Source organism: Sphingobacterium sp. CZ-UAM, assembly GCF_002000245.1.
Lineage (GTDB): Bacteria > Bacteroidota > Bacteroidia > Sphingobacteriales > Sphingobacteriaceae > Sphingobacterium.
The window spans coordinates 173,015-230,685 of the sequence record NZ_MTCM01000003.1 but is presented as its reverse complement, the minus strand read 5'-3'; the positions used below and the strand labels follow the sequence as shown (position 1 = coordinate 230,685).

Annotated in this window: 44 protein-coding genes and 4 tRNA genes (2 of these 48 running past the window's edge); 32 read left to right on the top strand and 16 right to left on the bottom strand. The window is 40.2% G+C overall.

Annotated features, from left to right (window positions below; genetic code table 11):
- The 13 genes from BWD42_RS14820 to BWD42_RS14765 form a co-directional block, all read left to right on the top strand.
- Positions 1 to 416, top strand: the 3' end of a protein-coding gene (locus BWD42_RS14820) for a SusC/RagA family TonB-linked outer membrane protein (protein WP_077437175.1). Its footprint begins 3,070 nt before the window's first position; only the last 416 of its 3,486 coding nucleotides appear in the window; its start codon lies off the left edge, out of view; it ends in the stop codon at positions 414 to 416.
- Between the two features lie 13 nt (positions 417 to 429).
- The gene (locus tag BWD42_RS14815; RefSeq protein WP_077437174.1) at positions 430 to 2,280 is read left to right on the top strand and encodes a RagB/SusD family nutrient uptake outer membrane protein; all 1,851 of its coding nucleotides are present in this window, start codon (positions 430 to 432) and stop codon (positions 2,278 to 2,280) included.
- A gap of 152 nt (positions 2,281 to 2,432) precedes the next feature.
- Positions 2,433 to 4,289: a PQQ-binding-like beta-propeller repeat protein gene (locus BWD42_RS14810; RefSeq protein ID WP_077437374.1), complete on the top strand. Its 1,857-nt coding sequence runs from the start codon at positions 2,433 to 2,435 to the stop codon at positions 4,287 to 4,289.
- Positions 4,290 to 4,332: 43 nt separating this feature from the next.
- Positions 4,333 to 6,159, top strand: coding sequence for a glycoside hydrolase family 9 protein (locus BWD42_RS14805; protein WP_254846245.1), 1,827 nt, complete (start codon positions 4,333 to 4,335; stop codon positions 6,157 to 6,159).
- A gap of 41 nt (positions 6,160 to 6,200) precedes the next feature.
- On the top strand, positions 6,201 to 6,854 hold the full coding sequence (locus BWD42_RS25000) for a polysaccharide deacetylase family protein (RefSeq protein WP_254846244.1): 654 nt from the start codon (positions 6,201 to 6,203) through the stop codon (positions 6,852 to 6,854).
- Positions 6,855 to 6,878: 24 nt separating this feature from the next.
- A complete protein-coding gene (gene murQ, locus BWD42_RS14800) occupies positions 6,879 to 7,691 on the top strand; it encodes an N-acetylmuramic acid 6-phosphate etherase (RefSeq protein WP_077437173.1) in 813 nt (270 codons plus the stop codon).
- 34 nt (positions 7,692 to 7,725) lie between these two features.
- Positions 7,726 to 9,216, top strand: a complete 1,491-nt coding sequence (locus tag BWD42_RS14795) for a sodium:solute symporter (RefSeq protein WP_077437172.1) — start codon at positions 7,726 to 7,728, stop codon at positions 9,214 to 9,216.
- A gap of 68 nt (positions 9,217 to 9,284) precedes the next feature.
- Complete coding sequence (locus BWD42_RS14790; RefSeq protein WP_077437171.1) at positions 9,285 to 10,100, top strand: purine-nucleoside phosphorylase; 816 nt, start codon at positions 9,285 to 9,287, stop codon at positions 10,098 to 10,100.
- 24 nt (positions 10,101 to 10,124) lie between these two features.
- Positions 10,125 to 12,194: a putative porin gene (locus BWD42_RS14785; RefSeq protein ID WP_077437170.1), complete on the top strand. Its 2,070-nt coding sequence runs from the start codon at positions 10,125 to 10,127 to the stop codon at positions 12,192 to 12,194.
- Positions 12,195 to 12,333: 139 nt separating this feature from the next.
- Positions 12,334 to 12,411, top strand: a tRNA-Val gene (locus BWD42_RS14780).
- 9 nt (positions 12,412 to 12,420) lie between these two features.
- Positions 12,421 to 12,498, top strand: a tRNA-Val gene (locus BWD42_RS14775).
- Between the two features lie 9 nt (positions 12,499 to 12,507).
- Positions 12,508 to 12,582, top strand: a tRNA-Val gene (locus BWD42_RS14770).
- 35 nt (positions 12,583 to 12,617) lie between these two features.
- Positions 12,618 to 12,692, top strand: a tRNA-Val gene (locus BWD42_RS14765).
- A 113-nt stretch (positions 12,693 to 12,805) separates the two neighbouring features.
- Here BWD42_RS14765 and BWD42_RS14760 read toward each other — a convergent pair.
- Complete coding sequence (locus BWD42_RS14760) at positions 12,806 to 14,002, bottom strand: acyloxyacyl hydrolase (RefSeq protein ID WP_077437169.1); 1,197 nt, start codon at positions 14,000 to 14,002, stop codon at positions 12,806 to 12,808.
- A 231-nt stretch (positions 14,003 to 14,233) separates the two neighbouring features.
- Between BWD42_RS14760 and BWD42_RS14755 the strand changes: the two genes are divergently transcribed.
- A complete protein-coding gene (locus BWD42_RS14755) occupies positions 14,234 to 17,179 on the top strand; it encodes a M16 family metallopeptidase (RefSeq protein ID WP_077437168.1) in 2,946 nt (981 codons plus the stop codon).
- Positions 17,180 to 17,498: 319 nt separating this feature from the next.
- On the opposite strand, the gene BWD42_RS14750 is transcribed toward BWD42_RS14755, so the two are convergent.
- Positions 17,499 to 18,026, bottom strand: coding sequence for an NADPH-dependent FMN reductase (locus tag BWD42_RS14750; protein ID WP_077437167.1), 528 nt, complete (start codon positions 18,024 to 18,026; stop codon positions 17,499 to 17,501).
- A 227-nt stretch (positions 18,027 to 18,253) separates the two neighbouring features.
- Between BWD42_RS14750 and BWD42_RS14745 the strand changes: the two genes are divergently transcribed.
- From BWD42_RS14745 to lepB, 5 genes are all read left to right on the top strand, one after another.
- Entirely contained in the window at positions 18,254 to 19,051 is a 798-nt protein-coding gene (locus BWD42_RS14745; RefSeq protein ID WP_077437166.1) for a ParA family protein, read from the top strand.
- A 1-nt stretch (position 19,052) separates the two neighbouring features.
- Positions 19,053 to 19,988 (top strand): ParB/RepB/Spo0J family partition protein, encoded by a 936-nt coding sequence (locus tag BWD42_RS14740; RefSeq protein WP_077437165.1) that lies wholly within the window; start codon positions 19,053 to 19,055, stop codon positions 19,986 to 19,988.
- A gap of 1 nt (position 19,989) precedes the next feature.
- On the top strand, positions 19,990 to 20,712 hold the full coding sequence (locus BWD42_RS14735) for a DUF5683 domain-containing protein (protein WP_077437164.1): 723 nt from the start codon (positions 19,990 to 19,992) through the stop codon (positions 20,710 to 20,712).
- Positions 20,713 to 20,887: 175 nt separating this feature from the next.
- Positions 20,888 to 21,631, top strand: coding sequence for a 4-hydroxy-tetrahydrodipicolinate reductase (gene dapB / locus BWD42_RS14730; protein ID WP_077437163.1), 744 nt, complete (start codon positions 20,888 to 20,890; stop codon positions 21,629 to 21,631).
- 16 nt (positions 21,632 to 21,647) lie between these two features.
- Positions 21,648 to 23,216, top strand: a complete 1,569-nt coding sequence (gene lepB / locus BWD42_RS14725) for a signal peptidase I (RefSeq protein ID WP_077437162.1) — start codon at positions 21,648 to 21,650, stop codon at positions 23,214 to 23,216.
- A gap of 267 nt (positions 23,217 to 23,483) precedes the next feature.
- Here the strand turns inward: lepB and BWD42_RS14720 are convergent, their stop codons facing one another.
- Positions 23,484 to 24,200 (bottom strand): pyridoxine 5'-phosphate synthase, encoded by a 717-nt coding sequence (locus BWD42_RS14720; protein ID WP_077437161.1) that lies wholly within the window; start codon positions 24,198 to 24,200, stop codon positions 23,484 to 23,486.
- Between the two features lie 60 nt (positions 24,201 to 24,260).
- Here BWD42_RS14720 and cdaA point away from each other — a divergent pair, with 60 nt between their 5' ends.
- The gene (gene cdaA / locus BWD42_RS14715; RefSeq protein ID WP_175992071.1) at positions 24,261 to 25,055 is read left to right on the top strand and encodes a diadenylate cyclase CdaA; all 795 of its coding nucleotides are present in this window, start codon (positions 24,261 to 24,263) and stop codon (positions 25,053 to 25,055) included.
- A gap of 143 nt (positions 25,056 to 25,198) precedes the next feature.
- On the opposite strand, the gene BWD42_RS14710 is transcribed toward cdaA, so the two are convergent.
- The 5 genes from BWD42_RS14710 to BWD42_RS14690 all read right to left on the bottom strand — a co-directional run bounded on the left by BWD42_RS14710 (position 25,199) and on the right by BWD42_RS14690 (position 30,000).
- The gene (locus BWD42_RS14710; protein ID WP_077437160.1) at positions 25,199 to 26,044 is read right to left on the bottom strand and encodes a DUF2911 domain-containing protein; all 846 of its coding nucleotides are present in this window, start codon (positions 26,042 to 26,044) and stop codon (positions 25,199 to 25,201) included.
- Between the two features lie 233 nt (positions 26,045 to 26,277).
- Positions 26,278 to 27,570, bottom strand: a complete 1,293-nt coding sequence (gene gluP / locus BWD42_RS14705; RefSeq protein ID WP_077437159.1) for a glucose/galactose MFS transporter — start codon at positions 27,568 to 27,570, stop codon at positions 26,278 to 26,280.
- A gap of 280 nt (positions 27,571 to 27,850) precedes the next feature.
- The gene (locus BWD42_RS14700) at positions 27,851 to 28,276 is read right to left on the bottom strand and encodes a hotdog fold thioesterase (protein ID WP_077437158.1); all 426 of its coding nucleotides are present in this window, start codon (positions 28,274 to 28,276) and stop codon (positions 27,851 to 27,853) included.
- Positions 28,242 to 28,790, bottom strand: a complete 549-nt coding sequence (locus BWD42_RS14695; protein ID WP_077437157.1) for a DinB family protein — start codon at positions 28,788 to 28,790, stop codon at positions 28,242 to 28,244. The genes BWD42_RS14700 and BWD42_RS14695 overlap by 35 nt, the downstream gene beginning before the upstream one ends.
- Positions 28,771 to 30,000 (bottom strand): sensor histidine kinase, encoded by a 1,230-nt coding sequence (locus tag BWD42_RS14690; protein ID WP_077437156.1) that lies wholly within the window; start codon positions 29,998 to 30,000, stop codon positions 28,771 to 28,773. Before BWD42_RS14690 ends, BWD42_RS14695 begins: the two co-directional genes overlap by 20 nt.
- 119 nt (positions 30,001 to 30,119) lie before the next feature.
- Between BWD42_RS14690 and gltX the strand changes: the two genes are divergently transcribed.
- Complete coding sequence (gene gltX / locus BWD42_RS14685) at positions 30,120 to 31,640, top strand: glutamate--tRNA ligase (protein ID WP_077437155.1); 1,521 nt, start codon at positions 30,120 to 30,122, stop codon at positions 31,638 to 31,640.
- A gap of 57 nt (positions 31,641 to 31,697) precedes the next feature.
- On the opposite strand, the gene BWD42_RS14680 is transcribed toward gltX, so the two are convergent.
- Entirely contained in the window at positions 31,698 to 33,275 is a 1,578-nt protein-coding gene (locus tag BWD42_RS14680) for an MFS transporter (protein ID WP_139351171.1), read from the bottom strand.
- Between the two features lie 6 nt (positions 33,276 to 33,281).
- Positions 33,282 to 34,331, bottom strand: coding sequence for an HlyD family secretion protein (locus BWD42_RS14675; RefSeq protein ID WP_077437153.1), 1,050 nt, complete (start codon positions 34,329 to 34,331; stop codon positions 33,282 to 33,284).
- Positions 34,332 to 34,602: 271 nt separating this feature from the next.
- Between BWD42_RS14675 and BWD42_RS14670 the strand changes: the two genes are divergently transcribed.
- Positions 34,603 to 35,412, top strand: coding sequence for a helix-turn-helix transcriptional regulator (locus BWD42_RS14670; protein ID WP_077437152.1), 810 nt, complete (start codon positions 34,603 to 34,605; stop codon positions 35,410 to 35,412).
- Positions 35,413 to 35,422: 10 nt separating this feature from the next.
- On the opposite strand, the gene BWD42_RS14665 is transcribed toward BWD42_RS14670, so the two are convergent.
- Positions 35,423 to 38,308: a DEAD/DEAH box helicase gene (locus BWD42_RS14665; RefSeq protein WP_077437151.1), complete on the bottom strand. Its 2,886-nt coding sequence runs from the start codon at positions 38,306 to 38,308 to the stop codon at positions 35,423 to 35,425.
- A gap of 173 nt (positions 38,309 to 38,481) precedes the next feature.
- Positions 38,482 to 39,261, bottom strand: coding sequence for a diaminopimelate epimerase (gene dapF / locus BWD42_RS14660; RefSeq protein WP_077437150.1), 780 nt, complete (start codon positions 39,259 to 39,261; stop codon positions 38,482 to 38,484).
- A 228-nt stretch (positions 39,262 to 39,489) separates the two neighbouring features.
- On the opposite strand from dapF, the gene BWD42_RS14655 reads away from it, so the two are divergent.
- The 5 genes from BWD42_RS14655 (at position 39,490) to BWD42_RS14635 (ending at position 44,107) form a co-directional block, all read left to right on the top strand.
- Positions 39,490 to 41,046 carry a Do family serine endopeptidase gene (locus BWD42_RS14655; RefSeq protein ID WP_077437149.1) on the top strand — a complete coding sequence of 519 codons (1,557 nt, stop codon included), beginning with the start codon at positions 39,490 to 39,492 and terminating at the stop codon, positions 41,044 to 41,046.
- A 505-nt stretch (positions 41,047 to 41,551) separates the two neighbouring features.
- Entirely contained in the window at positions 41,552 to 41,989 is a 438-nt protein-coding gene (locus BWD42_RS14650; protein WP_077437148.1) for a low molecular weight protein-tyrosine-phosphatase, read from the top strand.
- A gap of 191 nt (positions 41,990 to 42,180) precedes the next feature.
- Positions 42,181 to 42,528 carry a hypothetical protein gene (locus BWD42_RS14645; protein ID WP_077437147.1) on the top strand — a complete coding sequence of 116 codons (348 nt, stop codon included), beginning with the start codon at positions 42,181 to 42,183 and terminating at the stop codon, positions 42,526 to 42,528.
- Between the two features lie 3 nt (positions 42,529 to 42,531).
- Positions 42,532 to 43,290 carry a peptidylprolyl isomerase gene (locus BWD42_RS14640; protein WP_077437146.1) on the top strand — a complete coding sequence of 253 codons (759 nt, stop codon included), beginning with the start codon at positions 42,532 to 42,534 and terminating at the stop codon, positions 43,288 to 43,290.
- A gap of 49 nt (positions 43,291 to 43,339) precedes the next feature.
- A complete protein-coding gene (locus BWD42_RS14635; protein WP_077437145.1) occupies positions 43,340 to 44,107 on the top strand; it encodes an exodeoxyribonuclease III in 768 nt (255 codons plus the stop codon).
- 223 nt (positions 44,108 to 44,330) lie between these two features.
- On the opposite strand, the gene BWD42_RS14630 is transcribed toward BWD42_RS14635, so the two are convergent.
- Entirely contained in the window at positions 44,331 to 45,392 is a 1,062-nt protein-coding gene (locus tag BWD42_RS14630; protein ID WP_077437144.1) for an Mrp/NBP35 family ATP-binding protein, read from the bottom strand.
- A 367-nt stretch (positions 45,393 to 45,759) separates the two neighbouring features.
- Between BWD42_RS14630 and BWD42_RS14625 the strand changes: the two genes are divergently transcribed.
- Positions 45,760 to 47,964, top strand: a complete 2,205-nt coding sequence (locus BWD42_RS14625) for a transglycosylase domain-containing protein (protein WP_077437372.1) — start codon at positions 45,760 to 45,762, stop codon at positions 47,962 to 47,964.
- Positions 47,965 to 48,202: 238 nt separating this feature from the next.
- The gene (locus tag BWD42_RS14620; RefSeq protein ID WP_077437143.1) at positions 48,203 to 48,742 is read left to right on the top strand and encodes a phosphoribosyltransferase; all 540 of its coding nucleotides are present in this window, start codon (positions 48,203 to 48,205) and stop codon (positions 48,740 to 48,742) included.
- 160 nt (positions 48,743 to 48,902) lie between these two features.
- Here BWD42_RS14620 and BWD42_RS14615 read toward each other — a convergent pair whose 3' ends face one another.
- Positions 48,903 to 49,469, bottom strand: coding sequence for a DNA-3-methyladenine glycosylase I (locus tag BWD42_RS14615; protein WP_077437142.1), 567 nt, complete (start codon positions 49,467 to 49,469; stop codon positions 48,903 to 48,905).
- Between the two features lie 120 nt (positions 49,470 to 49,589).
- Here BWD42_RS14615 and BWD42_RS14610 point away from each other — a divergent pair, with 120 nt between their 5' ends.
- From BWD42_RS14610 to BWD42_RS14600, 3 genes are all read left to right on the top strand, one after another.
- On the top strand, positions 49,590 to 50,561 hold the full coding sequence (locus tag BWD42_RS14610) for a DUF4271 domain-containing protein (RefSeq protein WP_077437141.1): 972 nt from the start codon (positions 49,590 to 49,592) through the stop codon (positions 50,559 to 50,561).
- An 11-nt stretch (positions 50,562 to 50,572) separates the two neighbouring features.
- Entirely contained in the window at positions 50,573 to 51,343 is a 771-nt protein-coding gene (locus BWD42_RS14605) for a uroporphyrinogen-III synthase (protein ID WP_077437140.1), read from the top strand.
- A gap of 435 nt (positions 51,344 to 51,778) precedes the next feature.
- Positions 51,779 to 52,648, top strand: a complete 870-nt coding sequence (locus BWD42_RS14600) for a cupin-like domain-containing protein (RefSeq protein ID WP_077437139.1) — start codon at positions 51,779 to 51,781, stop codon at positions 52,646 to 52,648.
- Positions 52,649 to 52,714: 66 nt separating this feature from the next.
- Here the strand turns inward: BWD42_RS14600 and BWD42_RS14595 are convergent, their stop codons facing one another.
- Both BWD42_RS14595 and BWD42_RS14590 read right to left on the bottom strand, forming a co-directional pair.
- Positions 52,715 to 55,600: a PD-(D/E)XK nuclease family protein gene (locus BWD42_RS14595; protein WP_077437138.1), complete on the bottom strand. Its 2,886-nt coding sequence runs from the start codon at positions 55,598 to 55,600 to the stop codon at positions 52,715 to 52,717.
- A gap of 9 nt (positions 55,601 to 55,609) precedes the next feature.
- Positions 55,610 to 57,671, bottom strand: the 3' portion of a protein-coding gene (locus tag BWD42_RS14590; protein ID WP_077437137.1) for a UvrD-helicase domain-containing protein. Its footprint extends 1,289 nt past the window's final position; the window shows 2,062 of its 3,351 coding nt (coding positions 1,290-3,351); its start codon lies beyond the right edge, outside the window; it ends in the stop codon at positions 55,610 to 55,612.

The following is a 57,671-nucleotide window of genomic DNA, read 5'->3' as shown; positions in this document are numbered from 1 at the left end:
GGTTCAATATTTCAGATGGTGCTATGCCAGCTAGTTTCGTGAACGATTATTGGACGAAAGATAATCAGGACGCATTCTATCCGGCGGCGTTTAATAATGGGGGAAGTGCAAATGTAAATAATATGCAGGTGCAGTCCCGTTACTTGTTAGATATGTCATATTTGAGAATTAAGAACCTGACGCTGGGGTACTCGCTCCCTCAGGACGTGATCAAACGGGCGAAGCTAAATAATTTAAGAGTGTATGTTTCCTTAGAGAATTTCTTTACTTGGGACAAGCTGAGAGGATTGCCTATCGATCCAGAGGAGGTTGAAGGGTATTCAATTTTTAATGAAACGAATTACAACAGTGGGCGTACTGGGGTAGGAACGCCAACCTTTAAAAGTGCATCATTTGGTGTTCAGTTAAACTTTTAAACGAATTTGACAGATGAAATTAAATAGAATAAAAATTGGATCTATTATCCTGACTGCAGTATTACTGAGTGTTGGGTGTAACAAGGATGTACTTGATAGGCCGGATAAAACGAAGGTCATTGATAAAGATTTTTGGCGTAATGAAGCGGATGTGCGTTTATATGCGAATGATTTTTACCTTAACTACTTTGTTGGTTACAATACATTTTATGGTACAGCATATGCGCCTTTGGTAGGCTATAACTATGCGGATGATTTTACCTCAGAGGGTACCCAGGGGGGATTTGAAACCATTGTACCAACAACTCGGGGAACGACTCCATCGGGTGGAACTCCGGCACCGGATATATTAACAACTTATTCTGGCCCAACGTGGAACTTTTACTGGGTAAGAAAGGCAAATATCATGCTCAATAGGGTGGACACAAAGGCGAAAGCAAACCTGAGCGAAACAGAGTATAAGCATTGGACTGCGGTGGCTCGTTTTTTTAGGGGTTATGAGTATGCCAGGTTAGTTTCGGTATTTGGCGATGTACCGTATTTTGATAAGGAAGTTGATCCGATGGACCAGGCGGAGATGTACAAGGAGCGGACAAAACGTGGCGAGGTCATGGATAAGGTTTATCTTGATTTTGAGTATGTGCTGGATAATATGCGTGCAGATGACGGCAAAGGGTATGTCAATAAATATGTGGCGGCGGCACTTATCTCTAATCTAATGCTTTTTGAAGGTTCTTGGGAGAAATACCATGGACTGGATCAAGATCGTGCAAAAAAATACCTTGGTCTTGCCCTAAAAGCAGCGGAAGTAGTTATGGGTAGTGGTAAATGGTCTTTTGGTAGCGATTTCAAAAGCTTGTTTGCATCAGAAGACTTGTCGAGCAATGCGGAAGTGATCTTCTTCCGAACCTATAATGATGCATTGAAAGTAACCCATGCGGTAGGCTCTTATAGTAATGGAACTGAAGGACAAAAAGGTGTTAATTTGGACTTGCTAAAATCCTTTATCTGTAATGATGGTAAGGTTTGGCAGAATTCGGCTATTGCAAACGCGTCTGATTTTTCCATGAAATCGTTGGCTGAGACAAGAGATCCTCGGTTTGAGGCGACTTTTATGAATGTGGTCAATACAGCTTCATCAACTTTGGCTTATGGTCATAAGTTTGCGGCAAGGGAAGCTCTGACTTATATTGGCAAGACATATCCAGCAAAATGGAGCAGCAATACCAATACGAATGATGCTCCTATTGCCCGTCTTGGCGAGGTTGTGCTCAATTGGATTGAGGCGAAGCAGATTCTTGCAGAGTTTTTTGGTGGAGCTGCAGTTACCCAAGCTGATTTGGATAAATCAATCAACGCGGTCCGAAATAGACCTTTGGATGCCGACGCTATAGCAAAGGGTGTTAGAAAAACAGCTCCTTTGTTGTTGAATGCTCTGCCAAATGATCCACAGCGCGATGCAGATGTTTCCCCATTGATGTGGGAAATCAGAAGGGAAAGAAGGATGGAATTTGTATATGAATATGCGAGGTTGAATGATATTCGCCGCTGGAAAAAATTGGATTATATGAATTTCTCCCGTAATACAGATTATTCGTTGGGTCCCTGGGTGAATATTAAAAAAGAACTTCCAAACCGTCTGTCAAAAGCTTATGAGGGGGTTCTTAAAGTCCGTGATGCAGCGGGCAATACGATTACTTACAATGGTACGAATGGAGATGCTATGATTGGTTACTATATGGTCCCAAAATTTGCGAACCGGGTAAGTTTTACCGATCGCGTCTATATGTCGCCGGTCGGACTGAATCAAATCCAACAATATGCTGATTTGGGTTATATTTTGGCTCAAACACCAGGTTGGTAACATTCATTACAAATACCAAAAGGCCTTTCTGGATTTTTCAGAAAGGCTTTTTAGTAAAGCTGTGTTTTATAATGTCAGAATTAACATGCATAAAAATGCGTTTAAATTTTATATTTATGCATAAAAACGCTAATTTTAAGAAAACTATATCGATGAAACCGAAGTTAATTGCTTTTTTAGGTGCGTTATTATGCATATTCAATCTATCCGTTGCGCAATCTTTTAAATTTGCCCATGTCACCGATACACATGTCGGTGGTGCAACAGGGGCGGAAGATCTGCGACAGACTGTAAAAGATCTAAATGATTTGAAAGATATTGATTTTGTTATCCTCTCGGGAGATATTACCGAATTTGGAGCTGATCATGAGCTGAAATTGGCAAAGCAGATTTTAGATAGTTTGCAGCTACCTTGGTATGTAATCCCGGGCAATCACGATGGAAATTGGTCCGAAAATGGGGCGAATACTTTTCGTACCGTCTTTGGCGGCGAAACGTTTTTCTTTCGACATAAAGGTTATCAATTTGTTGGGACAAACTCCGGACCGAATATGCGTATGAGCCCGGGGCAGATACCGCGTGAAAATCTAGTATGGATGGATTCTGTCTTCGCCGCGAACCCAGACCGACAAACGCCATTAATTTATATTAACCATTATCCACAGGACTCCTCGCTGAACAATTGGTTTGATGCATTGAAGCGGGTCAAAACACGTAATGTGCAATTGGCTCTCTGCGGCCATGGGCATGCGAATAAGGCCTACGACTGGGAGGGGCTTCCGGGTGTGATGGGAAGATCTAATCTACGGGCAAATAAACCTGTCGGCGGCTATAATATCGTTACTATCGGTGATGGTAAGGCTATCTATCAGGAGCGGAATCCGGGTATTGGTACACAGGAAAAACCTTGGTTAGAGGTGCCTTTGATTGACCACCACTATGGACAGGAAACGGCAACTTATCCGCGGCCGAGTTATGCAGTCAATGAGAAGTATGCGAATGTTGTCCGCGTGAACTGGACTTTTGAAGATGCAAGTGACATTGGCGCTGGGCTGACAATCTATAAAGACAAGGTTGTGACCTCCAATACGGCCGGTGATATCTTTGCACTGGATCTTAAATCGGGAAGAAAATTATGGTCTTATCGGACCGGAGGAAAGGTGTATTCCACACCAGCGGTTTGGAAAGGTATTGTTGTCGCCGGTTCTTCGGATCACTTTATATATGCTATCAATGCGGCGGACGGGAAACTTCTCTGGAAGCTGCAGACGGACAAGGCCGTATTGGGTTCGCCTCTGCTGCATGATGGTGTCGCTTTTATCGGTGGTTCGGATGGTAAATTCAGGGCCTTGGATATAAAGACTGGTAAATTAAGATGGAGTTTTGATCAGGTCAGGGGATTTGTGTCGACTTTGCCAACTTATTATTTAGGCAATATCATCTTCGGCTCCTGGGGAAATGGGTTTTATGCATTGGACGCCAAAACCGGAAAATTATCTTGGGAATGGAACAATGGACATGCCAATCGCATGTTTTCGGCGGCCGCCTGTAATCCTGTGGGGGTAAATAACCGTGTATTTATTGTTGCTCCGGATCGGTTTATGACTGCTTTGGATGCGGATAATGGTGCTGTAATCTGGCGGGAAAAGAAGGATACGATACGTGTGCGAGAATCGATGGGCTTGGCAGTAAATAAGAAACAGGTCTATGTGAAGACAATGGACGGCGATTTGCTGGGGATCTCTATATCAGGTGACAAAATGGAAGTAATTTGGAAAGCAAAACTAAAATTGCCCTATGAATTGACGCCGTCGGCGATAAAAACAAACCGTAAGCTGGTGTTTGTGCCGAGTCATTCGGGTTTGCTTTCTGCTGTGGATGCAAAAACAGGCGCAGTTATGTGGCAATATAAAATTTCAAATGGCATGGTCAATCCTGTAGCGGTATCCGGTAATAATGAGGTAGTTGCCAGCACGATGGATGGGAAAATAGTTTCTTTGCGATTTTAAACAACCGATTGAGTTGATTTTATTAAAAATAAAATGCCTTATTATGATAAAAGAATGTCTAAACTTCTTAAATTTACGTCAAGCTTTTTTGCTTGTTTTTGCATGTTTTGTTTGTAACTTTGCGGAAGCACAGCAAAATGCTTGGATTCGAATCAACCAATTAGGCTATACTCCGACAGGTAAAAAGGTCGCTGTATGGGGCGGGAAATCAATCAGGCAGCTTCGTTCTTTTGAGGTTAAAGATGCAAAGACAGGTAAGACAGTGTATGTTCATCCCGTAGGGAAAGATTATGGTAGCTATGGGCCTTTTGTGCAGAGTTTTCGATTTGATTTTTCTGCTTTAAGGGATACGGGCCGTTTTTTTATCCAGGCGGGGGAGGTTAGGTCACCTTATTTTAGGGTGGCTCCGGACGTCTATGCGGGGGCAGCGGACTTTGTGTTGCGGTATATGCGCCAGCAACGGACATTATTCAACCCTTTTTTAAAAGACAGTTGTCATACACACGACGGCTTTACATTGTATGCCGGTAAAGTCGGTATAGCGGATAGTTCGCATATTGATGCGGGGGGTGGCTGGCATGATGCTTCTGATTATTTGCAATATGCGACAACCTCGGCAAATGCGACATTTCATCTGCTAGCTGCTTATCGGGACTTTCCAAAGGTATTTACTGATCAAAAGCTAGCAAATGGCTTAGATGGAAAGAATGGACGTGCCGATGTATTGGATGAAGCTAAATGGGGACTCGACTGGTTGTTGAAGATGCATCCAAAGGCGGATCAGATGTATAATCAGATTGCGGATGATCGTGATCATGCCAGTATGCGCATGCCCAAGGAGGATCCTTACTATGGCCGTGGGTTTGAACGCCCAGTGTATTTTATAGATGGGGAGCCACAACAAAGGGGCAAGTTTATGAATAACACCACAGGGACAAGCTCTACAGCGGGGAAATTTAGCAGTGCTTTCCGTTTGGGATCTGTGCTTTTTCAAAAAGAGGATAAAAAATATGCAAAATTACTGTCGCAGAAAGCTGAGACCGCTTATGCATTTGCAAATATAAAACCGGGGGTGACACAGACGGTTTCGGTCAAATCGCCCTATATCTATGCCGAAGACAATTGGGTGGATGATATGCAACTGGCGGCAGCAATGGGGTTTTCGGTAACAAAGAAAAATAAGTTTGCCGAGGAGGCGATGCAGTATGCCAGGCAGGAAAAAATAACACCTTGGATGATAACCGATACGGCTGCGCATTATCAGTGGTATCCCTTTATCAATTTGGGACATTATGAATTGGCTAAAAGATTAAAAGGGCAAGATCGCGAGGAGATTGTCTCATTTTATAAACAGGGTATTGAAGAGGTAAATAAGCGAGCTGCCGAAAATGCATTTTTAAGAGGGGTTCCTTTTATCTGGTGCAGCAATAATCTGACCGCTTCGTTCGCCATACAATGCCTTTGGTATAAAGAGCTGACAGGAGATAATCAGTTTGATGAACTGGAGCAGGCTAATTTTGACTGGCTCTTTGGTGCCAATCCCTGGGGGACAAGTATGGTGTATGGGCTTCCATCTTGGGGTGATACGCCTAAGGATCCACATTCTGCTTTTACCTATTTGGGTAAACATCCGATTGATGGTGGACTGGTGGATGGTCCGATCATGGCGTCTACTTATCGTAACCTGATCGGTATTAAGCTGAATAATCCGGATAGCTATGCTGATTTTCAGAGTGACCTTGCCGTTTATCATGACGATTATGGTGACTACAGTACCAATGAGCCTACCATGGATGGAACGGCTTCATTGATCTACTTGCTGGCGGCTAAAGAAGGGAAGGCTTTGGAGGAGCCTGCGGGAAAAAAGTAGCCCGAGATGTCTTCGGGGCTATTGTCCGCGGCGATTCTACAGTGAAAAAAGTGGCTCTGGTGTTTACGGGGCATGATTTATCGGAGGGAACGCCTACGGTTTTGAATAGCTTGAAGCAATATCATGTGAAGGGGAATTTTTTCTTAACAGGAGATTATCTAAGGAATGGAGGTTTCAAGCCTTATATCCGGCAGATGTTGAAAGATGGACATTTGGTGTCAGGACATTCCGATAAACATCTGCTGGTCAGTGATTGGGGCAGCAGGGATGAGCTGTTGGTCAGCCGGGATTCGTTCCTGCTGGATTTAAAGGCTAATGTGAAAGAGTTGGCATTTTCGGGGGTCGATATCGGTCAACTGCGTTATTATATTCCTTCTTATGAATGGTATAATGGTGAGACGGTAGCGTGGGCAGAAGAGATAGGGCTGTCTTCTATCAACTACACGCCGGGAATACGGACTGCCGCAGATTATACTTACCCAGAAATGGGAAAACGTTATTTATCTTCGGCAGAGATTTTAAAGGGGCTTTGGTCTTATGAAAGAAAATCTGGTTTAAATGGCTTCATCATATTGATCCATATGGGAACAGATGATAGACGAAAAGATAAGCTGTATCATCATTTGGATGATATAATCAACATATTAAAGAAGAAAGGATATCAGATCGTTGATATACCTGGTTTATTGAATTAAGGAATACAATATATATTATTAAGAATGGTTAATACAACGGAGAAAGATTCGAATTATCAGGATTTGGACAAGATGTCTGTTCATGAATTATTGACTAATATCAATAATGAGGATAAATCTGTGCCACTAGCTGTTGAAAGGTCTATTCCTCAGATCGAAGCATTGGTTAAGGTCACTGTGGAAAGAATGAAAGCGGGTGGTCGGACTTTCTATATCGGGGCCGGTACAAGTGGCCGACTTGGAGTCTTAGATGCATCTGAATTGCCTCCTACTTACGGTGTGCCATTTGAGTGGATTATCGGTCTAATTGCCGGCGGAGATACAGCAATCCGTAAGGCAGTCGAATTTGCAGAGGATGATCTGGAGCAGGCATGGAAAGATATGGAAGCTTATGATATTGATGAAAATGATGTGGTGATCGGTATTGCTGCCTCGGGGACAACGCCTTATGTCATTGGTGGCCTGAAGACTGCAAACGAAAAAGGATTGGTGACCGGCTGTATTGTTTGTAATAGCGGTTCTCCGATTGCTGAAATTGCACAATATCCTGTAGAAGTTATTGTTGGACCTGAATTTGTGACCGGCTCTACCCGTATGAAGTCCGGTACAGCGCAGAAGCTGGTATTAAATATGTTCAGTACTGCAGTAATGATTCAGCTGGGGCGTGTGAAGGGGAACAAAATGGTCGATATGCAATTGTCAAATCACAAATTGGTCGGCCGTGGCGTACGAATTATTATGGACCAGACCGGAGCGACAGAGGAGGACGCAGCTGCTTTGCTGGAACAATTTGGTAATGTAAGGCAGGCAATCGAAGCTTACCAGGCTACTCATTAACAATCGCATCACAATCACCTATTAAAAACAAACTATGTCACCAGTTATATTATTATCCTTTATTGTGATCTATTTTGCGGTCTTGCTCGCCGTGGCGCACTTTACCTCAAAAGGATCTTCCGACAATTCTACCTTCTTTGTTGCTAACCGAAATTCGAAATGGTATATGGTCGCCTTCGGGATGATCGGTACTGCTCTTTCTGGTGTGACCTTTATCTCTGTTCCAGGCGCTGTGGGTGCATCCGAATTCAGTTATTTTCAGTTTGTGCTCGGAAATGCAGTCGGATTCGTCATTATAGCTTATGTATTGCTTCCGCTTTACTACCGAATGAACCTGACTTCCATTTACACTTATCTGGAAGAACGTTTTGGGCATACAACGTATAAAACCGGTGCTGCCATCTTTTTGATTTCCCGTACCATAGGTTCGGCTTTTCGTTTATACCTGGTCGCCATTGTCCTGCAGCACTTTATCTTTGATGCCTGGAATGTGCCTTTTGCGATCACAGTTGTGATCTGTTTGGTACTTATCTGGATGTATACCAATAAGGGAGGCTTAAAGACAATCATTGTAACAGATACCCTACAGACCACCTTTCTAGTAACAGCTGTTATCCTTTCGATCTATTTTATGGCTAAGGGATTGGATTTCGGGATTGTGGATACATTCGAAGCAGTCAAGGAAAGCAGCTATTCCAAAATCTTTTTTTGGGATGACTTTGTGGGCAGTAAAGCAAACTTTTGGAAACAGTTCCTGGGCGGGATTTTTGTTACTATTGCCATGACAGGACTTGATCAGGATCTGATGCAAAAGAATCTGTCCATGGGGACGATCAAAGAAGCGCAAAAGAATATGATTACATTCACAAGTGTATTTGTGGTGATCAATATTTTCTTTTTAGCGGTAGGAGCGCTGTTATATATCTATGCAGCAAAAAATGGTATTGACGTATCGAAGTTGGCAACCCGCGATTACCTCTATCCCGAGATCGCACTGAATCACCTTGCCATCGTGCCGGCGATCATCTTTATGATGGGGCTGACAGCAGCAACGTTTGCGACAACGGATAGTGCACTGACAGCGTTGACGACTTCATTCTGTGTGGATTTTCTGAATTTCAATAAAAAAGAAAATCCCAATGATCCTGTTCTTGTCAAAAAGCGTAATTACGTACACTTTGGGTTTTCGATCGTTATGTTACTGGTGATACTCGTGTTTAAGCTGATCAATGATGATTCGGTGGTGAATGCGATATTTACAGCGGCGAGCTATACCTATGGTCCACTGCTGGGATTGTTTGTTTTTGGGATTTTTACAAAATCTGCTGTACGGGACAATGCCGTACCTTATATCTGTGTACTTTCACCAACCTTATTGTATTTACTCAAGACCTATGTGATCGAGGTGTATACACCTTATGTGATCGGACTGGACCTGATTATCATTAATGGTTTTATTACTTTTGTGATGCTTTTGATCAGCTCTCCAGGTAAAGCAAGTGAAAAGGCGCTTTCGCATAATTAGCTGCTATATTTGATTTGTACGTACAAAAAAATTAAGTTAAGTTTGAGATACTTAGTTTTTTTGTACGTATGTATCATAGCATAAATGAGACTACGGAATTTATCCGTAGAAAAATTGGAGATTTTACGCCAGAATTCGGTATCATCCTGGGTACTGGACTGGGTAAGCTGGTAGATGAGATTGAGATCCAATATCAGTTGATGTATTCCAATATTCCTAATTTTCCCATCTCTACAGTTGAATTTCATTCCGGTAAATTGATTTTTGGAAAATTGAATGGAAAGAATGTGGTTGCCATGCAAGGAAGGCTTCATTATTATGAGGGATATGATATGCAACAGATTACTTTTCCTATCCGGATCATGAAAGTGCTGGGGGTCAAAAAACTCTTTGTGTCAAATGCTGCCGGATCTTTGAATCCGGAGGTTCGAAATGGGGATCTAGGTATTATTGAAGATCATATCAATCTTTTGCCCGATAATCCCTTGCGCGGGCAGAACCTTGCTGAGTTTGGTCCCCGATTCCCGGATATGAGCGAACCGTATAATCGTACAATGATTGAGCAGGCGCTTGAAATCGCATCGAGGCATGGTATTAGAGCACGAAAAGTGGTGTATGTCTCCTCACCTGGACCCAATCTTGAAACAAAAGCTGAATACCGATTCATGCGAATTATTGGCGGGGATGTGGTGGGGATGAGTACAGTTCCGGAGGTGATTGTTGCCAATCATATGGCTCTTCCGGTGTTCGCGATCTCTGTTGTTACGGATGAGGGATTCCACGATAAGCTAAAACCGGTGTCATTGCAGGAAATCGTCGCTGTCGCTGAGAAAGCGGAACCTAAGATGACATTAATTTTGAAAGAATTGATAGCTTTGCAATAAATTTAGACTATATACAATTTTTAGATGAAGTTGATCGTACGCGTATTAGCCGCACTGTGTGTCTTACTTGTTTGTTCCACGAATGTTATTGCGCAAAGCAAAGAAGAGTGGAGCAGTGCATTGGATTCGGCGAGAGCCAAAGAGGACGGGAAAAAAGATTCAGTTATCCTGTCTGCAAAATATATCCGTTATGCAACATTGGATATGCTTAAAAAAGGAACTTATACGAGACAGATAGATACTTCACATCGTAATTATCAATATTATAATCCCCAAAACCTACCCTGGAATCCCAGTGTGAACCTCGGGTCATATGGTTTGGCTACAAGGGATTTATTATTTCAGCCTAAAAAGACAATCGGATTTCAGTCCGGATTCACTGCATTGGAACGTTATTTATTGAATCCTGACTCTGTGCAATATTTTAGGGCCCGTGCACGTTATTCCGAACTATCGGCTGTGGGATTCTTTTTTGATGATCAGGTTTTTAGGGCCCGGGTGTCGCAGAATATCAATTCGCAATGGAATATGAATGTTGACTTCCATTCAACGAAAACTGATGGATATTATCTTAACCAGAATTATTCTGATCTGAAAGCATCTATCGCCTCTTGGTATGAATCTAAAAATAACCGTTATAACTTATTGATCAATGCGGTTTTTAACCGCTTGGATGCAATGGAGAATGGATCTACTGTGGAGGATAGACCTTTTGCTCCCGAAAATATACAGTCTCCGGATCGGTTTCCCGTGAAATTTCAGGATGCTAGTAATACGACTGTGCCCAGATCAAAATGGTGGGACAATTCGTTGTTCCTGCGTCAGTCACTCTATGTCGGTCGGATTGATACGGTAGATAAGGGAAAGCCAACCATGCAGATCTATCCAACGAACAGTATGGCCCATAACACCCGTATAAGAAGACAGACCTACAATTTCTTCAAGAACATGAACGAGCGGGCTGTTGCGTTACCAATCACGAATAATACATTTGCACTTAATAATGATAAGACAGGTATTACAAATGTTTCCAATGAGTTTGAATATAACTTTTTTCTGCGTGGCAAGTCAATCTTTAAAAACGAGGCCAAACTGAATCTGGCTTTTCAGCATGATATGAACTGGGTGGAGCAAAGTCAGGTAGAGTCATTACGTTACTATAGCAATCAGGCCGCTTATCCTGAGCCACTTAAGAAATTGCCGGATAGTACAACATTTGACCGTTTCTACCAAAATGGAATTGTCAAAGGAGAGCTGGGTTACAAATTTTCAGATCGCTTGGACTTCAGTTTAAAAGCTAATCAGATTGTCTTTGGGCACAATATAGGCGATTTTCTCTACGAAGCAAAAGCGGATATTTCGATGGGTGATAAAATCGGAAAAGTGACTCTTTCTGCCTATTCGCAGAACAAATCTCCTGAAATGGTTTTTGAAAACCTGAATTATACTTATGGTAATTGGAATGATTTGGGGTTAAAAAAGACCAAGATTCAAAATTTGGCTTTCCAATATCGCAACCCTACATTGGGGTTCAATGGAAAGGTTGAGTATTTTTTGCTGAACAACTATACCTATTTTGAAGAACTGCCAAATCCGCAAAACGATCGCAGGAAGGACAGATGGATTAATCCAGCACAACTCGATAATGCCAATTTGTTGAAGGTGAGCGTGGGCCAGAAATTCAAACTCAACCATTTTACACTTGACAACCTGGTGGTCTATCAAAAGACGGACCAGCAGAATATATTGGCAATTCCTGAGGTTTATACCTGGCACAGTCTCTACTATAGCAATCTCTTTTATAAAGTTATCGATTATAGTATAGGTATTGACGCTAAATTTAATACACCTTATGCCAATCCAAATTATTCAATAGGTACAGGGCAGTTTTATAATGCCTATCAACAGATCGAGTTTTCTACTTATCCGATTATGGATTTATGGATCACTGCAAATATACAGCGGGTCAATATGTTTTTAAGTTATAATTTCCTAAATCAGAATTTTTATCCGAAAGGTTATTATACTGTGCGACGTTATCCAATGAATACGGCCAACTTTAGATTTGGTGTTTCTTGGAAGTTCTACGACTAATTGTCATGAAAATTATATGGGTGTTTTTTAGCTTGTTGCGGTTTTAAATGTAGAAAATCTTTGAAAATAATTTTGAGAATAGAATTTTTAAGCTATATTTGCACACGCAATTAGGGAACGGCGTTCTTTAAAAAAGTATGGAGGCTTAGCTCAGCTGGTTCAGAGCATCTGCCTTACAAGCAGAGGGTCACTGGTTCGAATCCAGTAGCCTCCACCATACAAAGTCGGAGAATTAGCTCAGCTGGTTCAGAGCATCTGCCTTACAAGCAGAGGGTCACTGGTTCGAATCCAGTATTCTCCACCAATCCAAAACGGAGGCTTAGCTCAGCTGGTTCAGAGCATCTGCCTTACAAGCAGAGGGTCACTGGTTCGAATCCAGTAGCCTCCACAAAAGCATCATCAATTGGTGCTTTTTTTTCGTTAGGGGGTTTAGCTCAGCTGGTTTAGAGCACTACCTCGACAAGGTAGGGGTCACTGGTTCGAACCCAGTAATCCCCACAATAAAAAAAGCGTTCTTAATGAACGCTTTTTTTATGCGGTACAAACGGACTTGTGTAGTGTCCGTTTCGTTTATGTTCTGTTGTCCAAAAAGTCCGGGTTCTCAGCTTGGGCTAATTGCCGGCCGGATTTGCCCGTTTTTTGCCCAATTTAAAGCCATAGCCGGTTGTCCATTCAATAAAGTCTGCTTTACCACCATGTGCTTTAATGGAGACGCCGGCAAAGAAATCTTTATATACTTTATAGCGTACGCCTGCTCTTAGATATACAGGTGTGCTTTCTCCATTGAATTTATTGCGGTGTAGGTATACCCCCACATTTCCGTTAATGTAAAGTCGCGAATTTAGGACATGGTCGATGTAAAATGCGGGACCGTAGGAAAACAATGCCCCAAAACTACCTGCTTTGTTGCCTGCAATTTTCTCATCATTGCCACTTGCCGAATAGAAAGCATCCATTCCTGCCCCTAGGCGCCATTTGTATCCGAAGTGCTTACTATAGTAGGCTCCCAGTGTCGATTTAAAATATTGGCCATCGTGATCCCGGTCAATCTGCTTGAATCCAAATGCATAATTAAAATGTAGTTCTTCTGTTTCTTCCATTGCGGGAACCGCACGTTTTCTGTAATCAAATGGTTTGCTTGTTGGGGTATAAGAAACCGATAAGCTCAATGGAAGTAGGTTTATTCCAGTGTTTGGTAGCGCCAATGCACCATTGCTGAAATGGTGAAAAGCGATTCCCGCACCGACCTGAAATTTCCGGCTTAATCTGTAATTGGCCTGCAGTCCGAAGTCGATAAATACATTGTTTTTGCTTCCGATAATAAGGTTAAGTGGGTTGTCTTCTTCATTATATGGGTTGAATCTGCCTGAAAGGCCCAGGGCAATCCGGTAATTGAAGTTCCATTTGCTGTTGACTTTGGGTTTGATGGGGATGGCTACGAAACCATAGAGCGCAAAAGGCTGACCCAAGTGTTCCTGGCCAAAAGTGCTGCTGTAGATGCCGACACCATAAATGGGGTAGTTGTAAAGCTCATTATAGATACTCTTTAATGAGTCCTGAAATTGTGTCTGGAAACCGACCCGAAAGTTAAGTCCACTGTAATAGGAGTCTTCTAAGGTCTGCTTGGTACGATCGTTAAATTTGAGTTCACCTCCACTTTCATGTTCGAGCTGAAATATTAACCTTGTTTTTGCTGGGGGGCGGTTGTTTAATGTGTCTTTCTGATTTTCTATTCTGGGGGTGACCTGCGCGTTTGTACGAAAGGAAAGGAGCGCGAAGATCACAAAAACAAGTATGCTTGATCTCATGAAATAAAACGTTAGCGTTTTTTAAAATTTTTGCAAAAATAAGAATGATAAACCATTGTAACAATATTCATTAGGCATATGGGAAATACAGATGACAAATTGCCGTATTTCAGCTACAAAGCAGAAAGTGCATGAGTAGCAGATTAAAATAAATTGTTTTTTATATGTGTGTAATTATATTGCATATCCACAGCAATTTATCTAAGTTTGAGTTGAAAAGAAAAAGGAAATATGATTAAAAACCTATTTAAAATTACTGCTGTTACGTTTGCACTAACAACAGCGGGGGGTACTTTGTTTGCCCAGAGCACCAAATTTGAATGGAAAGAATCTTCTGAGGGTGGGTACACTTATAAGTATGTGTCCAATGACCCTACCCATTCGAGATTTTACAAGCTCAAAAATGGTCTAACCGTTATTTTAAGCCCGACGAAAAAAGAACCTCGTATCCAGACTTACATTGCTACAAAAGCTGGAAGCAAAACAGATCCAAAAGATCATACAGGCTTGGCTCATTACCTGGAGCATATGCTCTTCAAGGGTACGGATAAATTTGGATCCAAAGACTGGGCCAAGGAAAAACCTTTGCTGGATCAGATTGATGCACTTTATGAAAAATATAATGTTACGACTGATGAGGTGCAACGGAAAGCGATATACAAGGAAATCGACCGGGTGTCAGGTGAGGCTGCAAAGTATGCTATTGCAAATGAGTACGACAAGCTGATGGCATCCATGGGAGCTGAGGGAACAAACGCGTTTACTTCTTTCGAGCAAACGGTATATCAAGAGCAGATCCCAAGTAATGTAATGGATAAATATCTTGCTGTGCAGGCTGAGCGTTTTAGGAATCCGGTCCTACGTCTTTTCCATACGGAGCTGGAGGCTGTGTATGAGGAAAAAAATATTGGATTGGACAAAGATAGCCGCAAGGCTGTTGAGGCGATGTTCGAAGCCGCATTCCCGAATAATAACTACGGAAAGCAGACTACGATTGGTACAGTAGAACATCTGAAAAACCCTTCCTTAAAAGCTATCAGGGAATATTTTAATACTTACTATGTGCCCAACAATATGGGGGTAATCATGTCGGGTGATTTTGATCCTACAGAGGTTGTGAAGAAGGTGGACCAAAGTTTTGCTTTTATGCAGGCCAAAGAAATACCGCCATATACTTTTGAACCGGAAAAGCCTATTTTAAGCCCAATTGTTCGGGAGGTAAAAGGGCCTGATGCTGAGTTTATGTTTATGGGATTTCGTTTCCCGGGAGCAGCGACCAAGGATGCACAGTTATTAAATCTGATGAGTCAGATATTGACGAACGGTTCGGCGGGTCTGATTGATCTGGATTTAGTGAAGAACCAAAAGTTATTGGGTGCCGGAGCATTTCCATATGTATTGAAAGATTACTCATTATTGATTCTACAGGGAAATCCAAGTCAGGGACAGAGCCTGGAAGAGGTGCAGCAGTTGCTGCTGAAAGAACTGGATAAGTTGCGCAAAGGTGAATTTTCTGATGACTTGATGGGTGCAATTGTTAATAATGCCAAAAAAGATGAGATCAAACAGCATGAAAGTTATGGTGATCGTGCTGAGGCTTTGATGGACGCTTTCACTTCGGGGCAGGACTGGGCATCCGTGGTCAGTTATTCAGATGGATTGAATAAGATTACAAAACAGGATATTGTCGATTTCGCCAATCGATATCTGAACGATAATAATTATGTTGTCGTTTATAAACGTAAAGGGGTTGATAATAATGTTGTTAAGGTTGTAAAACCGGAAATTACACCTGTCACAGTAAACCGTGACGATCAATCTGACTTTCTGAAAAAGGTAGAAGCAATGCCGGAGGATAAGATCCAGCCGGTTTGGGTAGATTACAATAAAGACGTTCAGAAAGCTACTGCGAATGGTTTGCCCGTGCTTGCGGTGAAGAATAATGATAATGAATTGTTCTCACTGTCCTATCGTTTTGATGTGGGTAAATGGAATAATAAGTTGCTGTCATTGGCTGCAGGTTACCTGGAATTTTTGGGAACAAAAGAGAAGTCCAGCGAGCAGTTCAGTAAAGACTTTTATCAATTAGCATCTGATTTTTCTGTTTCTGCTGGAAATGAAGAAACGTTGGTTTCTATTTCGGGTTTGAATTCGAACTTTACTGCTACGCAGTCTTTAATCCAGGACCTGTTGCGTAATTGTGTGACGGACCAGGAGGCATTCAAAATGTATATTGCACGCCTTAAGAAGTCAAGGGCTAACGCAAAGGAAAATAAGGGAGCTATTATGGAGGGCTTAAAATCATATGCGAAATATGGTGCTAAAAACCCGTTCAATAATGTTTTTACAGATGCGGAACTGGATGCATTGAAAGCGGAAGATCTGGTGAAAGCATTGCATAATCTGGCCAATATGAAACATACATTGCTTTATTTTGGACCGTTGAATGCCAGTGAATTTGTAGCGAAGGCAAAACCGCTGAAACAAGGTTCGGGGGACTATGTGCAAGGGGCAAAAAGTATGGTATTTACTGAGCAACCGACCAATAAAAATCAGGTATTGTTTGCCAATTTTGATATGAAACAAGCTGAAGTGTTCTGGTATAGATCATCAGGTACTTACTCCAGCTCGCTAACCCCAACAGTATCTTTGTTCAATAATTATTTTGGTGGCGGTATGGGAAGTATCGTATTCCAGACCATTCGTGAATCGAAAGCATTGGCCTACTCTACTTATGCATTCTATGGACAGCCTTATAAAAAAGAAAATCATTATACAGTAGGAGCTTATGTCGGCACGCAGGCTGATAAATTTAATGAGGCCATTAAAGGTATGAACGAGTTATTGGATGTCCTGCCAGAAAGCGCAAAAGGACTGGATATTGCTAAAGTGAGCTTGCAGAAGTCCATCGCCAGTGAGCGTGTGCTGAATGCATCTATTTTAAGCAGTTATCTGGCGGCTCAACGCTTGGGGAATACGACAGATATCCGTAAAGTAGTTTATGAGCAAGCACCTAAGTTAACTTATGCTGATTTGAATACGTTCCATAAGAAAGAGATGAGTCAAAAGCCTTATGTGTATTGCATCGTAGCGAAAGAAGATAGCCTTAAAGCAGAAGATCTTGCTAAATTGGGCGAGGTCAAAAAACTAGACTTAAAAGAGATATTTGGCTATTAGTTTTTAAATATTGGTATTATAAATAGGGATCAGAGAAGAGTTTTTAAGCCTTTGGTTATAAATCTTATTCCCTCATACTACATGAATAAAAAAGGTACTGTCCACAGTCGGACAGTACCTTTTTTTTATATTTTTTCCTCCTTGGACATTCGCTTTCAAATATTCAATTCTCCGAGGCGTTCTTGTTTTTTGAGCAGTCTTTTTTGCCTGTATTGTTTTAGCAATAGGTAGCTGTGTGCAGATCAACAAAATAGGATAACCTTTTGTAGAATCTGTGTGGGTGGCCCATTGGTTGTTTTACTAAAGGCAGTCTTCTCGCTTAAGAGCTAAACCTTGCGATTTCCTCAATCTGTTCGTTGATAAACTGAAGGGTGTCTTCTTTGAATAATTCCCCGTTCTCATTCAGTTCCTGTTGTACATTAGGAAGGAATATCTTGAGTGGAAGAACCTGCATTCTGAGGTAGTGGCATATTCCGGTAAGATGATCTATTCCGCGTAGGTTGCCATATCGTCCCGACGATAATCCTACTAGTGCAACTTTTTTGTGGTAAAAACTGATCGGGAAGGTGCAGCAGTCAATAAAAAGTTTAAGCGCCCCGGGGATGCTTCCATTGTATTCAGGAGCTATAAAAATAAACATGTCGGCTTGGCTGACCTTGTGCTGTATCGGCTCAAAAGCTGCACTTCTTTTTCCGTAAAGATCTGTTTCCAAAATGTTTGATGGTAGGTCTGATAGTGAAAAGATCTCGCTCTCAATGGATTTACGACTAAGAAGCTGCTGGTAGCATTTTGCTATTTTTAACGTCTTACTATTGGGACGGTTTGTTCCGGATATTATTAAAATCATTGTGTTGTTGATACTTATAAAAAGCACTATTTCAAAGTGGATACATATCTTGATTTTTTGTATCTTAGCATCCTGAGGATATGTGCTTTTGATCAATCAAAAGTACGAAATATGCTGAATTTGTTAAGCTAATTTAAATTTAGCGTAATTATTTGGACAAATTGATCTTCGGAAAAGTGAAATGTAGTGTAAAATGACATTTTAATTAAGAAAGGTTTTCATTCAAGATGGGAAAAGTAATCGCAATCGCAAACCAAAAGGGTGGGGTCGGAAAAACCACAACGTCAATTAACTTGGCGGCTAGTTTGGCGGTTTTAGAATATAAAACATTGTTGGTAGATGCGGATCCTCAAGCAAACTCTACTTCTGGGATTGGTTTTGACCCCCGTACGATCAATGAAAGTATATACGAATGTTTGGTCAATGATTTGAATCCAAGGGACGCTATTCAGCCAACTGAGACGCCAAATCTTGATCTTTTGCCTGCTCACATCGACTTGGTGGGTGCTGAGATTGAAATGATCAATATGCACGAAAGGGAATACAAGATGAAAAAGATCTTGGACCAGGTGAAAGATGATTATGATTTTATTATCATCGACTGTTCTCCTTCATTGGGTTTGATCACCATTAATGCGTTATCTGCATCTGATTCGGTCATTATCCCTGTTCAGTGTGAGTATTTTGCGTTAGAAGGATTGGGTAAATTGCTGAACACAATTAAAATCGTTCAAAATCGTTTAAATACTAGTTTGGAAATCGAGGGTATTTTATTGACGATGTACGATGTCCGTTTGAGACTTTCCAATCAGGTCGTCGAAGAAGTGAAGACGCATTTTACGGATTTAGTTTTTGATACCATTATTCAACGTAATACCCGTTTGAGTGAAGCTCCTAGCTTCGGTATTTCTGTAATCATGCATGATGCGTCCTGTAAAGGTGCAATCAACTACTTGAATTTGGCGCGTGAAATATTGCAGAAAAACGGACATTTTAATGAAATGAATACAACAGTAACCGCATAATATGGCAGCACATCAGCGTAAAACAGGACTGGGAAGAGGTTTAGGTGCGCTATTAAACGATAGTGTAGAAGCTCCTGCTAAAAGTAATCAGCAAGTTGAGGAGTCGCCTTTGGTGACTTCTTCTACAGTAAATACAAATAAAGAAAATGGCAATATCAGCCATGTCCGGGTAGAAGAAATATCGGTAAATCCATTTCAACCACGTACCGAATTTGATCCGGTTGCATTACAGGAATTATCGGAATCTATTATATTACAGGGTTTAATCCAACCGATTACGGTACGTAAGATTTCGGATGGTAACTACCAATTGATCTCGGGGGAACGTCGTCTTCGTGCTTCAAGACTGGCGGGTATCACGGAGATACCGGCTTATATCCGTACGGCCAATGATCAGCAGATGCTGGAAATGGCATTGATCGAAAATATCCAACGCGAGAACTTAAACGCTATTGAGGTCGCCTTGAGCTTTCAACGGATGATCGAGGAATGTAATTTAAAGCAGGAGGAGCTGGGTGAGCGTGTCAGTAAAAACCGTTCAACTGTGACCAACTATCTCCGTTTATTGAAACTTCCCCCCGTGATTCAGGCTGCTATACGGGATGGCGCTTTGACGATGGGACACGCCCGAGCGCTGATCAATATTTCGGAAGTAGATAAACAGTTATATATTTTCAAATTGATCATCGATCAAGGCTTGTCTGTTCGAAAGGCCGAAGAGCTTGTGCGTGAACTGCAAAAGGGCGGGAAGAAAAAAACTAATAAAGAGAAAACACCGATGTCGTTTCAATTGCAAAAAATTGAGGATGATCTGGCGTCGAAATTTTCGTCCCGAGTCAAATTGAATTTGAAGAGTACCAAAGGTAAAGGGGCGATTGAGATTCCTTTTGAATCGGAGGATGATCTGAGCCGTATTCTTGAACTTTTAGATTGGTAATATGACCAAATTAATGAGTCTGCTTATTGCCGTATTTGCTGTACTGACGGTGCAGGCGCAGACTGTCGATACTATTCCGAAAAAGCAGGTTCAAACTGTCAATGCGGACAGCTTGAAACCTAAATCAGCACAGGATACTGTAAAAAAGGAATCCCGGAAAGAACGTAAGAAACGAGAAAAAGAAGAAGCCAAGGCGAAGGAAAAGGTGGTGTTTAAAGATTCTACCCGGTTGGCTATTGAAGCAAAAAATAAACAGGCCTGGAAGCGCTCTTTGGTCTTACCGGGTTGGGGGCAGTATACCAATGGTGGTGTTTGGTGGATTAAAGTGCCTGTGATCTACGGTGGACTGGCAACCACAGTGCTTGTTTTTGACTTTAATAATAAATATTATAAGGAGCTCTTAGGGGTACTGCAGGATCGGGCTGAAGGTCGGCCAGTAGATCCTTTTTATGAAAGGATCCCAGATGAGTCAATTATTCGGGCAAAGGACAATGCAAGGCGAAATCGGGACCTGATGGTGTTATTGACACTCGGGGTCTATGGATTGAACGTCGCCGAAGCTTATATTGATTCTATGCTAAAATATCGCTGGAGCATCGGTGATGATAAACCCAAAAAGACTGCTTTTTTGATCGGCCCCACATTAATGGATGCGAGTCTTGCATCAGGCTCGTTTACTTTTAAACCTACAGTAGGGCTGAAATTGTCCATGAAATTCAATTAAAAATATCATGTCGAAACCTGTAACGTAGCGTCCGGTAGTCAACAAATCAAGATTCTTTAGCGGTGTTGAATACGGACGCCTTTAATAAAAAATCGTTGTTTAACTAGGTTTTGTGTCTGTTTTTCAATGGAATTTTTTAATTTTAAAAATAAACTATACTTTATTTTCTAGATATATGAACATCATTCTCTTGGGATATGGCAAAATGGGGCAGATTATCGAACGATATGCACTAAAAAGGGGCCATCAGATTTTTTTAATTGTGGATGAAAATAATCGTCCCGGCCTGACAGCTGATGATATCAAGGGAGCTGATGTGGCAATTGATTTTAGTGTGCCATCTGCTGCTTTGGATAACATGAATCTCTGTTTGGAAGCCGGTGTTCCTATTGTGGTGGGCACAACAGGTTGGTACGATCAGTTGGAAAGTGTTAAAAGTAAATGCTTGGATGTTAACGGATCAATTTTATATGGTTCTAATTTCTCGATCGGCGTGAATGTATTTTTCCATATTAACCGTATGTTGGCGAAAGCTTTGCAACCTTATAAACAATATGATGTTCAGGTTGAAGAAATCCACCATATCCACAAATTAGATGCTCCCAGTGGGACGGCAATTACGATTGCGGAAGGTATCTTGGATCACAGTGATGTGAAAACAAACTGGGTAAATACTGTTGTGGGAGAACAGGACGAAATTATTCCCAAGCCACAGGAACTTCTCATTGAGAGTCATCGGATTGAAGAGGTTCCTGGCACACATACCGTGCTGTACAGTTCTGAAGTGGATCAGATAGAATTTAAACATACTGCGCATAGCCGTGATGGTTTTGCTTTGGGGGCTGTCGTTGCCGCCGAATGGTTGAATGGTAAAAAAGGATTCTATCAGGTTACTGAAATTTTTGATTTTAATAAATAGTACTAATTAATAGATTATGTGGTTAATTATCTTTGCGGTTTTAACAGCAATAGCGGGATATGGATTGTGGCAATTGTTTGTTAAAGCTGGCAGAAAAGGCTGGGAAGCAATCGTACCTTTTTATAGTCAATATATACAGGCGAAATTAACAGGAAGACCAACATGGTGGGTGATCTTATTGTTGATTCCTATTGTCAATATTTTTGTTTTCTATAACCTTTACCTCGACTTCATCCACTGTTTTGGCAAACGTCGCTTTTGGGAAAATGCGGCTGCTGTTTTGGTGCCATTTATTGTGCTGCCCATGTGGGCTAAGGATAATAATGTGCGTTTTCTGAATGGATTATACGCTAAGAATCTGAAGGCTGCGGCACAGGAAGGTGCGGAATTGACCGAGGAAAAGCTTGCGGAAATAGAACAGGCCTCCTATAAGGAATATAAAATTAAATATCCGTATAAGAAGTCTATGGTGCGTGAATGGGCTGACGCAATCGTTTTTGCAACCGTTGCAGCATCGCTGATCAGGGGATTTTTAATTGAAGCTTATATGATTCCCACGGGATCAATGGAGCGTACTTTATTGATCGGAGATTTTTTGTTTGTAAGTAAATTGAATTATGGCCCGCGGGTACCTAATACGCCTATTGCTTTTCCTTTTGCGCACCACACGATGCCAATAACAGGTGGAAAGGCTTACTCTGAGTTGATTGAACTACCTTACAAACGATTGCCGGGATTTCAGAAGATAGAACGAAATGATGTTGTTGTCTTTAATTTCCCCGCAGGTGATACAGTAGCGTTGGAAAATCAGAATGCGAGCTACTACGATCTGGTCAGAGCGTACGGTTGGCAGACCGTTAATTCACAATTTACTATTCAGGCGCGCCCGATAGATAAACGCGAAAATTATATCAAGCGTTGCGTGGGCTTGCCGGGAGATAAAATTTCAATGAAAGATGCTAAGCTCTTTATCAATGATCAACCTGGATTTGATCCACCTGAAAGCCAGTTGAATTATTATGTGTTGACAGATGGCACGCCATTGGATATGGAACGTCTACGTGAACTACGTATCGAAGGCGGAGGATCTGATCAGCAGCCGGGCGTATATGAACTGTATATGACAGATGATGAGGTCGAACTGGTGAAATCTTGGTCAAATGTAAAGGAAATTAGAAGAAGTCCAGCGGGTGAAGGAGCTTATCCGTATGACCCTCAGTATAAATGGGATTTTGATAACTTCGGCCCTATCTTGATCCCAAAAAAAGGTTGGACGGTAGCTTTGAATGCGCAGACCTTGCCTATCTATGAACGTGCTATTCGCGTTTATGAAAACAATAAACTTGAAAAGCGCACCGATGGTATATACATCAATGATGTGAAAGCGGATAGCTATACCTTTAAAATGGACTATTTCTGGATGATGGGAGATAATCGTCACAATTCCCTGGATTCAAGAGGGTGGGGTTTTGTGTCTGAAGACCATATTGTCGGTAAAGCATTATTTACCTGGATGAGTTGGGACGAAATCGGTACAGGTCTTTCCAAAATCCGTTGGAACCGTATATTTAAAGGAATCCATTAATAAGTATACTTATAACGAAGCGTCTATTTTCTTTTGTAGACCTTTTGAACTGCTCCTATTAATTGGTTGACAGAATTTAAGCGTAAATAGAGTCCTTGTCAGGTTTACTGGCAAGGATTTTTTGTTTGGGTATTTTTTTTGATTTGGTGTTTATTAAAAAAATCCTTCCCGCGAAAGAGAAGGATTTTAGGGCTTTGGAGTAGCTAATGCGAGCCAATAGATCCAAACTGATCTATTATTTCAGGCATTAAGCCTTCGCAATATTGTCTACTTTAGACAGGCTAGATAACGTTTGATTGTTTCCTCCAGCCCGAGGTACAAGGCATCTGAAATCAAGGCATGGCCGATGCTCACTTCTAGTAGCTCAGGGATATGCTGGTTGAAATACTGAAGGTTATTTAGGTCTAGGTCATGACCCGCATTTAAACCTAAGCCGACTTCGCGTGCCTTTAATGCGGCTTTGAAATAGGGTTGAATGGCTTTTTCTTTATCAAATCCATATTCGCTGGCAAAGCCTTCTGTATATAACTCTATGCGATCGGTCCCTGTTTCTGCTGCTGCTTCGACCATCTCCTCAAGGGGATCTACAAAGATCGATACACGTATATCCGCATCTTTGAACAATTGGCACATGTCTTTTAGGTACGCTTTGTTTTTGATGGTATCCCAGCCGTGATTGGAAGTGAGCTGTCCTTCGGCATCAGGTACAAGGGTTACCTGGGCGGGTTTGTTCGCTAATACCAGGTCGATGAATTTCTGTTCCTGACAGTTGCCTTCAATATTGAGCTCGGTCTGGATCTCGGCTTTTAAGTCAAATACATCCTGATAACGGATATGCCTTTCGTCTGGCCTTGGGTGGACAGTGATGCCCTGGGCACCGAATCGTTCACAGGCCAATGCTGCAGCTACAAGATTAGGATTATTACCGCCTCTGGAGTTTCTGAGCGTTGCAATTTTATTGATATTTACTGAAAGTCTAGTCATTTTCTTGTATGTTATATGGTAAAAATACAAATAATATCTATTTTTTTTTAACTTGCATATATGGATGGAATCGATTATAGTTTGTTTAGTGGCTTTCGCCTATTAGATGTTATCGATATTATATTGGTGGCGATTATTATCTACTATATCTATAGTCTGATCCGGGGTACTATCGCCGTAAATATCCTGATCGGAGTTGCCTTGTTTTACGGGGTTTATATTGTTGTCAAACAGATGCACATGCGTCTATTGACCGAAATATTTGGCGGATTTATATCTGTCGGATCCATTGCGCTGATTGTGGTATTCCAGCAGGAAATCAGACGCTTTTTGCTCCATGTGGGTAAAAATATATCGATGAAACGAAAGAAGGTTTTCTGGTCGTTTTTGGGGAATAAGAAAGCCATACAAAAAGACCTTACTGAGGATCTGAGACCTGTCGTGGAGGCCTGCAGAAGCATGTCGCGTACACGGACTGGAGCATTACTGGTTTTTTCAAAATATTTTGATGAGGAATATTACCAAAGCAGTGGTGAATATATTGATGCACAAATTTCAAAACGTTTAATAGAGAGTATATTTCATAAAAACAGCCCGCTACATGATGGCGCGGTAGTGATTGTCGATTTTAAGATTATGACGGCTTCTTGTGTGTTGCCGCTATCGGATAGTGAGGATTTGCCACTGCAATTTGGCCTGCGCCACCGTGCAGCAATCGGGGTTACTGAAATCTCCGATGCAATAGCGGTCATTGTTTCCGAAGAAACCGGGGAAATCTCGTTTGCAAAGGACGGTAATGTGAATATGAATGTTTCACCTGAAGAACTGGAACAATTGCTGAAAGACGAATTATAAAAATGAAGTTGGTTCAAAATAACAGAAGACCCAGCGCATTGAATATTCGATAAGAGCGGAGAGAGGCATGCGAAAGAAATGAACAAAAAAGGGGGTATCCAAAAACGCGGATCCCTCTTTTTTGTTATACAGTTTTCAATGCCTTATTTTTTTGCAGCATTGATGATTTGTGTATTCAATTTGATGTATTCGCTATTTTTACCTTCGGTAGCGACTTCTACTCCTTTCGTAGCTGTTTCAAGCGCGCCTTTTTTATCGCCAGCTTTTAATTGTGCTTTCGCTTTCCAGTATAATACATGGGCAGCCTTGGGTTGTGCTTTGGCTGCTTCGTCAAACCAGGCTAGCGCTTTTTTCTCGTCTAGATTGTTGTTGAAATAGTACTGTGCTGCGGCGAAATAAGGTTTTTTATCCCCTTTCATAGCTTCGTCAATAGAAGCAATAATTTTTGCCTGTTGATTAACTTTAAGATCAACTTTTATGGCTGTTTTATCCCATGCAAGAGTTAACACAGCGCCTGTTGTTGTCACATTATCGAAAGAGATTGTAAATGTTTCGACCGGATTGCTTAAATTCTGTGGTTTAACGCTGAAACGCAGCGCATCTTCGGACTGGTTATAGGTATAGGCTCCCCATTGCTTGGTATTTTTGCTAATAATTACCGTCCACTCGTTCTTGTTAGGGATAGTAAATAATGCGTAGGTTCCCGCAGTAAGCTTCTGTCCATTTAGGCTAACATCGCCTTCGAAGGTCAAAGTCGTGTTCGTATTGGCCCCGGTACGCCATACCTCATTATAAGGGACAAGTTCACCAAAAATCTTACGACCATTCATGCTCGGACGACTATAGTTGAGAGTTACATTTTCGATTCCCAAGCCCTGGGTAATTGTTTGGGCACTACTTGCTGCCGGTAGTTTTAACTGGGCAAAGGATTCATTTGCAGTAAACATTAGGGCTGCTGCAAAGGCAATGGCAAAGAATTTCTTTTTCATTTTGTTAGCTAATTACTTTGTGAGCTCAAGCGCTCGATTATTAATTGAATATGAATTTGCGAATTAATGGCTAAGGCTCGTTTATTTCGAATGATGCACTTTGCATTGCGGCACATACCTTGAATTCTGTCGTAAAAGCACCTAGATTCATCACTTAAAAATAGGAAGAATTTCACACAAAAGGGCATCTATTTTTTTAGATGCCCTTTGTTATAATAATATTCGTTTTGATATTAGTTTTCTTTGCCAATTTTATGTCCTTTGGCTGCAAAGAATAGGATATATAGATATGCCGGAACCATTGCATAGAGAAATGCATGCTGGAAATCAACATGTAAGGTGTCTTTTAAATAGCCATATATCAAAGGCCAGATTGCGCCCCCGGCTATACCCATAATCATAATACCCGAGCCTGTCTTTGTAAAACGACCTAATCCTTTTATTCCAAGTGGGAAAATTGCTGGCCACATCAATGAATTTGCTACACCTAATAGGGCAACAAAGATATAAGAGGTTAGTCCTGTAGAGAACGCGGAAATGGCGGTGAAAGTAATTCCCACAATTGTACAGATACGTAAAGCAGTTTGTTGCGATACAAATTTTGGAATAGAAATAATACCAATGAAATAACCAACTAACATACATACCAATGTGAAAGTTGTACCATACTTAACAAAAAATGGTGGAAGAGATAATAATCTGCCATAAGTTCCGATGATATCACCTGCCATCACTTCTACTGCTACACAGAAGAAAATAGCTAAAAACCCTAAAAATAAATGCGGAAACTGGAAGATGCTTGTCTTTTTTGTTCCTGTAATTGTCACTTCATCTGTTGTTTCTTCTTCCTTATTGACATCAACCTCTGGCATTTTTACCGCAAATACGACAATAGCAAGAATGGCTACGCCAATAGCTACACCGATATAAGGACCGTGAAGCCTTTCGGATAATTCTGCGAGTAAAGCATCATGCTCTGCTCCAGCTTTAAGTTCTTTGATTCTGCTGGAAATACTGTCGTAATCTTTTAATAGGATACTTCCCAAAACCACTGGTACAATCATGCCCGCTGTTTTATTGAAAATACCTACGATAGAAATCCGTTGGGCGGCACTTTCTATGGGCCCAATGATACTGAGGTAAGGATTAATTGCTGTCTGCAATAAGGCCATACCTGAGGCCTGAACAAAGATCGCAACAAGGAAGAGCTGATAGCTCAAGTTGGATGCCGCCGGAATAATGATAAGTGCACCAATAATAATTAAGACCAAGCTGGCTACAAGACCATTTTTAAACCCTATTTTGCCCAGGATCCATGAACTTGGCAATGCAAGGAAGAAATAGGCAATATACGATGCAAAAAGGATTAAAAATGCTTGTGTATCTGTCTCCAAATTAAATGCTAGTCGTACAAATGGAATCAACGCCCCATTAGCCCAGGTGATATACCCCAGAATAAAAAATAATGCACAGCAAATGAGCATAGGAACTATTGCTGTTTTACCCGAATTAGGATTAGTGGTCATTTTTTTAATTATATTTTAGTTAAGTTATCGTTCATGGATTGGAATCTGTCAAAAAAGTAACGTTAGACAAACGATTGCATGCTATTTTTGATGATTTTTAAATGATCCATCTTACAAGACTACTTAATTTTCTTGAATATCGGAAATAAATAAAGTGGTATTTTGATAATTATTTGGCAAAAAAAAGAAGAATAAATTGTAAAAATTATTCTTCTTTTGTTGCAAATATTGTTGATTTCGAATTACATGGGATTGATAAATCGAGTTAGCAAATCGGTGCTTATTTTGGCACGATGGCTACTGTAAGTCTTGAGATACAATTCAGTTTATTGAAGCGGTCATACATTTTTATCTCCCAGATATGGGTTGACCGACCTATATGTATCGGGCTACATTTTGCGGTGATGATTCCACTGCTCACCGGTCGGATGTGATTGGCGTTTACTTCGAGACCTACGCCACGATATTTGTCGGGGTCAACCACCAAATTAGAAGCAATACTCCCTAAAGATTCTGCGAGTACTACAGATGCACCCCCATGTAGGATGCCATGCGGCTGCTTTACATTGTCTGTAACGGGCATGGTTGCCGTAATACCATTATCATCTATTTCGGTTGCCCTGATTTCCAATAAACCTGAGAGGTATTTATTGAAAAAGACATTTATTTCCTCAATGCTGTAAGGCTGAAACCAAATTTTTGACATCGTCTGAATTTAAATAACGTTCCTGAATGATGATACGGTGATGATTGAGATGCCCTGCAATCACATATAATAATGCTTTGACACTGGTGAGTCGTTCTGAGGCCATGCCTTTGCGTTCTAATTCTACATCGTTAAAGCTTTTGAACAGCATCAGGTTGGCCTTGCGTAAATAAGTAAATTCTTTACTTAGACTTTCCAATGTCCGGTCATTGTAGCGGGAATATTGAATAAGGTAGTCTTGGTCATACCCTGCGAGCTCTTTCAGGTCATTGCGCGAAAAACGTAACGCACGGTAGGCCATGATCCGTTCATTATCGATGACATGTCCGACGACCTCTTTGATGGTCCATTTATCTTCGGCATATTTGAAATTGCCTCTTTCTTCTGGAATAGCGTCCAGAAATGCAGGAAAGGAGAGCGTCTGTTCTTCCAATGCATCTAATACGTTATCGACTACAGTCTCAATATAAGGTGCGTAGACTGCCGGATATTCGTCAGATTTGAGTGGCTTCATATTTTAAGTTGCTTTTTAAGATTATTCGAAATGTTGTTCCTTTACCTATTTCAGATTCTTTAACAAAGATTTGTCCTTGGTGATATCGTACCATTCGTTTGGTTAGGCTAAGACCAAGTCCCCAACCTCTTTTGCGTGTTGTAAAACCTGGCTGGAAGACAGATTCAAAATTTGATCTTGGAATTCCCTTGCCCGTATCACTAATGTCTATAAAAATTTCTTCTTTCGCAATATTTTGTGAAATATTAACAGTTATCTTTCCCTCTGTGCCAATAGCATTTACGCCGTTTTTCAATAAATTTTCAATGATCCAATCGAAGAGCGGAATATTGAGTTTGGCCTCCACGTGCTTATCGCCATATAATTCGAATATGATCTTGTTACTGGTCCGTATGCGGAAATAATCGATGTAATTTTTGATCACATCATAGAGATTGTGATTGGTCAGCACCGGTGTTGAGCCTATTTTTGAAAAACGATCAGCGACAATTTCCAATCTTTTAATATCATTTTCCATTTCATTGAGTGTATCGTCTTGTTCCGCGTCAAATTTGATCCTGATAAGCTCTAACCAACCCATTAAGGATGATATTGGAGTCCCCAATTGGTGAGCGGCCTCTTTGGTCAGTCCCACCCAGACTAGATTCTGCTCGGATTTTCTAATGGAATTGAAAACGGTATAAGCTATAATCAGGAAGAGGGCGATCAGTGACAATTGAACATAGGGAAATACCCGCAATTGTTGCAGAAACCAGGAATCTTTATAGTAAACATGCCATTTTTGGCCATTTTCCAATTCAAGGGTAATGGGCGGATGACTCTTTTTCATAAAGGCGAGCTGTTTCTGAAAATATGCGGGGTCGTAATCCAGTTCATTTGTAACACTATCATTCTGAATCGGCTTAATATTAGTCTTGGTTGAATCCAGATTACGCCAAAAAATAATATCGTTTTTATCGTCAGTAATAATTGCCGGCAAATTTAAACTATCTCTGACCGCGTAGATGAATGTGATGAATTCATCGTCTACGTCGGGCATAGTCATGATATTTTTGGTACTCATAGCCCATACTTCTGCCTTTGAACGTTCGGCATGGGCAAGGTTACGAACAAGATAATTGGTATAAACCAATGATGCAATGGCAATAATTGCCGCAAAGATGAGCAAAATAAATTTCCAACGCTGTTGGCTTATCTGAGAGGATTTCATGATTCTGTATGTTGTACTCTATTGCAAATTAATGAATAAATGTCTGTTTTTTGCACTTTTATTTGACCTTGAGAGTCATCCTGTTATCCAAATCAAAAATTTTGTGGTAATTTTGCCGCATGAGTTCAGAAAGAAGAGTAAGGGTGCGATTTGCACCGAGTCCTACTGGTGGTTTGCACCTTGGAGGCGTACGTACAGCATTGTTTAATTTTCTCTATGCTCGTCAGCATAAAGGAGATTTTATTTTACGTGTCGAAGACACGGACCAAACCCGTTTTGTCCCTGGGGCCGAAGAATATATCAACGAATGTTTAGCGTGGTGTGGTCTGTCTCCGGATGAAAGCCCATTACAGGGTGGTCAATATGGCCCTTACCGTCAAAGTGAACGAAAACCGTCGTACCGCAAATTTGCTGAACAGTTGATTGCAGACGGATATGCTTATTATGCGTTTGATACTGCGGAGGAACTGGAAGAGCAGCGTAAGCTACAACCTAATTTCCGTTATAGCCACGAAAACAGGCTGCAATTGCGTAATTCTTTGAGCTTGAGTGAGGCCGAAACGCAACAATTACTAGATTCCAGCACACCGCATACTATACGAATAAAGATCCCAACAGATGAAACAGTGTCTTTCACCGATATGATCCGTGGTAAAGTCGCTTTTGATACCAATCTTGTCGATGATAAGGTGCTGCTTAAAGCGGATGGAATGCCAACCTATCACTTAGCCGTGGTTGTGGATGATAAGGCGATGGAGATCTCACATGTTTTCCGTGGCGAAGAATGGTTGCCTTCAGCACCGATTCATGTGCTGTTATGGGAATACCTAGGTTGGGCTGACAGCATGCCGCAATGGGCGCATCTTCCGTTAATCCTGAAGCCGGATGGAAATGGAAAATTAAGCAAACGCGATGGTGACCGTTTAGGATTTCCTGTATATGCCATGAATTGGACAGATGCAAAATCGGGTGATACAACAAAGGGATTCCGTGAAATGGGATTCCTGCCAGAAGCTTTTGTCAATATGCTTGGTGTATTGGGTTGGAACGATGGTACAGAACAAGAGCTATTTTCTTTGGAGGAGTTGATCCAAAAATTCAGCGTTGACCGTATCAGCAAAGCTGGAGCAAAGTTTGATTTTGAGAAGGCAAAATGGTTCAATCACGAATGGATTAAACGTTCTTCAAGTGATTCTTTATTACCTCAGATCAATGATGTATTGGCTCAACATCAGATCAAAGTAGAGGATGCTTATGTGAACCGTGTTTTGGCTGCCGTCAAAGAGCGATTAACTTTTGTAGAGGATTTTTGGACTCAGGCTTCTTTCTTTTTTGTACAGCCAGCCGAATACGATCTGAATGCGGTAAAACCAAAATGGTCAACTGAAAAGACAGCATTCTTTGAAAATATAGTGACATCATTTGAAGGCTTTACAGAATGGAAAGCAGCGGAGCTTGAATCATTCTTTAAAGAAGCAATTCAAAACTCGGGGATGAAGATAGGCGAGTTGATGATGCCATTCCGGATTATGCTGGTTGGTGGAAAATTTGGTCCTGATGTTTTCCAGATTGTTGAATTACTTGGACAGCGTGAAGTCATTGAGCGCATAAAGAAAGCACTTCAGGAATTTGACGCTTAAACACTACAGTATATATATTGTAAAAAAAGCTGTTGCAACTTATTGCAACAGCTTTTTTTATAGGTATGAAATCCGCAACCGCATGAATATTGCTTTAGCTGGGGTAAATAGAAAAATGATCAGTGTGATGAATGCTCCCAATATCCCGAGATAAGTAAATATTTCCATATTACTGACCAGAGATGCTTGTTGACTAAGTGTTGCCTGTAAACTTTTGCTGGCGAGATTAGTGGCCAATTGATCGCTGGATGTTCCCAAGTATTTTTCGACCAAAGCGCTCCAATAGGCGACTGTGATTGGATTGCTCATATTTAAGTGTTGTTCGATCTGGATGAAATGTTTTTGATTTAAGGTGTAACTGATGTTCTGAATTAGCGCAAAACCAATATTGGTACTCCAGAATCTAACGGTCGTACCCATTAAACCTGCATTGCCCGCATGATGTGGAGCAACCCCTGTTATAATATAGATCACAAGTGGTGTAAAGAGCCAGCCCTGTCCGATTCCCTGAATAAATAGTGGCAGGCCTATGGCCCAAATTGTGGTATCGGGGTAGAACGTGGGAACAAACAAAAAGCAGGATGTGGTCAACAGGAGGAACCCCAGGCCGAAAATGTATTTCGGTGATACTTCACGCAGTAAGAGTACTCCTGAGCTACCTACTCCCACTATGGTCCCAAGTACATTAATGTATTGGATATCGACGATGTAATGCCAGGGCCATTTCCATACATTGGCCATGACGGTGTAGACATTGTTGAGGCTGCTTCGGATCAAATAAAATAGGAAAAATAGGATAACACCAAAAATAATGTTCTTATAGCTCAAAATTTCAAAATGAAATAGTGGTCGTTTTACGAGATGTTGTTTGATGATAAACAGTGCACCAAAAATAAGGAAAAGTGCGAGGTTAATTGATATTGCCTCATTTTCGAACCAATAATATTTTCGGCCATAAATTAATACATATGCACCACAACTTAACGAAAGTAACAGGAAGAGGCAGCTGGCTAGATCCAATTGATGAAGTGGGAATTTTCGGCTTAATCTGTTGTTATTCAAGAGTAGTAATGCAATCGCGATGACCATCAAATGCCAATAGAGTACAACATGGATCATATCTTCCCAGCCATAATCCATAATACTTTCTTTTAGAAGGGATGTTGTTATGGTGCCACCTGTCAGCATAAAAGTGTACAAGAAGAAATAAGCAATGGTTCGACTTTTGGAATGCCTGATTTGCATCATCAGCAAGGGAAGAAAACATGCCCCTTCAAGTACACAGAAAATGCCTTCAATCACTCTGAGCACAGCAATGACAAATGGGTCTCTGGTCAGGGAGATTGCTAATAGAATGAGGATGGATACTGTACAGGTCAAAAGTATATATGTCCTTACCCGAAAGAATGCAAATAGCCGGTTAAATATCAATAGTGCTACAACAATAGCACCGTACATCAATGAAAGGAAATACTGTATATCCTCCATTTCGATGGCTAATGTGGAAGCTGTAAAAGCTGTATTGGAATGAAAAAGGGACATCAACATGAGATGCGGAAACATGGCCAAAATCATCATGGGAAGTTTAATCCATTCGGGTACCCACTTATAATATAAAGATGTATTTGAACTCATGAATGATTAAGATTGATGAGCGGCATGAACTACGACGTTCATGCCAGCACGTAGTTTTGTTAAGTCCTGTTTTGGTGAGAAGATAATTTTGATCGGTATACGCTGTTCAATTTTAACGAAGTTTCCGGTTGCGTTATCCTGAGGTATGACCGAAAATCTAGACCCTGAGGCTGGAGAAAAGGAGTGGATGATACCTTTGAGATGTAAATTTGGAAAGGCATCTACTTGTATATTCACTTCGGTACCTTCGGCGAGATTCGCTAGTTGGGTCTCTCTAAAATTCGCATTTATCCATTTTTCTTCACTGACAACATTGACCAAAGTTTGTCCTTCTTTAACAAATTGTCCGGGTTGGATTGTTCTTTTCCCAACAAAACCGTTGTATGGTGCAGTCACTATCGTATAGGAAAGGAAGACCTCCGCATTGTTTTTTGCTGCTTGTTTAATATCGATATTTGCTTTGGCAGGTAGCTCGTTGGCTTTTTCTTTGCTTGTATTTAATTGTGCAGCGGTGTATTCTTCCTGTAAGGCATTGAGTTGCGCCAAAGAAATTTCATATGCTGCCTTGGCATTATCGTATTGTTGTTTGGCCACAGCATCTGCTTCAAACAAATTTTTAAATCGTCTATAATCTTGTTCCGTTTGCCATACACTCACTTTGGCAGCTTCTAATTTTGCTTTCTGGACAGAAATACTATTGGCGGTGACATTTGTGCTTTTGACAATCACTTCGGCATTCCGCTGACTACTTCGAAGTTCGGCATTCGCCATATCTACTTTGGTTTGATACTCGCTGGCATCGATGAGTAATAAGGTGTCGCCGCGATGCACATATTGATTTTCTTCAAATCTGACTTCTTTCACAAAGCCTGCTATCCGACTTGCAACTGGTGTAACATACTGTTCTATCTGAGCATCGTTTGTCGTTACGTGCTGGCTAGTAAATAGCATATGTTTACCCAAAATGCCGATCCCTACGAGCAGTAGGGTCACGGCAAATACAACTAAAACTTTATTAAATCCCTTGGTCTTATCTTTATTTTCTTCTTTAACCATTATTGTTTTTATGAATATTTAAATGCTTTTTCGTCCATTCCCCTGGTAAGGTATGGATGATTTGTGTCCCATGTTCCAATCGGCAATTTCCAAATAGGATGGTAAATTGTTCGTAAAACAAGATTGCCTGGATACGCTGTATAGGATACAACGGTAAGCAAGGAGTGAAACTGTTTACAAAGATACTGCTGTCGATGGGAGTTTAGTTTTGTATAGTCGGACGGATATTTGTTCATTTGCGCCATGTTGCGAAAAAATGTAATTTTAAATCATGGAACAGGAGCAATTGAGGGCTATTGACGACAATCAATACGACTTTTATGTGTGTCATACACATGTAGATCGGATTGATCCCCGTGAATATATACATCAGAAAGCACGATTACTTTATGCGGATGGTGGTATTATACATGTTTTTACTGTCACCAAACATTGGTATTTGCCGGGTCGGTTTTACATGTGGATTCCCGCGAATACTGCTTATCATCTGGAGAGTTCCAGTTCGCATATTCACTTGTATAGCTTTTACTTCAAAGAACTGGAGGGAGTTCATCCGGTTCTTTTGGATCCCAATATATTTTTGAGCAACGACCTGATGCGAGAGATGTTCTTGTTCGCGAAGGATTGGGAAGGTGGAATCAGCAGAAAGACCAGCTATTCAAAGTATTGTTTACTACGGGCGATGATGGCTATTGTTCCTGAGATGAGTCCGCCGATAGATGCATTCCCTATGCAACATCCTTATCCTAAAAGCGAAAAGCTTCGACGTATTGCCCGATATTTGAACATGTATATTGATCAAACCTTTACTATCGACCAAGTGGCGGCGCAATTTGGAATGAGCAGTAGATCCCTTTCCCGACTTTTTAAGGAAGACATGGGTATCAGCTATATCCGGTTTTTAAGAGCTATACGTATTGCAAAAGCTTTGGAGCTAATGGCTGAAAATACCTATTCTATTCTGGAAATTGCTATGCGGATTGGCTATAGCGAATTATCTTCTTTCAGTAACATCTTTACGCGTGTAACGGGTATTCGGCCTTCGGTTTATATGTCGAAAATTAATGAATACAAAAATTGATAGCTTTAGATTAAGCCAAAAGCTCGTGCAGATCTTCCTGAGAAAGTGATTTTATAAAACTCTCTTCTGTTGTGATAAGACTCTGTGCAATGGATTTCTTCTTATTTTGTAACGCCAATATTTTCTCTTCCACCGTATCTTTACTGATGAATTTATAGATAAATACATTCCGTGTCTGCCCAATACGGTGCGAGCGGTCTACGGCTTGTTGTTCTACGGCAGGGTTCCACCATGGATCCAATATAAAGACGTAATCTGCTTCAATCAGGTTGAGCCCTACACCACCAGCTTTGATTGATATTAAGAACAATTTGGTATTGTTGTTTTTGCGAAACTGGCTTACTGCTTCATCACGGTTTTTCGTGCCGCCATCCAGATAGGCATAGTTAGTGCCTTTCTTATCGAAATATTGCCTGAAAATATTGAGCTGTTTAACAAACTGCGAGAAGATAAGGACTTTATTTCCCCGTTGCATTACCATTTCAAGGGTTTCAATGACGGCATCAAATTTTCCTGAATCACCCAAAAAGTCCTCATCAACCATTTTGGGATGATTGGCTAGCTGGCGAAGTTTGGTCAGTCCCTGTAATAGTGCAATCTGCGTTGATTTTGGCTTGTTGTCCAATTGTCCATCAAGAATGGCATTGCGATATTCCGATTTAACTTTTTCATAGAGTTCTGATTGTTTATCGGTCATTTCACAATAGAGCACTTGTTCAGTTTTTGGCGGTAGTTCTGTTGCGACCTGATCTTTTGTTCGTCTTAAAATAAAAGGTTTGACAATCGCCTGAAGACGTTGGGCTTTTTCTTCGTCCTTTTTCTTTTCAATGGGTTGGACAAATTCCTTTTGGAAGTAGGTGTAACTTCCCAACAACCCTGGGTTGGTAAAGTGCATTTGTGCCCAAAGGTCGGATACTGAGTTTTCAACAGGGGTACCGCTTAAAGCCAGTTTATTTTTGCTTTTCAGACTCTTTATAGCCTTAAAAGATTTTGATGTGGGATTTTTAATGTTCTGGCTTTCATCGAGGATAATGTAATTGAAATAAAAGCCACTCAATATATCTTCATCAATACGTGCTATGCCATATGTAGTGATGACCAGGTCATATTTTGCAAATAATGAGGCATCTTTGATACGATTATTTCCAGTATGCAGATGAATCTTGAGTTGGGGAGCAAATTGTTGTGCTTCTTTTTGCCAATTGTAAACAAGTGATGTTGGCAATACCAGAAGTGAGGTGTGCACTTCCTGCTGATCGGCAAGCTGCTCTTTTTGTTGTTGTAACAGAGCTAAAGTCTGTATAGTTTTACCTAAACCCATATCATCTGCGAGGCAACCGCCAAACTTGTACTGTTTTAGAAAGTTAAACCAGTTATAGCCCGCTTTCTGATAAGGTCGGAGATTTCCTTTAAAATTCTTTGGTTCAGGAATATCGACAATTTCCTCGAAAGTAGCGAGGTTTTGCAGTTTTCGGTTGAAAACTAATTTCGTGTGTTCGCTGATCTCAAAGAGTAAACCGATATGCACTTTATTTAATTTAAGTTCGTGTCTATCAGTAGAAAACTGGAAGAGATGATTGTATTGTGCGAACCATTCCTCAGGAATCATAGCGATTTCACCATTTGGAAGCGTAAATTCTTTGATATTGTTTAGAATATGGTTTCGTAAGTTTATAAAGGGAATTTCATAAGGGCCGAATTTAGCGATAGCACTGATATCGAACCAGTCATTGTCCTCATCAATAGCAATGTCCAACGAGGTATGCCCGATGAAAAAGCGTTTTTGTTCACTGTTTTGTATAATCTGAAATCCCAAGGCTTTTATTTGTTCCTGGTGATTGTTCATCCAATCAAATACAGAGATGTTTTTTCCGGATTGAATAGACGGGGCAAGCAATCCCATCTGACGATCTAGCTCCTCTAGGCCCAATTCTTTCAGATGCTCCTGCTGTTGTTCCTCCCATTGTAAAGAGCGTTTTACCCGATGAAAAATATATAGGTCTTTTTCCTCATTATATTCCATTCGGACTGTCACTTTATTTTCAGCTCCAGCAGTGAAGGTATGGACCCCATATTTGAATTGCAATTGTAATTTTGAAGTGCCATCTTCCACGTAGATCAAATGGAGTAAAGGAACGGCTTGGTGCTGATGTGTCTGTATCTCGAAACCTTCAGCATAGACATGGTAGCGTTCAATTAATCCGCAGACAAAACTTTCAAAATATTTCTTTTCTGTGCTTCTTCCAACAGAAATGTATCGTTTGTTGAGAAAGGGACTTAATTTTTTCCCTTCCAGGGCCTGATCAAAATAGTATAAGGTATTGTTTAAAAGTAGCCATGCCTGCGCATTGGTCAATACAATGGCATTTTTGAACATAAACTCCAAGCGCTGATTTTCGTATTTTATCGTTGGGAAGTAGCGTGTTTCCTCTTCATTTCGGCGAAAATGGAATAAGATTGAGGCTGCTGAGGTCGCGCGTTTAATTTCCTGATCCGCTGGATAACCGTCTTTACTCATCATAAAAAGCGGTTTGTCTCCGATAGCCTCAAAAAATTGAATCATCTTTTCATCAATCTTTGGGCGCAACAAGTCATAAAGTTTTTTGTCAAAGACTTTGGAGAAAAAGTCTACGGGCCTGATCGCTTTTTTATAATACTTTTTGATAAGGTTTGTCTGTTCGATATCGTCAAGTAACCGGATGAGCTTATAGTCTACCTCATCCAACTCTGCAGCATAGGCATCTACGGTATTACTAAATATACGTTGATACCGTAGTGAGTAAGTCCCATTAGGATTGAGTTTGACCATGTGTGGCTCAATGAGATAGCCAAGATAGGGGTGCTCACAAATAGAATAAACGATTTTATATACTGGAAATGACTTAGACTGTTGCATTAAAAATAGCGGACCTTGTAAATAAAGGTATCTAATATACGATAAAATATAGTCAAAAGTGAAAATTAAAAGGTAAAAAATGAGGATTCCTAGGAATCTTCTAGTAGGTTAGATTAACGGCTCAAATCTTTTGTTCGATTTTTAAATTTTTATCCAATTCTCTTGATTAAAGCCTAAAAAAGTCCTTCAAAAACAAATTGAGCTGGACCTTTTAGGAATACTTCTGTAAAATTGTGGCCGTCTTTATGGAACGAGACATACAGTTGGCCGCCTAATACACGAATTGGGATATTGATATCACCTTGAAGCTCTGATTGTAGTGCTACGGCCATCGCTGCGGCAGTAGCCCCAGTGCCACAGGCATACGTTTCGTCTTCTACGCCACGCTCAAATGTGCGTAGGAAATAGCCCTGTTCTTCTTTTTCTATAAAATTAACATTAATACCTTCTTTGGCATATGTGGCGTTATTACGGATCGCGAAGCCGTCCTGAAATACATTTTTTTCTTTCAGGTTTGTAACGAAGGAAACATAATGGGGAGAGCCCGTTTGTAAAATATAAGCTTCGCCATCACGTCCAAATTCGCGGACATCAATCATCTGCAGGTTGACAAGATCAGCTGATAAAGAGGCATGATGTACGCCGTCTACTGCCAAAAAGGCAGTTTTGTCAGTAATAACGCCCAAATCGTGTGCAAAGGCTACGATACAACGCCCGCCATTGCCACACATGCTGCCTTCACGTCCATCGGCATTATAATAGATCATCTCAAAGTCGTAATTTTCTTTATTCTGGAGCAGCATCAGACCATCTGCGCCAATACCAAATCGGCGGTCACAAAGTCTTTTGACCAGTGCTTCATCGGTACGGTTGAATGAATTGTCGCGATTATCCACTAAAATGAAATCATTTCCCGCTCCTTGATATTTTGAAAATCTTACTTTCGATGCCATTATGTTGATTTGTAGTAACAAAAATACGTTTTTTTGTTACAAAAAAGCGGTAGAAAGTTAAGATTTGTTAAAATTATTGCATTTGTCTAGCAATTAACATTTTTTAACGTGTCGGATTTTCCGAAGGCCTTGAAATGGTATTACATTTGAACATATCCGAATAAAATCGGTAATTTTAAGAGCAAAAATTATCAGCATATATTAAGACAATAAAATATAAATAAGTTTATGAATAAAGTCGGTTTAACGCTATTAACAGCTGTTTTCGGTGGAGCAGTAGCATTAGGTGGTTACAAGCTTATTGAGAATAAGAAATTAGATGGCATGTCTTTCGAAGAGAAACAGAAAGTTTATTTTGCCAATAATCCTACAGGAGTAATGTCTTCAACAGGTAATCCTGATTTTACGCAGGCCTCGGCTGCTGTAGCTCCTGGGGTGGTGCATATTAAGACAACGTACAGCAGAAAAGGTTCACAACAATCACAGGGATCTCCTTTTGATATGTTTGAAGAATTTTTTGGTATGCCGCAGGGTGGAGGACGCCGTCAGATGCAGGCACAACCGGTGCAGGCTTCCGGCTCTGGTGTTATTATTTCGGATGACGGATATATCGTTACCAATAACCACGTGGTAGAGGATGCGGATAAGATCGAGGTGGTATTGACAGATAAACGCACTTTTGAGGCAAAATTGATCGGTCGTGATCCAAATACTGATATCGCATTATTGAAGGTCGCAGGCAAAGGACTTCCTGTTGTAAAAATGGGAAATTCAGATAATGTTAATGTGGGCGAATGGGTGTTGGCGTTTGGTTACCCGCTTGGCTTACAGTCTACCGTGACTGCGGGTATTGTCAGTGCAACAGGTCGCGATATTGGCATTTTAAGAGAGGGGCAACAGCAACGTGGTAATCCTTTTGGAGGAGGTACAGAGCAGCCATTAGCGAGCTCTGCCATTGAATCGTTTATCCAAACAGATGCGGTGATCAATAAAGGGAATAGTGGTGGTGCATTGACCAATGCGTCTGGTGAACTCATCGGCATTAACTCAGCCATAGCGTCACCAACGGGTGTATATGCTGGCTACGGTTTTGCTATTCCGGTTAATCTTGTGAAAAAGATTGCGGATGATTTTGTTGAGTTTGGTAATGTAAAACGTGGTTATATCGGTGTTAGTTATGTGCCTATAACCTCAGAATTGGCTAAAGAAAAAGGTATTACAGAGGTCAATGGTTTATATGTGGAAGAGGCCGTTGCTGGTGGTGCTGCTGAAGCTGCGGGTATTAAAAAGGGAGATATCTTAACGAAGGTGAATGGTAAGGTGATTACAGGTTCTCCAGTATTAAGTGAAACCATCGGTCGTCTACGCCCAGGTGATAAAGTGAATATTACCTATAAGCGTGACGGCAAGGAAAAACAGGTGTCTTTGACATTGAAAGGTGAGGAATCGCTAAAATCAGCTTCTGGTGCGAATGGAAAAGCATCAAAAAGTGCGACTGAAATCTACAACAAATTAGGAGCAAGCTTTATTCCTGCTTCTGCTGCGAAGAAAAAAGAATTGGGCGTAAACTCTGGGGTTGTAGTAACACAGGTAAACCGTGGCGGTATCTTTGATTACTTTGGTGTCGAAAGAGGTTTAGTAATCACAGAGGTGAATGGAAAAGCTGTTAACAGTGTTGATGATATAGAATCTGCATTAGGTGCTACTCAACGTAATATTGTACGCTTAAAAGGTGTATCTCCTCAAGGCGGTGCAGTTCAATTGAGCTTCCCGGTTGAATATTAAAAATTGAATTAAGAATTGGTTGATTAATATAGTTTAGGTGGTTCTAACCGTAAGGTTAGACCACCTTTTTTATTAAAGGATTTCGCTGGAGAAGATTGTAAGATCTTTAATTGTTTTGATGCATTTCTCTTTGAAAAATAGTCCTTACTGAGATATGGTGATAGAGATTGTTTTATATATTATCATCGTCTATTGTGTGCACTGTCATCTTTTGTATTGAATGAATGAGCACAATCTAATCGAAAAATATCTGTGATAAATATTCATCGGAATGTTCCGATCGTAACTGGAAAGTACGATTTCATCAGGGTTTTTTCTTTAATAGGTTAAGTTTAGTTATTTTGTGCAAAAATGTAGAGATAAATGTTGCATAACTATATCCGTGAAGCTTAAAGTGCTTTTGGGAGGATAGTAATGTATGATCTGTCGGAGTTTCGATAGCAATTGAAATTGCAGACTTATCGTATTTTTCTTTTGATTACATTGGTTTAAAAAAAATATTTCGATGAAAATTTTAATGGTCTGTTTGGGAAATATCTGTCGTTCGCCTTTGGCACATGGGGTATTGAAGCAAAAAGTAAAAGATAAACAATTAAACTGGGTTGTCGAGTCCGCCGGGACAGGTGATTGGCATATTGGTGAAGCCCCGGATCGCAGGGCAATTGCGATTGCGAAGAAGTATGGGGTCGATATTTCCGGACAACGGGCGAGACATTTTCAGCCTACGTTTTTTAATGAATATGATCTTATTTTTGTCATGGATCGTCAGAATTTTACGGATGTTTGTGCACAGGCAGAGAACAAAGATGACTTAGATAAGGTACAATTGTTTCTAGATGATGATATCGTTCCTGATCCGTATTTTGATGATAATTTGTTTGACCCCGTCTTTCAGATGATTGACAAGCGATGTACGGAGATGATCAAAAAGATATCCTCGTAAATGACATTGATATTATCTGAATATCGTGAATTAATTCCTAATTTTCGATGGTGAAAAAACTTTAAAGTAAGGCTTTTGGGAAGGTCATCATGTATAAAACGTCGACAGGAGCATCGGTGAATACTATTTTATAAAGGGATGATATGACAAGTCAATAAAGGTAAATTGTCTTTTCCGTTTAAAAGAAAAAAATGAAAGTAGCAGAAGTAAATAAGAAGTGGAGTATCTTACAGGAGGAAATTGCTTCTTTGTTTGATATGGAAAAACCTGACATCAAGGTGTGTTTATTCCTTATCGGTGTGCAGGAGTTAGGGAAAGGTCCGCAGACTTTTTCGAAGCGACAGAAAGAAGAACTGATGCATATCGCAACATGCCGCCTTTTCAGTGCAATGGGGTTCTATACGTTAAAAGGGTTGGATGAAGAGGGCTGGCCGCACTGGGAACTGGTAAAACCCATTCCTAACTATACTTTATTGGAACAGGAACTTATTATGAAGTCCCTAATTATTGATTATTTTGAAGAGTTAAACGTCATCTAAGGTATGAGATTTTTAAAAATTTGTTTAGTAACAATATTTTGTTTTTTGCAGGTCTTGGCATTTGCAGCTAAACCGGAGTATAAGTATGTCCAGATTATTACGGACAAGGGAACCTGTGTATTGCGTTTGTATAATGCGACACCCAAACACCGGGATAACTTTGTGAAATTAGCAAAAAGCAAATATTATGATGGTACCTTGTTCCATCGGGTTATTCAGAATTTTATGATCCAGGGTGGTGACCCAGATTCAAGAAATGCGGTTGGGGGTGCCCAGCTAGGAAATGGAGGGCCGGGTTATACTATTCACGCTGAAATTCAGGACAGTCTATTTCATAAGAAAGGCACCATAGGTGCCGCAAGGGACAATAACCCCGCGAAAGCATCTTCTGGATCACAATTTTATCTTGTTCAGGGTAAAGTATTCACTCCTGAAGATCTCAACCGTTTAGAACAGACCCGGATGAATGGGAGGAAATTTTCCGAAAGGCAACGTCAAGCGTATACAACTGTTGGTGGAGCCCCACATCTAGACTGGAATTATACAGTATTCGGTGAATTAGTGCAGGGAATAGATGTTATTGACCAGATTGCAGCTGTAAAGACTGACAAGCACGACCGACCAGAAGTAGACCAAAAAATGAGTATGCATGTGTTGACCAGACGTGAGGCACTCAACCTAGAACGCGAACTTAAAGGTTTAAAACCCCAAACGGGTTTCTTTACTAAAATAGGTGATCTGTTCTCGTCCAAAGACTATTAAAAGTGCAAAATTTCAAAATCTAATATCTAAATATTCATATTCTAAAGAAATGAAAATAGTAACCTATAATGTGAACGGTTTGCGGGCCGCTTTAAAGAAAGATTGGTTGGGTTGGCTGAAAAGTGTGAATGCTGATATCATATGTCTTCAAGAGATTAAAGCTACTCCTGATCAAATTCCGGAGGTAGTTTTGTTGGAAGAAATGGGTTATGAGCATTATTGGTATCCAGCACAGAAAAAGGGCTATAGTGGGGTGGCCATTTTCAGCAAGATTACTCCTACACATGTAGAATATGGATGCGGTCATGAAGACTATGATTTTGAAGGGCGGATCATTCGCGCCGATTTTGATAAAGTATCGGTGATGAGCACTTATTTCCCTTCGGGGACAACAGGGGATATTCGTCAGGATTTTAAATATCGTTTTCTGGAAGATTTTCAGTTATATAGCAATAAGTTGTTAGTTGAAAGGCCTAATTTGGTTGTATGTGGAGACTATAATATCTGTCATCGCGCGATTGATATCCATAATCCTAAATCGAATGCAAACTCTTCGGGATTTTTGCCAGAAGAACGGGAGTGGATGGAAAATTTTATTAATTCGGGATACATCGATTCTTTCCGTCATTTGAATCCAGAACCGCATAATTATACTTGGTGGAGTTATCGTGCTGGTGCGCGATCCAGAAACCTGGGCTGGCGTATCGATTATAATATGGTGTCAAAGCCGCTAGAGGCACAAATCAAATCTTCACAGATTTTGTCAAATGCTGTCCATTCTGATCATTGTCCAGTTTTGCTGGAACTGGATGTGTAGATAAGAATGATCCTAATAAAAAATATGCTGTCTAAAAAGTGACCAGGAAACTCCTGAGCATTCAAATATTTGAAAAAGGGCTGCAGGGGAGCATAAAATTAAAGAAAAACAGGGTTATCCGAACTTTTTTGGATAACCCTGTTTTTATAGAAGTGGCATGTTGATTAATCCATTTAAATGGAGTTCAACCAATCCGCCAAGTCTGTTTCGATAGCTGTTATCTTTAAACCTGACTTTGGATAATAGAGAGTTGTTGTGCCACCTTCTCCGCAATCGTTAAAAATGATTTTGTTACTGGATCTTCTTGATCTATTGCGACAGGGAAACCGTTGTCTCCGGCATCAGAAATCCCTTTAAGCAAAGGTATTTCACCAAGGAATGGTATTTTATATTCTTCAGCCAAACGTTTTCCGCCGCCCTTGCCAAAGATATAGTATTTGTTATCTGGCAGTTCTGCCGGTGTAAAATAAGCCATATTTTCAACAACGCCCAAGAGCGGGATATTGATACTGTCCATTAAAAACATGCCGATTCCTTTGACAGCATCTGCCAGCGCTACCTGCTGGGGTGTGGTGACAATAACTGCTCCGGCGATTGGGAAAGTCTGTGATACCGTGATATGAATGTCACCGGTTCCCGGTGGCATATCAACAACTAGATAATCCAGTTCACCCCAATTGGCATCATTGAAAAGTTGTTTGATCGCCGAAGTGGTCATGGGACCACGCCATGGAATAGGTTGATTGGGATCCGTAAAGAAACCGATTGAAAGTAGTTTTAAACCAAATTTTTCAAGTGGTTCAATTTTAACCTGGCCGTCAGGCATCTCCACAGAGCCGGGTTTGGCTCCTTCCAATCCGAACATCATCGGTAGTGATGGGCCATAGATATCGGCATCCAATAGACCTGTTTTTGCTCCTTTTGCATGGAGTGCGAGGGCCAAATTTGCAGCGACCGTTGATTTTCCAACACCGCCCTTACCTGAGGAAACCAAAATGATATTTTTGATTCCTGAGACTTGAGCCCCTTGTTTACCGACCACATTGGAAGTCATGTTGATCTGGACTTCAAGATTCTTATCAATAAAATGTGCTATGGCGTTGCGGCAAGCATGTTCTATATGGTCCTTTAAGGGACAAGCGGGGGTAGTCAATATAACATCGAAGGCAATTTTTTGGTCTTCGATCTGAATATTTTGGATCATATTCAATGTTACAAGATCCTTTTTTAGATCAGGCTCTTCAACATAGGATAATGCATTTAATATTTGTTCTTTGGTAACCATCTATTATTCATTTGAAATCATGGAATACAAAACTACTCATTGCCGACCAATTTCATGTCATTTGTTTGTTTTTAATGGAATTCGGGGTTATATATCCACTTGGTGTTGAGGAAGGATAGTTCTTCGAAGTTGTTAAATGAGCGCTGTCAATCCTATTAAAACGGGCCAAATGGAGGTGAGGTGCTTACATTTTTATGATAACTGCTTTTTTGGTGTTCGGAAATCCTGAACAATTTTGTCTCCAGTTTAATTGGAATTTTGGATCAGGGATGTTTAGGTTCGTTTATGGGTAATTATAATTGTATATAAAGGCAAATTTATCTAAGTTTGACTATTGATATGCATGGATTTGCATGAAATTGTAATTATGTCCAATCGATTTATAACATCTCTGAAGTCCCGCAAGTGGCGATGGCTTTACATTACTTTTGCTGTTTTCTTGATTTTAGTAATCGCGGTAGGCACTTACGCTTACCAAAAGAGAGACGGGATGCTCATGGGGGCCATCAATAAAGCAAAAGCTAAACTGCTGGAAAAGTATGATATGGACTTGAAAATTCAATATTATGCTTTTCAGGGAATTAATGCGGTGCAGTTTAAAAATATACAGTTGTTACCTAAAAATAGGGAGCCGCTGGCACAAATTAATGATCTGACGGTGTCCGTTAAACTATGGCCGCTTTTATTTGGCGATGTAAAGCTAGGAGAAGTTATTCTGGACAATGCAACGGTGTCTTTGGTCAAGAAAGATACCATTAGCAATTATGATTTCCTGTTTAAGAAACAAAAGAAGGATACAGTCGAGAATGATAATCCGAAACAGAATTTGGCAGCATTGGCGGACCGGCTACTAAAGAACGTATTCTTTAAAATCCCGAATGATCTAGATCTTAAAAATCTTGAGCTTTCTTATAAGGATGATAGTACTTCACAACGTATCGTCATACCTTCTGCTGTTATTGATGACGGTGATATGGAATCTAAGTTTTTGCTGAATGATCATGAGGCTGCCTGGAACTTAACAGGGACAATAGATTCAGATAATCAGGAATGTGATCTACGACTTTTTTCGGATAAGAAGGAGGTGAATCTTCCACTATTGCAGCGCAAGTTTGGTCTCGCTGTTAGTTTTGATGAGATATCCTTTCGATTGGACAAGGCCAATCGGCGCAATAAGGAGTTGCTGGAATTACATGGACAATGGGGCTTTAAAAACCTGAAGATAAATCATTGGCGTATCTCCAGTAAAGATGTTATTTTTCCTGAGGCAATCATGCAGGGGGCATTGAATATTGGCGCTTCTTCTATAGAGGTCGGCAAGGAGAGTACTGTACAGGTAAAAGATTTTGTTTTTTCTCCTTATCTAAAATATGTGCATAAGCCAGAGAAAGAGCTCTTTCTTGCCGTCCATACAGATAAAATCAAAGCACAGGACTTTTTTGATGCCATGCCGGCCGGGTTATTTCCCGGGCTGAATGGTATTCAGGTTGAAGGGCACATTCAATATGATCTAAATTTCGCTTTAGAATTAAAAAGACCTGATAAGCTTCTCTTTTCTTCTAAAATGGATGATAGGGACCTGCAAGTTGTGAAATGGGGAGAAGCGAATATTGGAATGCTGAATACACCTTTTACCTATACAGCTTATGAGGATGGTAAACCTATGCGTGAGATCGTAGTCGGTCCACAAAACCCGAATTTTACTCCATTGGATCAGATTTCCCGCTATATGCAGATTAGTCTGATCAATACCGAAGATCCTTTTTTCTTTAAGCATAAAGGCTTCGAAGAAAAGGCTTTCAAACTCTCTATTGTTACAAATATCAAAGAAAAAGGGTTTAAGCGTGGGGCGAGTACAATATCCATGCAGCTTGTTAAGAATGTATTTCTTAACCGCAACAAGACTGTCGTTCGGAAGCTGGAAGAGATCTTGTTAGTATGGTTGATGGAGCGTTCCCAACAGGTAAGTAAAAAACGTATGTATGAGGTTTATCTCAATGTGATCGAGTGGGGAAATAATGTCTATGGGATTACTGAGGCCGCCCGTTACTATTTTGGGAAAACACCGGCGCAACTCGGTCTTGGAGAAAGTATATTTCTGTCCAGTATCGTACCACGTCCGAAGAAAGGACTTAACTTTTTTGACTGGACGGGGCACCTTAAAGGCAATATGTTGCGCTATTTTAATATCTATGGTCATATCATGACCAAAACGGGACAGATAGGTGTCGATTCGACCACAGCGGCCTATGGTTTTTATGAAGTCGTATTGCAACCAAATCTTCGTGCCGCTAGACCTGCTTTTGTAGACTCGGTAGATACATTGGAAATGGGTGATGATCCATTGCTATTTGATGATTTAGGGGGGGGAGAGGCTGACAACAATCTAGAAGGTATTTCTCTTCCTAAAACGATGAAAAAAATGTCCCATCCTGAAAAACAGGCTGAGGAGATCGCGGAACCGGAGAAGCATAAACGGTCTATTTTTGATAAGATCTTGGGCAGAAACAAAGAAGAAAAGGAAAAAACAGAGACCGAGGCAACGAAAGATCCTAAAAAAACACAGAAGTAGCCTAAGTATATAAGTATAATAGTTGGTTACGGTCGATTTCGGATAGAAATCATACCTCCATATTATTGAGCACATGTTTTGGGCTGAAAATACAAAGGCATGATATTACGAAATAATAACTCGGAGAAGCAGGGTATATGGAAGTGAAAATAATTTAGTGGCACGAGAGTATCGGATTTATTCAATGAGGCAAATGAGCCTGATTGCTTAGTCAGAATTGAAGGACAAATTTAAATAAATGAAAAAAATAGAAATTGACGGATTACTTTTTGAGCCGCTTTTTGAAGAAGAACAGATTCAGAAAAGGGTTCGTTTGATGGGAATAGATATCAGTCTACGATACGAACACAAGCAGCCTGTTTTTATAGGTGTGTTGAACGGTTGTTTTATGTTTATGGCTGATCTGCTCAAACAAATTGAAGTTCCTTGTGAGATGTCTTTTATTAAATTAGCCTCCTATATAGGTACCGGCCAATCTGAATTGAATGAACTTTTAGGATTGGGTATTGATTTAGAAGGAAGGGATGTGATTATCGTGGAAGATATCGTAGATTCCGGACATTCGCTGAAGCACACCTTGGATGCTGTGAAACGGTTAAATCCAGCAAGTGTTATCGCCTGCGCACTTCTGGTCAAACCTGAAGCGCTACAATACCATTTTGAGGAGCTCACTTATGTTGGGTTTGAGATAAGTAAGGAATTTGTTGTGGGGTATGGTATGGATTTTAACGGACTATGCCGTAATCTCCCCGATATTTATAAGAATGTACCTATTTAGATTTTTGCGTTAAGATATGAAAAGGTAGAACTGGATATAGAAATTTGGGTACTACTAGGTCTACTTGCCAGCTGAAAAATAGATCAAGGGACTGGGATAAAATCTACTTACGCGCTTGTTCGTCTCTTATCTTTATCCCTTGATCCTATAACAATGTTGTTTAATATTTAAAGGAACAAGTTTCAATGTGATCATTGACCATGCCCACCGCTTGCATGTAAGCATAACAAATCGTGGAACCAAAAAATTTGAATCCTCTTTTTTTCATATCTTTTGCTATTTTATCAGAAATCTCGGTCGTTGCAGGAACATGTTGCAAACTCGGCCAATGGTTGATCAACGGTTGCTGTTCGGGCAAAAATGTATATAGGTAATTGTAAAAGCTGCCATATTCTAGTTGGATTTTTTTGAACAGCTGTGCATTTGTAATAGTCGATTCGATCTTATTTCGATGTTTAATAATACCGGAATCTTTCAGGAGTGCATCTACATGATCAGCTGTATAAAGAGCGACTTTATCAACATCAAAATTTGCGAAGGCCTCCTGATAGGCTGATCTCCGACGTAGGATCGTAATCCAGCTTAAACCTGCCTGGGCTGATTCCAGTATTAAAAATTCAAATAATGTTTTGTCGTCTTTGACTTGTCGTCCCCATTCTTTATCGTGATAGTTGACATACTGTTCATCAGATCCGCACCATTGGCAGCGTACAATTTCTTTTGACATGTTCTATAAAAGATTTTTGAAGGCAATATAACTTTTTATCCTAACTTTACGACCATAAAAGAGTTTCGAATTTAAACAGTCTGTGATTTCTTCGTCGCCGATAAGAAACAGTTTATTTCAATGAAAGTTAATAACTTTAAATATTTTATTGTATTTGTAATACTCTTTGTGTTTTCGGCTGTACAGGTGAGTGCACAACGACGGACATTGCAACGTGTTGTTCCAGATACGCTCTCCATAGCGGATAGTATAGATGTTCTAAAAGATTCGGTTTTATCACCTAATCAAGAAATTTTGGCATCTCTAAATCCAGCGCTTCAGCAGCAATATCGAATAGTCACTGTAGGGGCTGAGGGCTTGGCTGTTCATAATGTGTATGACTATGATGTGAAACAGTATTTTAAAGGTGAACAACGTAATAATGCCTTGACGAGGCAATATGGGACGCCTAAACCACACCGGGAAAATTGGATATTATTTACTGCACTCTTTTTGATATTTGGAGTTGGGTTAATTCGGGTGTTTTTTCCTTCGGATATTAAATTGGTCTTTCAGGGCTATTTTGACGATCGCGTGTTATTGTCAGTAAGTAAGGAAGATACGATCTTGACCTCTTGGCCATTTATTTTCCTGTTTGTATTGTTTTCAGGAGCAATGGCGCTGTTTGTTAGTTTATTTTATGCTTATGAACTGAACCGCTTCGACTTTATAACCTTCCCCAATTATATTAAAACGATAGGTATGGTTGGTGGACTATTTGCTTTTAAAATCGGTTTCATACGATTTTTATCTTTTGTTTTTGAAATTAGAAAGCTAGTAAAAGAATATGTGACGGTGTTATATCTGATTTATTTTAATACCCTCTTTTTGATGCTTCCCGTGCTGTTAATATTGAGCTTGGTCCCATTAAGTGCGGTAGGAGTAGTCTTACATATGGCTATTGCGGGGGCTATCTTACTTTTTCTATATAGATTTCTCAAGACGGCGGCACATATTATGTCAATGTATAAATTTTCAATTTCCTATTTAATTTTGTACCTTTGTTGCCTAGAAATAGCACCAATATTAATACTGTTAAGATTATTGAGCTAAAACTGGTTAATATGCAAACTTCAGACGTAGAAAGAGCAAAGAAGGTAAAAAGTGTACTGGTGACTTTACCAAAACCTGAAAACGATAAGTCCCCTTATTATGATTTAGCAAAGAAATACGGGTTAAAATTAGACTTTCGAGGTTTTATACACGTAGAAGGAGTTCCTGCCAAAGATGTGCGTAGGGATAAGGTTAATTTAGCAGATCACACTGCCGTAATATTTACAAGTAGAAATGCTGTAGATCATTATTTTAGGATATGTGAAGAGATGCGATTTGAAGTGTCTGCAGAAATGAAATATTTCTGCATCTCAGAGACCATAGCTCTCTATCTTCAAAAATATATTCAATATAGAAAACGTAAAATTTTCTTTGGTAAACAAACAGCTAAAGACCTGGAAGAGGTGCTGAAAAAACATAAGGCAGAAAACTTCTTATTCCCTTGTTCGGATGTTGCTAATGAAGAAACAAGCAATTGGTTACAGCAGAATGGCTATAAGTTTACCCCAGCAGTTCTTTTTAGAACTGTGGTAAGTGACTTGAGTGATCTTAAAGATGTATTTTATGATGTGATTGTATTCTTTAGTCCTTCTAGTGTTCAGTCTTTATATGACAACTTCCCGGACTTTAAACAAAACAATACCCGTATTGCTGCGTTTGGTGCATCGACACAACAGGCTCTTTTAGAACATGGATTGATTTTGGATATTCCTGCACCTACACCAAAAGCACCAAGTATGACTATGGCTGTAGAAGAGTATATCAAAAAAGTGAATAAATAATAACCTATTTAAGGTTAAAGCATATAAAGGGTTTTTATAAACCCTTTTTTTATTGACTTTCAATACTTGTAGGATTTCATGAATGACGATAATATGGAGCATTCCTGCGAGCACAAAGCTGTAAAAATATTCACTTCATTTCCATGCGGTTGATAAAGAAACCGGCGATGCATTTGATAAAGGCATACAGTTTGTAGATAATTGAACCGTTAGAACGGGAGATTCATTGCGTTTGTTAAATTCAGGTTTGTAAGGTGGAGCTGGGTTGTTGTAGGGGAAATGTAATAAAAGTGACAGATGTCATTGAGATTTTAATTATATTTCTGTTAAATTGTACCGGAATATTTGCTCCAGTTAAGAATAAGGTATAGTGGTTATTTTTAAAATTTGGCAGAAATATTTTTTATGTTTGTAATTAAGCAAAATTAGTCAGTCGTGAAGTTAAAGCAAGTTGATAAAATTTCGGGCATTCGATCAGAAGACTTTTTAAAAAACTATCTGAAACCTGGGTTTCCTGTGGTCATAACAGATTTTATTAGTGCTGATAGTCCTGCATGGAAGAAATGGAGTTATGATTACTTTAAGGAAATAGCCGGGGATATTAAGATTGATGTCTATGGAAAAGAAGAAGATTCAATGGACCGTGCGGCCAGTGCTCCAGTGGGGCAAATGACATTTGCCGAATATTTGGATCTGATTACGAAAGAACCTACCGAGTTACGATTATTTCTGTTCAATCTGCTCAAGATACGTCCCGAATTGAAGCAGGATGTTATTTATAATGATGTGACAGGGGGAAAAGTGTTGCAGTGGTTGCCATTTATGTTTTTCGGAGGTGAGGGGTCTAGTACCCGAAACCACTTTGATATCGATATGTCTCATGTGTTCATTTCGCAATTTCAGGGACTTAAAAGGATCTGGCTTTTTCCGAATGATCAATCGGATCTAATGTATAAGCTGCCCTATAACTTCCATAGTATCGCTAATCCGAAGTATAGTAATTTGGAAGAATTTCCGGGGATAGAATATTTAGATGGATATGAAGCGGTGATTCACCCGGGCGAAACGCTATATATGCCCGCGGGATGGTGGCACTATATACAATATGAGACAGAAGGATATTCGATTTCAGTAAGGGCATTGGCTAATTCGATCAGTGAGAAATTAAAAGGCGCGCGGAACCTTTTTATAACAAGACACTTCGATAATACGATGCGAAAGATCTTTAAGGATCATTGGTTTCATTACAAAATAAATACAGCCAAGCGCCGCGCAAATAATGCTATAAAGAGAAATAAACGATAAAAATAAAGGGGGCTATTTAGCCCCCTTTATCGTCAATAGCTGTTTGATCTACTGGGTGTACTTGTGCTAAGCCGATTCTTCATCTTCGGTCCATTTGCTTGCTTCTCTGTAAAATAATGTATAAGGGTCACTGGGGTAGATTGTCGCCTCCGGATTATGTCTAAATGGAATTTCAGGATTAAAAATTTCACTGAGTATACTTCTTAGAAATTTAACGAAGTTTTCTTTTTGGAAAGCCAAAAAGTCTGCTGTTAATACACCTTCTTTTCCATTGAATAGGGTTCCTTCTTCTCTCATTTTTCGGGCTACATATAGGTGTGGCTCCAGTTGCTTCCGGCCAGTCTTTTGTTCAAATACGTAGGCGTAGAAGAGTGTTTGTATAAGGGCTTTGTTCTCTGTGTTGGGGGCAAAAACCAGATCCATCTCTCTAAATATAACGGAATCACCTCCAGTTTTATAATCGACAATTCGGCTGATGATACGATCATCATGTGCGATGACTTCGTCGACACGGTCAATGATACCGTATAATGTAACCTGTTCCTCTTTACCATTGACTTCAATCGCGAAGGGAAGTGTATAGTCGGTATCGTTTTCCAGTTCTATGATACGAAAAGCCTTGTAGTTCGCTATATCGTATTCAAGATACATCTTGACATATTCACAGGCAATCTTTAACATAATGCGCTGTAGACTATTCAGGTCGCTCGTAGAATTTAATTCCACCTGATACTGAAAGCCTATTTCCCGAATGACAAATGATTCGATCTGATTGAATTGCTGTTGTAGGGCGCTCGTTGGGGTAAAATCTTTCTGATCCTTAAACGGTAGGAATATTTTTTCCATGACATTGTGGATCACAGTTCCCAATTTGTTCATCTCAAACTCCTGTGAAATAGAAGGTGGTTCTTTAATATTAGCAATATGCTTAAGGAAGAATTGCAGTGGCGATTGTAGGTATGTTGTTAGCGCCGTTGCCGATATTCTTTTTTGATCGAGGATAAAGTCCTGATACATCTTTGACCAAACCTCGCCCTGTTTTTGAATTACAATCTCTGTTGTTTTGTCGGGGAACTGGATTGTTTGCTGCTGAATTTTCCGTTGAAAATTAAACTTGCTTTCAAACTCTAGCTGTTTGATAAACCGACTTTCCTCTCCTGTTGAACTTTCGTCTACTAATCCGTTGTAGAAAATATGAATACCTTCACTATATTGAAAATGTCTATAAAACAAGTAAGCTGATAGTGCATCTTGATTTTCCAATATCGGAAGCCCGTAAGCTCTTCTTAGACTATTTGGGATAAAAGTCGGAGAATTGGATGTTTTGGGTAGCACGCCTTCATTTGCCCCTAAAATATACACGTTGTCAAAATTTAAACATCGGCTTTCCAGAAGTCCCATAATCTGGATACCTTCAAGTGGATTTCCTTCTATCGCCGAATTTATTGACAATATAGCTTTTTTGATCAATCCGATCTGAAAGCTTATGGTTAAAGGTGAAACTGTCTCAAAACCCAATAGCAATTGGTTGAGTGTCTTTTTGGTTTCTATCAGCAGGTTATTGTCAATCTGGCGGATGCGTTCGTGTGTGGAGATGCTGTGTAGCAGGTCTTCAATAACCTTGATAAGTGTCGGGATCAATTGAGAAGGGTGTCCGATCGGAACAAAAAACTGGGGTAACGCACCTTTGAAATGGAGTTGTTCCAATGGAATTTCAAATAATTGCTTGTCGGCAATCTCTTTCTGAATTTTGAGCTTGTCTGCAACAGAAACCTGTGTTAGCGGATGATTAATAAAAGTTTCAAGGGTTTGATAGGAAATCTTGTTTTTCTTTAACTGTGATATTTCTAAATGCACTTCCATCCATAAGTTCAATATACCGTAAATAGGGGACTGGGTTAGCGGGTAGCCGGTTGTAATATTGGGATTAACATCAGGTAGGCTTTGGAGTAAAGGAACCAATAGGTTTTCGTCGGCTAGCAAAATAGCTGCGGTCTGCTCCTTGTTGTTGTTTTTTTCAAGGATGTCATATAGCAACTTTGTCTGACTTATTTTGCCTGTGCTTGCATATAAGTTGACTGTCGAAGTTCTGTTACCGATAATATTTGGACTGTCGCCAAGTGCATTAGCAAGCCCGGTCTGAAAAATATTCCGACGAATGAACAGGCCAGCTTCTTGCATATTGTCTTCCAGGTAGTAAGCATCTGCATCAAAGTAAAAGAGTGCTTTTCCTTCTTCTTGCCATTTGCGGAATAATTTGGCCTCAGCTTTATTCAAAGCATTGAAACCAACAAACAAAACCTGTTGGAAGGATGCTATAAAGTCCTGATGGGCAGCTCTGCCTTCGACCAGATCACGGTAAATGGTTGGGTAATTGGTCTGTCCACCAGCTTTAAGCGTTTCTTTAAATTTCGTGTATAATATTGGAAGTCTTTTCCATAATTGTAAAAATCGCTCTTGGACACCGCTATGGCCGGCAATGGAAAAGGATTGCCAAAACTGACGGATAAACCCCTGCTGTTCTTGTGTAAGGTGTTGAAAAGCAATATCAATTTTAGTGTTATCATAAAGTTCGAGATAGATCTGATCGATGGGAACCAGATCATAGTCCAATTGCCCAAAGTCGCTCAGTACAATCTCCGCAATAGGATAAAATTCTTCTAACGTTTCAGGCTCTTTACCCTCTGCGGCCAAAAGTTCATTATGTATTTTAAAAAGCAGGAAAAACTGGCCCAAAGGGCTGGCCTCGGTATGATTGGTTGATAATTTGAAGAATTCCTGTATGGTAAAAAATTGGGGCGACCAGATTGCCTGTCCATAAACGTCGGCAAGATGTTTTTTGAGGTATGTAATCGGGCGTTTATTATTAAACACGATGGCAATCTCACTCAAATCGTTTCCAAAACGCCGTTGAATATCCGCTGCTACTAATTTTAAAAAGGCTGTCTGCATCGTGATCGTTTATTTAACTTCAATTAATTGATTTGATTTGGCATAATAGAGGTAGGCTTTGACATTGCTGTAGCCTAGGTTCTCCAAATTTTTCTTATAGTTGTCAACCTGATATTTGTGGCCAATGTAATCCGTTTGCGTGAACTTAAAGTCCAATACAATTGTCTCTTCTTCAGAAGTAAAGACTTTGTCAGGGCGGATAGTTTCACCCTTAGCGGTAATGATACTGGCTTCATTCCAGATTTTATATTTTCCTGATAGCCACTGATTGATGACGGGATGGTTCCAGATCTGATTGATTTCTTGTAGCAAGTAAGGTTCATCTTCTTTAGACAGTACACCTTCCTGAATCAATTGATGGACCAATCGGGAGATATCTTTTTTTCTAGAGATCTGAGACATAATTTCATGGGCCAATATTCCATATTGAGCCGCTTTTTCCAGCATCATGATATCATTGATCGTGCGTGTACTGGATTTTTCCAGAGCCATCTCCAGTTGTTTGGAAATAGGGTAGTGGTTGAGTGAAATGAGATTGTTTTGTTGGATTTGATGTACAGCTCGCTGTATGGTTTGATCGACCTTTATATTGGCATTTTCCAATGTAAACGGAGCAGCAGATGAATCTAAGACTTGATAGAGTATATCGCTTATATATTCATCCTTGATATCATATCCCGTAATCTCGCCAGTCTTTTTGTCCACAGACTCTTTAAATGATGGAGCAGTAATATAAAGGTGTTCAATAGCACGTGTTGTGGCTACGTAGAAGGTGTTGAGTGCATCCATATAATTGAACAGCATTTCTTCAAAATACTGTTTGAAGAAGACAGACTTTCCAACTGACGTTGTATATTTTATGGGGATTTTTCCTAATTGGGCAAAGGGCGTATCGTGAGTGTCGATCCAGAAATCACTATTGATCATCCCATCCAGATCCCAAGAGCAGAAAGGAAGCATGACAACATCATAAGCAAGTCCTTTTGATTTATGTATTGTTGTAACCTCGATTGCATTTATTTCTCCGTTAGAGGGGAGTACTGCACGATTGCCATCTTCTTCCCAAAATTCCAGGAACTGATTAATTCCACGCTCACCATTGGTTGAAAAAGCCGAAATCATATCCTTGAACGCCAACAGGTAGGGAAGGTGAATGTTATGCTCTGTTGTGAAGCCATAGATTTCGATAAGCTTTTCTACTAAATGAACCAGAGGCTGTTTCTGCCAAATTTCCCAGGAACTGATCAATGCTTGGGGAAGAAAATCCTTGAGTGCATGAATATCGTTGGAAGCAAATAGGAGCCAGGCGGCCTGATTGACTGTATTATTCTGGATAGTCTGATAGAGATAAACCATTTTTGCTTTATGTAGACTATGTTTATCCGAATTGTATACGAGTGCTTTTAATGTTTCTATCAGCAGGAGCACTGCATCGTTGCTAGCCAATGATAGCGCATCTCCTGAGATGACCTCAAAACTAAGATTCTCCTCTTTTTTGAAATCCATTAATTTTTGGATAACCAATTTCGCTTGTGCATTACTCCTAACGAGGATACCTATTTGTTTAGCCTGATATCGATCGGTATGAAACCATTCCCCTATCTTTTTGCATAAAAGTTCAAGCGATTCCTCGATAACCTGATTTCGTCTGTAGCGTCCATCTGATACAGGGATGTATGAAATTTCGATGGATCCTAATTTGTTGAGGTTCTCCTTTTTGTGTACAGGGATTTCCTGTTGACTATTTTCATAGGCTTTAATAAGCATATTATTATTCCCCGAGGCAGCCCACCAATGTTTCCCGTCTTCGTCCAGGTTTTCACCCACCTTTTCATTGAGAATGCGCTGCAAATGTTGTGGAATACTGCTAAAAAGATAATTGTTTAGCTGTATGATATTCGGAAGACTGCGAAAATTGGTGTCGAGACTACCATTTTTAATAAAACTGGTTTTGGTACGTTCATCTAGGTTAAACGCATGGCCAATTTGCTGTTCGACCTGTTGGAGTAATATGCGCCAATCTCCATTTCGCCAGCGATATATACTCTGTTTTACATCCCCAACAATGAGA

What these genes read in the sequence shown, in the direction of transcription:
- BWD42_RS14810 (WP_077437374.1), top strand. Translation starts at nt 2,433, where the DNA reads ATGAAACCGAAGTTAATTGCTTTTTTAGGTGCGTTATTATGCATATTC.
- BWD42_RS14615 (WP_077437142.1), bottom strand. Translation starts at nt 49,469, where the DNA reads ATGTCAAAAGAAATTGTACGCTGCCAATGGTGCGGATCTGATGAACAG.
- gltX (WP_077437155.1), top strand. Translation starts at nt 30,120, where the DNA reads ATGAGTTCAGAAAGAAGAGTAAGGGTGCGATTTGCACCGAGTCCTACT.
- BWD42_RS14710 (WP_077437160.1), bottom strand. Translation starts at nt 26,044, where the DNA reads ATGAAAAAGAAATTCTTTGCCATTGCCTTTGCAGCAGCCCTAATGTTT.
- BWD42_RS14795 (WP_077437172.1), top strand. Translation starts at nt 7,726, where the DNA reads ATGTCACCAGTTATATTATTATCCTTTATTGTGATCTATTTTGCGGTC.
- BWD42_RS14650 (WP_077437148.1), top strand. Translation starts at nt 41,552, where the DNA reads ATGAAAATTTTAATGGTCTGTTTGGGAAATATCTGTCGTTCGCCTTTG.
- BWD42_RS14610 (WP_077437141.1), top strand. Translation starts at nt 49,590, where the DNA reads ATGAAAGTTAATAACTTTAAATATTTTATTGTATTTGTAATACTCTTT.
- BWD42_RS14700 (WP_077437158.1), bottom strand. Translation starts at nt 28,276, where the DNA reads ATGTCAAAAATTTGGTTTCAGCCTTACAGCATTGAGGAAATAAATGTC.
- BWD42_RS14790 (WP_077437171.1), top strand. Translation starts at nt 9,285, where the DNA reads ATGTATCATAGCATAAATGAGACTACGGAATTTATCCGTAGAAAAATT.
- gluP (WP_077437159.1), bottom strand. Translation starts at nt 27,570, where the DNA reads ATGACCACTAATCCTAATTCGGGTAAAACAGCAATAGTTCCTATGCTC.
- BWD42_RS14690 (WP_077437156.1), bottom strand. Translation starts at nt 30,000, where the DNA reads ATGAAATCCTCTCAGATAAGCCAACAGCGTTGGAAATTTATTTTGCTC.
- BWD42_RS14645 (WP_077437147.1), top strand. Translation starts at nt 42,181, where the DNA reads ATGAAAGTAGCAGAAGTAAATAAGAAGTGGAGTATCTTACAGGAGGAA.
- BWD42_RS14735 (WP_077437164.1), top strand. Translation starts at nt 19,990, where the DNA reads ATGACCAAATTAATGAGTCTGCTTATTGCCGTATTTGCTGTACTGACG.
- BWD42_RS14815 (WP_077437174.1), top strand. Translation starts at nt 430, where the DNA reads ATGAAATTAAATAGAATAAAAATTGGATCTATTATCCTGACTGCAGTA.
- BWD42_RS14750 (WP_077437167.1), bottom strand. Translation starts at nt 18,026, where the DNA reads ATGATTTTAATAATATCCGGAACAAACCGTCCCAATAGTAAGACGTTA.
- BWD42_RS14595 (WP_077437138.1), bottom strand. Translation starts at nt 55,600, where the DNA reads ATGCAGACAGCCTTTTTAAAATTAGTAGCAGCGGATATTCAACGGCGT.
- cdaA (WP_175992071.1), top strand. Translation starts at nt 24,261, where the DNA reads ATGGATGGAATCGATTATAGTTTGTTTAGTGGCTTTCGCCTATTAGAT.
- dapB (WP_077437163.1), top strand. Translation starts at nt 20,888, where the DNA reads ATGAACATCATTCTCTTGGGATATGGCAAAATGGGGCAGATTATCGAA.
- BWD42_RS14625 (WP_077437372.1), top strand. Translation starts at nt 45,760, where the DNA reads ATGTCCAATCGATTTATAACATCTCTGAAGTCCCGCAAGTGGCGATGG.
- BWD42_RS14670 (WP_077437152.1), top strand. Translation starts at nt 34,603, where the DNA reads ATGGAACAGGAGCAATTGAGGGCTATTGACGACAATCAATACGACTTT.
- BWD42_RS14640 (WP_077437146.1), top strand. Translation starts at nt 42,532, where the DNA reads ATGAGATTTTTAAAAATTTGTTTAGTAACAATATTTTGTTTTTTGCAG.
- BWD42_RS14680 (WP_139351171.1), bottom strand. Translation starts at nt 33,275, where the DNA reads ATGAGTTCAAATACATCTTTATATTATAAGTGGGTACCCGAATGGATT.
- BWD42_RS14805 (WP_254846245.1), top strand. Translation starts at nt 4,333, where the DNA reads ATGATAAAAGAATGTCTAAACTTCTTAAATTTACGTCAAGCTTTTTTG.
- BWD42_RS14745 (WP_077437166.1), top strand. Translation starts at nt 18,254, where the DNA reads ATGGGAAAAGTAATCGCAATCGCAAACCAAAAGGGTGGGGTCGGAAAA.
- BWD42_RS14630 (WP_077437144.1), bottom strand. Translation starts at nt 45,392, where the DNA reads ATGGTTACCAAAGAACAAATATTAAATGCATTATCCTATGTTGAAGAG.
- BWD42_RS14675 (WP_077437153.1), bottom strand. Translation starts at nt 34,331, where the DNA reads ATGGTTAAAGAAGAAAATAAAGATAAGACCAAGGGATTTAATAAAGTT.
- BWD42_RS14655 (WP_077437149.1), top strand. Translation starts at nt 39,490, where the DNA reads ATGAATAAAGTCGGTTTAACGCTATTAACAGCTGTTTTCGGTGGAGCA.
- BWD42_RS14720 (WP_077437161.1), bottom strand. Translation starts at nt 24,200, where the DNA reads ATGACTAGACTTTCAGTAAATATCAATAAAATTGCAACGCTCAGAAAC.
- BWD42_RS14605 (WP_077437140.1), top strand. Translation starts at nt 50,573, where the DNA reads ATGCAAACTTCAGACGTAGAAAGAGCAAAGAAGGTAAAAAGTGTACTG.
- BWD42_RS14785 (WP_077437170.1), top strand. Translation starts at nt 10,125, where the DNA reads ATGAAGTTGATCGTACGCGTATTAGCCGCACTGTGTGTCTTACTTGTT.
- BWD42_RS14695 (WP_077437157.1), bottom strand. Translation starts at nt 28,790, where the DNA reads ATGAAGCCACTCAAATCTGACGAATATCCGGCAGTCTACGCACCTTAT.
- BWD42_RS14760 (WP_077437169.1), bottom strand. Translation starts at nt 14,002, where the DNA reads ATGAGATCAAGCATACTTGTTTTTGTGATCTTCGCGCTCCTTTCCTTT.
- BWD42_RS14635 (WP_077437145.1), top strand. Translation starts at nt 43,340, where the DNA reads ATGAAAATAGTAACCTATAATGTGAACGGTTTGCGGGCCGCTTTAAAG.
- dapF (WP_077437150.1), bottom strand. Translation starts at nt 39,261, where the DNA reads ATGGCATCGAAAGTAAGATTTTCAAAATATCAAGGAGCGGGAAATGAT.
- BWD42_RS14740 (WP_077437165.1), top strand. Translation starts at nt 19,053, where the DNA reads ATGGCAGCACATCAGCGTAAAACAGGACTGGGAAGAGGTTTAGGTGCG.
- lepB (WP_077437162.1), top strand. Translation starts at nt 21,648, where the DNA reads ATGTGGTTAATTATCTTTGCGGTTTTAACAGCAATAGCGGGATATGGA.
- BWD42_RS14620 (WP_077437143.1), top strand. Translation starts at nt 48,203, where the DNA reads ATGAAAAAAATAGAAATTGACGGATTACTTTTTGAGCCGCTTTTTGAA.
- BWD42_RS14665 (WP_077437151.1), bottom strand. Translation starts at nt 38,308, where the DNA reads ATGCAACAGTCTAAGTCATTTCCAGTATATAAAATCGTTTATTCTATT.
- murQ (WP_077437173.1), top strand. Translation starts at nt 6,879, where the DNA reads ATGGTTAATACAACGGAGAAAGATTCGAATTATCAGGATTTGGACAAG.
- BWD42_RS14755 (WP_077437168.1), top strand. Translation starts at nt 14,234, where the DNA reads ATGATTAAAAACCTATTTAAAATTACTGCTGTTACGTTTGCACTAACA.